Here is a 49,328-nt window from a genome sequence, read left to right on the forward strand (position 1 = left end):
GACGGCTCGGCGTCGCTGACCTGGGCCTGGGCGTTCTGGGTCTCGAGGTGCAGCTCCTCGATGCGCTTCTCCAGAGCGGTGATGCGGGCGAGAGCGCTGTCACGGTCGGAGACGAGCTTGGAGATACGTTCGTCCACCTGAGCGCGGTCGTATCCACGCCGCACAAGCTCGAAGCCGTAGGGGGAAGTGTCGCTCATGGGGTTCCTGTCGAATGAGACCGGTGAGGTGATAGGTGGAATCCTAGGCGCCAATGCGGTGTGTCATCGAGCGGATGCACGTTTGAACTGGAGAATGACACCCCTTTTGGGTGGCTAACCTGCGGACGGCTTGCCAAGTACTTGGTCAAAGGTCCCAAGGAGACACCTAATTCACCCCGAGCGCTAGCCGTCTGACGACTTGCCACCCGAACGAGGGGCACCCACCGTCGCACCGGCCTTGACCCCGCTGTCCTTGCCGGGCGGGGCCTCGAAGGACTCCAGCGCCTCCAGCACGTCCTGGACCCGGGAGATCTCGGCGTTGATGTCCTCGCGGCGCCGCACCAGGATCTCCAGCTCGCGCTTGCCCTCCTCGACCGTGCGCCGGGCCTCGCGGACCGCCTCGGCCTTGAGCTCCTCGGCCTCCTTGACCAGCGTGGCCTTCTTCTGCTCGGCCTCCTTCAGCAGTCCCTCGGCCTTCTTCACGGCGGCGATGCGCACCTTGCCGGCCTCGGAGTTGGCCTCCGACACCAGCTCCTTGGCCTTCGCCTCCGCCTTGGCCAGCTGCTCCTCGGCCGCCTTGATCAGCGCGTCGCAGCGGTCGCCGGCCGACTTCATCGTCTCGGCGGACTCACGGCGGGCCCGCTCGTGCAGCTCCTCGATCTCGGTGGTGATGCGGTCGCGCAGCTCCTCGGCGCGCTCCCGGATCGCGGTCGCGTCCCGACGGGCGCCGACCAGCAGCTCGTCCGCGTCCGTGCGGGCCTTCTCCACGCGCGTGTTGCCCTCGACCGTCGCCTCGGCGACGATCCGCTCGGCCTCCGCGCGGGCCGCGCCGACCATCGTGTCGGCCTGCGACTCGGCGTCCGCGGTGGTCTTCAGGGCCTGCTGCTGGGCCTCGGTGAGCAGCTTGTCGGCCTCGGCCGTGGTCTCCGTGATGAGGGTGTCGACCTGCTCGGCCGCCTCCGAGCGCCGCTTGTTGGCCTCCTTGCGGGCCTCGTCCAGCGTCCGCTCGGCCTCCTCGCGGGCGGCCGTCGTCACCCGCTCGGCCTCCGCCGCGGCCTCCGCCTTGACCCGCTCGGCCTCGTTGCGGATCCGCTCGGCGTGCTGCTGGGCCGAGCCGACCGTCTCGGCGGCCTCGGCACGCAGCCGCTCGGCGTCCCCGGTGGCGTCCGAGACCAGCTTCTCCGCCTTGGCGGCCGCCTCGGCACGGACGCGCTCGGCCTCCGCGGCCGCCTCCGTCCGCACCCGCTCGGCCTCGTCCGCCGCCTCGGTGCGCACGCGCTCCGCCTCGGCGGTCGTCTCCGTCCGGATCCGGTCGGTCTCGGCCGCCGTCTCCGTGGTGAGCCGCTCCGCCTCGGCGCGCGCCTCGGTGATCAGGGTGTCCGCCTGCGTCGCCGCGTCGGACCGGATGCGGTTGGCGTCCTCGCGGGCATCCGCCCGGGTGCGCGCCGCGCTCTGCTCGGCCTCGGCGATGGTGTCCGACGCCTGGGTGCGCACCCGCTGGGCGTGCTCGGCGACGTCCCCGCGGATCCGCTCGGCCTCCGCGATCGCCTCGGACACGGTCCGCTCGGCCAGCGCCTTGGCGGCCTCCGTCTCCTCCTGCGCCTCGCGCCGCAGCCGGCCCGCGTCCTCGCTCGCCCGCTCCCGCTCCGCGTAGGCGTCGGAGCGGACCCGGTCCGCCTCCTCCTCGGCCTCGCGCCGGGTACGGTCCGCCGCGTGCTCGGCGGCGCTGCGCAGCCCGGCGATCTCCTCCTGGGCCTGCTCGTGCAGCCCGGCCACGGACTCGCGTACCTGCGCGGCGTGCTGCTCGGCGGCCGAGACCATCTCGGTGGCGCGCCGGTCGGCCTCCTCGACCAGCCGGGTCGCCTCGGCCTGCGCCTCCTCCACGCGCTTGCGCGCCGAGGCCAGCAGCTCCTCGCTCTGCTCGCGGGCCCGCTCGCGCTCCTGGTCGGCCTCCTGCCGGGCGGCGCCGAGCAGCTCCTCGGCCTCGCGGCGGCGGCGGGCGGCCTCCTCCTGGGCGGCGGCCAGCGTCTCGGACGCCTCCGCCGCGATGCGCTCGGCGGCGGCCTGCGCCTCCGCCCGGACCCGGTCCGCGCTCTCCTGCGCCTCCGACTTCAGCCGCTCGGCCTCGCTCGCCGCCTCCGAGCGCAGGCGTACGGCGACGGCCTCGCCCTCCGCGCGGGAGGCGGAGGCGTCGGCGGCGGCCTCGTTGCGCAGCCGCTCGGCCTCGGTCTCGGCCTGCTGCCGGAGCGTGCGGATCCGCTCGGCGGCGTCGGTGCGCAGCCGCTCGCTCTCCTCGGCGGCCTCGCGGCGGATCCGCTCGGCCTCCTCACGGGCCTCGGCCAGCGCCTGCTCGGCGGCGCTGCGGCGCTCCTCGGCCTCCGCCTGGAGCCGGGTCAGCTCCTCGGCGGCCTCCGCGTGCCGGGCCGCGACGGCCCGCTCGGCCTCCTCGCGCAGCTCGCGGGCGGCGCGCTCGGCGTCCGCCTGGAGGGCCTCGGCCTGCTCGGCGGCCTCCGTGCGGTGCCGCTCGGCCTCGGCCCGGGTACGCTCCAGGGTCTCCTCGGCCTGGCGGCGCAGGGTCGTCGCCCGTTCGATGGCCTCGGTGCGGACCTTCTCGCTGTCCGCGGTGGCGGTCTGCCGCAGCTCGTCCGCGTCGGCCTTGGCCTTGGAGAGCAGCTCCTCGGCGGTCCTGGCCGCCTCCTCGATCTGCGCCACGGCCTCCTTGCGGGCCTCGGCGCGGATCTTCTCGCCCTCGGCGACGGCGTCGGCGCGCAGCTGCTCGGCCTCGCCGCGCAGCCGGCGGGCCTCCTCCTGCAGCTCGACCGTCTTGGCGCGGTACTCCTTGGTGTCGTCCTTCGCCGCGCCCTTGAGCTGCTCGGCGATGTCGTGCGCCTCGGCGCGCAGCCGGTCCGCCTCGGCCTCGGCCTCGGTGCGGATCCGCTCGGCCTCCTCGGCGGCGGCCTTCGTGGTCCGCTTGGCCTCCTCGGACGCCTTGTTCAGCACGTCCTCGGCGGTCTTGGCCGCCTTGGACAGCTGGGTGGCGGACTCCTCGGCGGTGATCGTGCGGGCCTTCTCGGCGGCCTCGGCGACGATCTTCTCGGCCTCGGCGCGGGCGTCCGCGACCAGCTGCTCGGCCTCCGCCCTGGTGGTCTCGGCGTCCTTCGTGGCCTCGCTGACCAGCCGGGCGACCTGCTCCTTGGCGGTGCGCGTGCGCTGCTCGTTGGCGGACTCGGCGCTCGCGAGGGCCTTGGCCGCGGACTCCTTGGCCTCGGCGACCAGCTTCTCGGCCTCGGACTGCGCCTTGCGCAGCGCCTCCTCGGCCTCGGTCATACGCTGCTCGGCGGCCCGGCTCAGCTCCTGGGCCTGGCGGCGGGCGGCCTCCGACTCGGTGGCGGTGGAGCTGCGCAGCTGCTCGGCGTGGTCGGTGGCCTCCTGCGCCTGCGTGGAGGCGGCGTTCAGCAGCCGCTCGGCGTCCGCGCGGGCCCGGCGCAGGATCTGCTCGGCCTCGCTGCGGGCGCTCTCGGCCTCGTTCCGCAGCCGCTGCCGGGCCTCGGAGGTCAGCCGCTCCGCCTCCGCGCGGGCCGCGGCCATGGCCTGCTCGGCCTCGGCCCGGGACTCGTCCAGGAGCCGGCGGGCCTGCTGCTCGGTGCGGGCGCGCAGCTGCTCGGCCCACGCCACGTTCTCGTTGACGTGCGACTCGACGGTCTGCCGGCGCTCGGCCAGCTCCTGGTCGAGCTGCTGGCGCCGGGTCACCGCCTCCTGGTGCAGCTCGGCCTGGAGCCGGGCCGCCTGCTCGGCGTGCTCCTGGAGGATGCGCTGGGTCTGCGCGCGGGCCTGGCTCAGCTCGCGCTCGGCGTCCGCGCGCAGCTGGTCGGCCTGCATCTGCGCGTTGCGCAGCAACTGCTCGGCCTGGTACCCGATGTCGCCGCCGTCGAAGGCGGGCCGGGACATGATGGTGCGCCGCGCCTCGTGCAGCTTGGCGCGCAGCACCTCGACCTGGTAGCCGAGGTCCTCGGCGTGCTGGATCGCCTTTTCCCGCTCGGTCTTCAGCCGCTTCATCTCGGCCTCGAACCGAGAGAGGTGGTCGACGTCAGCCGCCGGCTCTCGCTCCTGGCTCTCGTAGCCCCGCACTGCGCGGTCCCATCCGTCCCCTGGTCGCAAAACTCTCCGAACGAGCTCCGTCCATCAGCCGAACGGGGCCCCCGGGGAATGGTGTCAGATCAACGACGGAGCATGGGCTGCTGCCCCGGCGCTCGTCCCCCGAAACCCGGACCCCGGCGGTCCCGCCACCGGTGTGACGGCAGGACCGGGTCACCCTGGACTGAGCGGCGACCGCACCCAACCCTACCGGCCCTTATGTACGAGGGTCAGTGCTCAGGTGACTCAACGGGCGCCGAAGTGACCAGTTCTGTCAGTACGCCATGGCAGTCCTTGGGGTGCAGGAAGGTGATCCGCGACCCCATGGAACCGCGCCGGGGCTCGTCGTACAGAACGCGTACGCCCTTGTCGCGGATGTCCGCGGCGTCGGTGTCGACGTCCGCCGTGCCGAAGGCGATGTGGTGGACGCCCTCGCCGTTCTTCGCGAGCCACTTGCCCACCGCGGAGTCCTCGCGGGTCGGCTCCAGCAGCTGCAGGTACGAGGATCCGCCGTCCGACGTATCGTTGATCTTGAGCATGGCCTCGCGTACGCCCTGCTCCTCGTTGACCTCGGTGTGGAACACCTCGAAGCCGTACGTGGCACGGTAGAACTCGACGGTCGCGTCGAGGTCGCGGCAGGCGATTCCGATGTGGTCGATTCGCGTCAGCATGGAATCAGTGGAGCGCTCCGGAGGTGGTTACGCAACGTGCGCGCGATCACACCGACAGCCCGATGACGGGTGGGATACCGCTCAGTACATTCGAGTAAACCCTCGTTCACTCCTCGGCCTGTGCGGGCCGGAAAAGGGGATCGCAGCTCATGTCTTCTGCAACGAACGGCACGACCTCCGTCATCGTCGCGGGTGCCCGCACCCCGATGGGGCGGTTGCTCGGCTCGCTGAAGTCCTTCTCCGGAGCCGACCTGGGCGGCTTCGCGATCAAGGCCGCCCTGGACCGTGCGGGTATCGGCGGTGACCAGGTGCAGTACGTGATCATGGGGCAGGTGCTCCAGGCGGGTGCCGGCCAGATCCCGGCGCGCCAGGCCGCCGTCAAGGCCGGCATCCCCATGAGCGTCCCGGCGCTGACCGTCAACAAGGTCTGCCTCTCCGGCCTCGACGCCATCGCGCTCGCCGACCAGCTCATTCGCGCGGGTGAATTCGACGTGGTCGTCGCCGGCGGCCAGGAGTCCATGACCAACGCCCCGCACCTGCTGCCGAAGTCCCGCGAGGGCTTCAAGTACGGCGCCGTCGAGATGCTCGACGCCATGGCGTACGACGGGCTGACCGACTCCTTCGAGGGCATCGCCATGGGCGAGTCCACCGAGAAGCACAACACGCGCCTCGGCATCGGCCGCGCGGAGCAGGACGAGATCGCCGCCCTGTCCCACCAGCGTGCCGCCGCCGCCCAGAAGAACGGCATCTTCGAGGCCGAGATCACGCCCGTCGAGATCCCGCAGCGCAAGGGCGACCCGGTGCTGTTCAGCAAGGACGAGGGCATCCGCGGCGACACCACCGCCGAGTCGCTCGGCAAGCTGCGCCCGGCGTTCGCCAAGGACGGCACGATCACCGCGGGCTCCTCCTCGCAGATCTCCGACGGGGCGGCGGCCGTGGTCGTCATGAGCAAGGCCAAGGCGCAGGAGCTGGGCCTGGACTGGATCGCGGAGATCGGCTCCCACGGCAATGTGGCGGGGCCGGACAACTCTTTGCAGTCGCAGCCGTCGAACGCGATCCTGCACGCCCTGAAGAAGGAGGGGCTGGAGGTGGCGGACCTCGATCTGATCGAGATCAACGAGGCGTTCGCGGCCGTCGCGGTGCAGTCAATGAAGGACCTCGGCGTTTCCACCGAAAAGGTGAACGTCAATGGCGGTGCCATCGCCCTGGGTCACCCGATCGGCATGTCCGGCGCCCGGCTCGTGCTGCACCTGGCGCTGGAGCTCAAGCGGCGCGGCGGCGGGGTCGGCGCGGCGGCCCTGTGCGGCGGCGGCGGCCAGGGTGACGCGCTGATCGTGCGGGTACCCAAGGCCTGAAACCGGGTTACGACTTCTCACTGAAACGGAGCTGTGATGCAGGACGTCTCCTCGCTGGTGGCCCAGGCCAGGGAAGGCCGGCCGCGGGCCGTGGCCCGGCTGATCTCCCTGGTCGAGGGGGCGTCCCCGCAGCTCAGGGAGGTCATGGCGGCGCTCGCGCCGCTGACCGGCGGGGCGTACGTGGTCGGGCTGACGGGGTCGCCGGGCGTGGGCAAGTCGACGTCCACGTCGGCGCTGGTGACGGCGTACCGCAAGCAGGGCAAGCGGGTCGGCGTCCTCGCCGTCGACCCCTCCTCCCCGTTCTCCGGCGGCGCCCTGCTCGGCGACCGGGTACGGATGTCGGAGCACGCCTCCGACCCGGGCGTCTACATCCGCTCGATGGCCACCCGTGGCCACCTCGGCGGCCTCGCCTGGGCCGCGCCGCAGGCCATCCGGGTGCTGGACGCGGCCGGCTGCGACGTGATCCTGGTCGAGACGGTGGGCGTCGGCCAGTCGGAGGTCGAGATCGCCTCGCAGGCGGACACCTCCGTGGTGCTGCTGGCCCCCGGCATGGGCGACGGGATCCAGGCCGCCAAGGCGGGAATCCTGGAGATCGGCGACGTCTACGTCGTCAACAAGGCCGACCGGGACGGCGCGGACGCCACCGCCCGGGAGCTGAACCACATGCTCGGCCTCGGCGAGTCCCGGGCCCCCGGCGACTGGCGCCCGCCGATCGTCAAGACGGTCGCCGCGCGCGGCGAAGGCGTCGACGAGGTCGTCGAGGCGCTGGAGAAGCACCGCGCGTGGATGGAGGAGCGGGGGGTCCTGGCGGAGCGGCGGCTGGCCCGCGCCGCGCACGAGGTCGAGAGCATCGCCGTCACGTCCCTGCGTGAGCGGATCGGCGACCTGCACGGAGACCGGCGCCTCGGAACGCTCGCGGAACGGATCGTGGCGGGCGACCTGGACCCGTACCGCGCCGCGGACGAGCTGGTGGCGGGGCTGACGCAGGGCTGAGCCCGGGCGGCCCGGCGGGACCCTTCGCATGGGGACGCGGGGCGCGCCGGATGCGCGCGATCCGACGCCCCGGCGCGCCGGACCCGCCGGCGACGCCTGGAGTGCGCCGGGGCGCCGGACGTGCCAGTGGTGGTTCCGGATGTGCGCCGGTGGCGCCAGCGGCGCTGGTGGTGGTTCCGGACGTGCGCCGGGGCGCCGGAGGTGCCAGGGGTTCTTCCGGACGTGCCGTGGCCCCGGGCACGGTGACGTGCCGGTCGGGTGAGGCCGGCGCCGCGCGGGTCGACGGGGTGGCGCTCCGACGCCCCGGCGTGCCGGGCCCGTCGGCGCCTGGCGTGCGCCGGGGCGTCGGAGGTGCCGGTGGTGGTTCCGGACGGGCCGTGGCGCCGGGCACGGTGACGTGCCGGTCGGGTGAGGCGGGGGCCGCACGGGGCGACGGGGCCGGACGGGTGCCCGGGGCGCCCGGCCGCGTTGGTCGGGCCGGTCGCGAAAAAGGCGTGCGGCTGCCGGGCGCCGCTGATACGTTCACCGGCATGTTCCTCCTCTTGGCATAGGGCCCGCCCCGCACGCGACCGCCGCATCCGGCCGTCGCGCGCATCGGCGTCCCCCCGTTGCCTTCCCTTGAGGAACCCTCCGCGTGTCCACGCCCCCTTCGCGGCCCTCGTACGCCGCCGTCCTCCGTGTCCCCCATGCCCACCGCACCTTCATGGCCGCCCTGGTCGGCCGGCTGTCGTACGGCACCGTCTCCCTCGCCCTGATGCTCTCCCTGACCCGGGTCACCGGGTCGTACGCCGTGGCCGGCACGGTCATGGCGCTGTTCGGCGCGACGGGCGTCTTCCTGTCGCCCTACCGCGCGGCCCTGGTCGACCGGCACGGTCCGCGCCGGGCCCTGCTCCCCATGGCCCTGCTGTACGCCGCCCTGCTCTGCGCGCTGGCGGTGGCCTGCCTGCGCCCGGGCGTGCCCGCGGCCGTCCTCGGCGTGACCGCCGCGCTCGCCGGCGCCTGCACACCGCCGCTCGGCCCCACGATGCGCGCGGTGTGGGCCGAACTGCTCCCGGACCGGGACCTGTTGCAGCGTGCCTACAGCCTGGACGGCGTCGCCGAGGAGCTGCTCTTCGTCTCCGGTCCGCTCCTGGTCGGCTTGGTGGTCGGCGTCGCCCCGCCGGCCGTCGGCATCGTGCTCAGCGCGTTGCTGGTGGCGGTGGGCACCCTCGCCTTCGTCACCTCACCGGCGGCGGGCGCGCTGCGTCCGGCGGGTCGGAAGAAGGACGGCGCGCCAACGGACGGGCGAGGCGGGACGGGGCAGGGGCGGGCCCTGCTGCAACCCGTCGTCGTCGCCGCGGGCGTCGGCGTCTCGGTGAGCGCCGTCGACCTCCTGGCCGTCGCCTTCGCGGGCGAGCGCGGCCTCGGGAACGGCACCGCCGCCTGGGTGCTGGCGGCGCTGTCGGCGGGCAGCGCGGTCGGCGGCCTGCTGAACGGCGCGGTCACCTGGAGCTCGTCGGCTCGCGCCCGGCTCCCGTTCCTCGCGGCCGGCCTCGGCGTCTGTCTCGCCGCCGCCGGTCTCGCCCCCGGCGCCGGCACGCTGGCCGCGGCCCTCGCCTGCGCGGGGCTGTTCGTGGCACCGGCGCTGACCACGGCGTACCTGATCGCCGACGAGAGCGCGGCGCCCGGCTTCCGGACCCGGGTGGGTGCCTGGTGCAACACGGCCGTGAACGCCGGCATGTCCGCCGGCGCCGCGGCGGTGGGGCTGCTGGTGGAGCGGCTGCCGCTGCCGGTGTGCTTCGCGCTGTCCGGGGCGGTGGCCGTGGCGGCGGCGCTGGTGCCGGGGTGGCGCGGTGGCCGCGGGGAGGTCCGCGCGACCGGGGACACCGGCGCCCCGCAGCGCGCGGACGCCGGGTCGTCGTCCGGCGGCTGAGGACCCGTCAGTCCTCGTCGGAACCGGAGCCGCCGGCGTCCGAGTCGCCGTCGGAGTCGTCGGAGTCGTCGGAGTCGTCGGAGTTGCCGGTGTCGTCGGAGCGGTCGGCCGTGACCTTGCCCGTCTTCGGGTCCACCCGCCAGTCCTGCTCGCCGTCGCCGGGTGTGTGCGTCTCCACCTCCCAGCCCTTGGACCGGCCGTCCTCGTCCAGCTCCACGGACGTCACCGTGCCCTTGCCCGCCACCGCCCGCGCGGCCTCGGCGGCGTCGACGGACGTGCCCTTCAGGGCGGCCCGGACCTCGGCGGTGTCGTCGTCGTCCTCCGTGTGGGAGCCGAGCACCTTGCCGGTGCCGGGGTCGATCCGGACGCTGTGCCAGGTGCCGTCGCCGGCGAGGACGTCGACCTCCCAGACCGCCCGGTCGCCGTCATCGTCATCGTCGTCCAGTTCGGCGGAGACCACCGTGCCCGGCGCGGTCCGCAGGGCCGAGGCGATGGCGTCGGCGGCGGTCACGTCGGCGGAGCGGGCCGGGGCCGCGGCGTCGTCCCCGTCGTCGTCGGCGGCGACCGTCCGTACGCCGCCGTCGTCCGGCACCCGGACGTCCGACTGCCGTGCCGTGCCCGCGTCATCGTCCCCCGTGGTCGCCAGCGCCGTCGCCGTGCCGCCTCCGATCAGCGCGGCGGCGGCGAGTGCGGCGATCACGATGTTGCGCTTCATGCGAGTTCCTCCCGGGTCGTTTCGGTTTCGACGCACTCACTGTCGCCGACCGACGCTGAGGCCGAGCTGAAGCCGCCTGAAGGGATCTTCAGGTTGCTTTTGCGATCCTTTACCCATGCGCCTGTTGATCGTGGAGGACGAAAAGCGGCTGGCCCTCTCGCTCGCGAAGGGCCTGACCGCCGAGGGGTACGCCGTGGACGTCGTCCACGACGGGCGGGAGGGACTGCACCGGGCCGGCGAGGGCACCTACGACCTCGTCATCCTGGACATCATGCTGCCCGGCCTCAACGGCTACCGCGTCTGCGCCGCCCTGCGCGCCGCCGGGCACGACGTGCCGATCCTCATGCTCACCGCCAAGGACGGCGAGTACGACGAGGCCGAGGGCCTCGACACGGGCGCGGACGACTACCTCACGAAGCCGTTCTCCTACGTCGTCCTCGTCGCCCGCGTCAAGGCGCTGCTGCGGCGCCGGGCCCAGGGAGCGGGCGCCTCGCCCGTGCACGTGCACGGGGACCTGAAGGTCGACACCGCCGCCCGCCGGGTCTTCCTCGGCGAGAGCGAAGTCACCCTCACGGCCAAGGAGTTCGCCGTGCTGGAGCAGCTGGTGGTGCGCGCCGGGCAGGTGGTCTCCAAGGCCGACATCCTGGAGCACGTCTGGGACTTCGCCTACGACGGCGACCCGAACATCGTCGAGGTGTACGTCAGCGCCCTGCGCCGCAAGCTGCGCGCCGGGCTCATCCGGACCGTGCGCGGCGCCGGTTACCGCCTGGAGGCCGGACGGTGAGCCGTCTGTTCGGCTCCGTCCGGGCCCGGGCGACGCTCGCCGCGACCCTCGTGGTCGCCGTGGCCCTCGTCGCCGCCGGGACCGCCGTCCTGCTGTCCCTGCGCTCGAACCTGCTGGGCGAGGCCGGCACCGCGGCGGAACGCTCCGCCCGGGAGATCGCCGCCGAACTCGCCGTCGGGACGCCGTACGACCAGCTCACGCTGGACGTCGACGACCGGCCGGTGCAGGTCGTCGACGAGGACGGCCGCCTGGTCGCGGCCAGCGAGGACCTGGAGCGGATCAGCGGCACCGGCGTCGACGCGGTGCGCCCGCAGCCGGCCGCCACCGGCGAGCGCGACGACGACGGGGACGACGATGACGACTCGGGTGAGTCGCTCGAACCCGGCGAGATCGGCGGGCTGGCCCGCGTCGGCGACGGCTCGGCGACGATCGACGGGGACACGGAGGACTACCGGTTCGCCGGCGTACCCGTCGAGACCCGGGACGAGGGCCGGCTCACCGTGTACGCCGGGGCTCCGCTGTCCGCCGAGCACGGGGCCGTGAACACCGCGCTGACCGTCATGCTGATCGGATTCCCGCTGCTGCTCGCGGTCGTCGCGGGCGTGACCTGGCTGGTCACCCGGCGCGCGCTGCGCCCGGTGGAGGGCATCCGCCGGGAGATGGCCGCGATCACGGCCTCCGAGGACCTCGCGCGCCGCGTGCCCGTGCCGGCCACCCGGGACGAGGTGGCCCGGCTGGCACTGACCACCAACGAGACGCTGGCCGCCCTGGAGACCTCCGTGGAGCGGCAGCGGCGGTTCGTCGCCGACGCCTCCCACGAGCTGCGCAGCCCGATCGCCTCGCTGCGCACCCAGTTGGAGGTGGCCGCGGCCCATCCGGAACTGCTGGACCTGGAGGGCGCCGTCGAGGACACCGTACGGCTGCAGCGGCTCGCCGCCGACCTGCTGCTGCTCGCCCGGCTGGACGCGGGGGAGCGGCCCGCCGACGCCCGGGTCGACCTCGCCGGCCTCGCGCGGCAGGAGGCCGCGGGCAGGTCCGGGGTGAGCGTGCGGGCCGGGGACGGCGTGGAGGTGGCCGGGTCGCGCGGGCAGCTGGGGCGGGTGCTGGCCAATCTGCTCGACAACGCCCAGCGGCATGCCCGCTCGGCGGTGGAGGTGTCCGTGCGGCGCGAGGGCGACCAGGCCGTGGTCGGGGTGGCCGACGACGGGGAGGGCGTGCCGGCGGCCGACCGGGAGCGGATCTTCGAGCGGTTCGTCCGGCTCGACGCCGCCCGCAGCCGCGACGACGGCGGGGCCGGGCTGGGGCTCGCCATCGCCCGTGACGTCGCCGCCCGGCACGGCGGCACGCTCACGGTCCGTGACGCGCCGGCAGGCGGGGCCCTGTTCGAGCTCCGCCTGCCGTGTGCCTAGACCCGGGGCCGGGCCGGGGGAGCGGGGGTCAGGGACGTCCGCGCTGGCCCCGCAGGTGCTCCGCGATGGGCTTGAGGGCCCTGTCGAGTTCCGCCATGGCCTCGGGGGACAGCAGGTCGATGAAGTGCCTGCGCACCGATGCCACGTGGTGCGGCGCGACCTTCCGCATCGTCTCCATGCCGTGCTCGGTGAGGACGGCGTAGAGCCCGCGGCGGTCGGACTCGCAGTTCTCCCGCCGGACCAGGTTCGCGTTCTCCATGCGCGTGATCTGGTGCGAGAGGCGGCTCTTGGACTGCAGGGTGGCGGAGGCGAGGTCGCTCATCCGCATTCTGACGTCCTCGGACTCGGAGAGGTTCACCAGGATCTCGTAGTCGTTCATTGTCAGGCCGAACGGCTGCAGGTCTTTTTCGAGCTGGTAGGTCAACAGCCTGTTGACCTCCAGGTGGGTGCGCCAAGCACACTGCTCCGCATCGGTCAGCCAGCGCGTGGCCGTCTCGGTCTCCATGAATGAAGTCTACCTAAGAAGTTGAAAGGCGAACTAGTGAGGGTGGTGTGACGGTGACGGTGCGCACGCGTTCGATGTCACACTCCGCAGGTTACCGCTCACAGCCCGAAGCGGCGCTGGAGGTCTCCGAGCTGTCCGGGAAGCCCCGGTACCCCGGACCGCCCGCCCGGCACGCCGTGCCCCCCGCCGCCGGGCACGCCCGCCTGCTGCGGAGGAGTCCCCGTGTCGTGCTCGGGCATCAGCGCCTCGCTCGACTGCAGCAGCACCGTTCCCGCCCCCACGAACTCGAACTGGTGCTCCTCGCCGGAAGCCCCGCCGAGGCCCGTCATCGCACGTAGACCGCCCAGTACACCGGTCATGTACCCGTGGTCGTAGTGATGGCACGGCGACGGGCAGTCGGCCCAGCCGACGAGTGCCTGCGGGTCCACCCGGACCGGGGGTTCCATGAACACCACCGGACCGTTTGACGCGGCCACGAACTTTCCGGTTCCGATCAGGGTCAGAAAACCCGGCACGATCGACTGCTTGAGGGCGAGACTTGGCTGAAAAGCGAGCAAGTTGCCCGAGCGAATGGTCAGATTGCCGTCGTCCAGGTCGTACGAGTTCACGTCGAAGGCCCGGTCGGCGAGGAGCATCTTGCCCGAGCCCTCCGCCACGACCCAGTCGCTCGCGTGCAGTGGCGAATGGAAGGCCGTGCGCACCAGCCGGTCCAGCCGGCCGTGCCCGATCCCGTTGAACTCGATCGTCCCGTAGTAGGCGATCATCTTCCCCTTCTGCAGGAACCACTGGCTCCCCTTGAGCTCCACGCAGAAGGTGTAGGGGTTGACGTTGTCGTCGGACGGCAGCGTCATCGGGTCGTGGGCGGTGCTCACAGCTTCTCCTCCGAGGCCTGGACGTACACCGTGCCGCTGCCGCTGAGCTCCAGCTGGAACGCCTCGCCGGAACCGCGGCCCACCATGTCCCGCCAGCCCAGCGCCGTGGACAGCTTGTTGCGCACGTCACCGTGGTGGGCGACGTAGGCCTGCGGGTCGACGTGCACCGGGCGCCCGGGCGTGATGGGGACCTCGAACACGCCGCCGTGGGCCATCACGGCCACCGCTCCCTGGCCGCTGAGGCTCGTCGTGAACAGGCCCTGACCGCTGACCTGGCCGCGCACCATGCCCATGACGCCGCCCTGCGAGCCCAGGAACACCGTCGACTGCTGCAGCGTGCCCTCGAAGGCGAGGAGCCGGTCCGCCTCCACGTAGAGGGTGTCGCCGGAGAGGTTGATCACCTGTACGTGGTGGCCCCCGTGCCCGAACAGGACCGTGCCGCTGCCCTCCACGGTCATCAGCGGCGTGTCCTCGTTCGCGACCCGGCGGCCGATCATCGACATGACCCCGCCCCGGCCGCCGGTCAGGTTGGGGGTGAAGGACACCTCGCCCCGGTAGGCGAGCATCGCGCCGCGCTGGCTGAACAGCCGCTGCCCGGGAGTCACGGTCGCCTCGACCATCTTGGGGTTGATCTCACGGAAGGCCATCTCAGACGTCCCCCGCGATGGTGTTCCGCTCGCTCGGCTGCACGTACACCAGCCCGTCCCCCTCGAACCGGATCTGGAACGCCTCCCCGCCGCCCTCGCCGTACAGCGTGCGGAACGTCACGCCCGACTGGAAGGACTGCCGCAGGTTCCCCTGGTGGGCGACGTACGCCCCCGGGTCGACGGTCAGCGGGTACTGGGCGCTGACCCGCAGCACCACCGCCGGCCCGTCCGACATGATCGCCGCCTGCCCGTGCCCTTCCAGGGTCGTGGTGAACAGCCCGTTGCCCTGGGCGGCACCGCGTGCCCCGGTGAACGTGGTTCCCGTCCGCAGCCCGGCGTCGGCCGCCAGGAAGTTGCTCGACTCGACGTACAGCTTGTCCCCCTGGAGAGCCACGAGGTTGATCTCCGAGGCGCGGTCCGCGAACCAGCAGGTCCCGTGCCCCTTCACCTCCATCACGGTCATCTGCTCACCGGTGAGCCGCCGGGTCACCATGCCCCGGATGCCCTCACCGCCGCCGCTCAGCTTCTTGAAGGCCATCTCCCCGTCGTACGCGACCATCGAGCCGTTCTTCGCCTTCACGGCATCCCCGGTCATGTCGACGGCGAGCACCTTGCTTCCCTGAAGTCGGAACATCGCCACAAATGCGAAGGTAGCCGCCAGGTGCCCCCGCCGACAGGGTCCGCGGGTGCGGACACCCCCTGGAGGCCCCCGGCCGGCCGCACGCCCCCCGACCCCCTCCGCCCGGCGCGTCGAGGGGTTTGCCACAATGGACGGGCGCTTGTGCGCGCGTTCACAAACCGTCGGATCATCAGATCGCCGGCGTCCCACCCGTCTCTCCCACCGAAGGTGACCCGTGGACCTCAAGACCGCCACCGCCCTCCGCCGCCTCCGCCTGGTCTCGGGCCCCGAGGCGATCTCGTTCCTCCTGCTGCTCGTCTGCTCCGTACTGAAGCGGACCACGGACTTCAACGCGGTGCCGGTCATGGGCATGGTCCACGGTGTCCTCTTCGTGCTGTACGTGATCTTCTGGGCCGACGCCTGGAACCGCGCCAAGTGGCCGCTGAAGACCGCCGCCCTCTACTTCGTCCTCTCGGTCCTGCCGACCGGCGGCTTCTTCGCCGACCGCAGGCTCAAGCGCGAGGCCGAGAACGCGGTCATCGCCTCCCGCGCCCGCCAGGAAGGGGTCGTGAACGCATGATCGTCGCCTTCTCCGTGACGCCCCTGGGCGTCGGCGAGGACGTCGGGGAGTACGTGGCCGACGCGGTCCGGGTGGTCCGCGAGTCCGGCCTGCCCAACCGCACCGACGCGATGTTCACGTCCGTCGAGGGCGAGTGGGACGAGGTCATGGACGTCGTCAGGCGGGCCGTCGCCGCGGTCGAGGCACGGGCGCCGCGCGTGTCCCTGGTCCTCAAGGCGGACATCCGCCCCGGCGTGACGGACGGCCTCACGTCCAAGGTCGAGACGGTGGAGCGGCACCTCGCCGGGTAGCCGTCGCGGCCCGTCCGCGGTCCCCGGGGGCCGAGCCCCGCGGGGGCCGCGGACCGAAGTGCGAGACGGGGCTGACTGCCATATGACCGGCCGGTAAGGTCTGATGACGTGCCGAAGCCGCTCAGTCTCTCCTTCGATCCCATCGCCCGCGCCGACGAACACTGGAAGCAGCGGTGGGGCGGCGTGCCGTCCATGGCCGCCATCACCTCGATCATGCGGGCCCACCAGATCCTGCTGGCCGAGGTCGACGCCGTGGTCAAGCCGTACGGGCTGACCTTCGCGCGCTACGAGGCGCTGGTGCTGCTCACCTTCTCCAAGTCGGGCGAGCTGCCGATGTCCAAGATCGGCGAACGGCTCATGGTGCACCCCACCTCCGTCACGAACACCGTGGACCGGCTGGTGAAGTCCGGCCTGGTGTCCCGGCGCCCCAACCCCAACGACGGGCGCGGCACGCTCGCCACCATCACCGACAAGGGCCGCGAGGTGGTCGAGGAGGCCACCCGCGACCTCATGGCGATGGACTTCGGCCTGGGCGTGTACGACGCCGAGGAGTGCGGCGAGATCTTCGCGATGCTGAGGCCGCTGCGGGTGGCCGCGGGGGACTTCACCGAGGAGTGACCGGGCGGCGCGCCGCGTCCGACCCGCACGAAGATCACGCGAATGGGGTCGTTACGCTCGTACGCATGAAAAAGAGCGTGCTGACCCGCTACCGGGTCATGGCGTACGTCACCGGCGTGCTGCTGATCCTGCTGTGCCTCGGCATGATCGGCAAGTATCTGCTCGACATGAACGGTGCCGACGACTTCACCCGCGTCGTGAGCATCGCGCACGGCTGGCTCTACGTCATCTACCTGGTCTTCGCCTTCGACCTGGGTGCCAAGGCGAAGTGGCCGGTCAAGAAGCAGCTCTGGGTGCTGATCGCCGGGACCATCCCGACCGCCGCGTTCTTCGTGGAGCGCAAGGTCAGCCAGGAGCTGGACCGCAAGGTCGCGCAGGCCGCGCCCGCGACCGCCAAGGCGTAGCCGGACCGCCGTACGACACCCGTACGGCGGTCTCCCATCGACATTTACTTGGACGTCCTAGTAAATTCGAGGGTATGGACGCTGACGCCATAGAGGAGGGCCGCCGTCGCTGGCAGGCCCGGTACGACGCCGCGCGCAAGCGCGACGCAGACTTCACCACGCTCTCCGGCGATCCCGTGGAGCCGGTGTACGGGCCCCGGCCCGGCGACGGGTACGAGGGTTTCGAGCGGATCGGCTGGCCGGGGGAGTACCCCTTCACCCGCGGGCTGTATCCGACCGGCTACCGAGGGCGTACGTGGACCATCCGGCAGTTCGCCGGGTTCGGGAACGCCGAGCAGACCAACGAGCGCTACAAGATGATCCTCCGCAACGGCGGGGGCGGGCTGTCGGTCGCCTTCGACATGCCGACGCTGATGGGCCGCGACTCCGACGACCCGCGCTCGCTCGGCGAGGTCGGGCACTGCGGGGTGGCCATCGACTCGGCGGCCGACATGGAGGTGCTGTTCAAGGACATCCCGCTCGGGGACGTCACCACCTCGATGACCATCAGCGGGCCGGCGGTCCCCGTGTTCTGCATGTACCTCGTCGCCGCCGAGCGGCAGGGTGTCGACCACTCCGTGCTCAACGGCACCCTCCAGACGGACATCTTCAAGGAGTACATCGCCCAGAAGGAGTGGCTCTTCCAGCCCGAGCCGCACCTGCGCCTGATCGGCGACCTGATGGAGTACTGCGCGGCCGGCATCCCCGCCTACAAGCCGCTGTCGGTCTCCGGCTACCACATCCGCGAGGCCGGGGCGACGGCCGCGCAGGAGCTGGCGTACACGCTGGCGGACGGCTTTGGGTACGTGGAGCTGGGGCTGTCGCGCGGGCTGGACGTCGACGTCTTCGCCCCCGGACTGTCCTTCTTCTTCGACGCGCACGTCGACTTCTTCGAGGAGATCGCCAAGTTCCGCGCGGCCCGGCGCATCTGGGCCCGCTGGATGCGGGACGTGTACGGGGCGAAGAGCGAGAAGGCGCAGTGGCTGCGCTTCCACACGCAGACCGCCGGCGTCTCGCTCACCGCCCAGCAGCCCTACAACAACGTCGTGCGTACGGCCGTGGAGGCGCTGGCCGCCGTGCTCGGCGGGACCAACTCCCTGCACACCAACGCCCTGGACGAGACCCTCGCCCTGCCCAGTGAGCAGGCGGCGGAGATCGCCCTGCGGACCCAGCAGGTGCTGATGGAGGAGACGGGCGTCGCCAACGTCGCCGATCCGCTGGGCGGCTCCTGGTTCGTCGAGCAGCTCACCGACCGGATCGAGGCGGACGCGGAGAAGATCTTCGACCGGATCAAGGAGCGGGGCCTGCGGGCCCACCCGGACGGGCAGCACCCCATCGGCCCGATGACCTCCGGGATCCTGCGCGGGATAGAGGACGGCTGGTTCACCGGCGAGATCGCCGAGTCCGCCTTCCGCTACCAGCAGGCGCTGGAGAAGGGCGACAAGAAGGTCGTCGGCGTCAACGTCCACACCGGCTCCGTCACCGGCGACCTGGAGATCCTGCGGGTCAGCCACGAGGTGGAGCGCGAGCAGGTGCGCGTGCTGGGTGAGCGCAGGGCCGCCCGCGACGACGCGGCCGTACGGGCCGCGCTGGACGGCATGCTGGCCGCGGCCCGCTCCGGCGGCAACATGATCGAGCCGATGCTGGAGGCCGTACGGGCCGAGGCGACCCTGGGCGAGATCTGCGGGGCGCTGCGCGACGAGTGGGGGGTGTACACCGAGCCCGCCGGTTTCTGACCGGCGCCGGTCATGCGGCGGACGCCAGCCCGTGCAGCAGCACCCTGGTGAAGCCGCGCACCCATTCCTCGTCGGCCGGTTCGGCGCTGACCAGGGTGCGGTGCACCACCGCACCCGCCACCACGTCGAAGATGAGGTCCGCGGTGCGCGCCGCCTCGGCGGGATCCGTCTCGGGCGGCAGCTCACCGCGGGCCTGGGCCCGGGCCCGGCCCTCCACCACGAGCCGTTTCTGGCGGTCGACGATCGAGGCGCGGATGCGTTCGCGCAGGGCGTCGTCGCGGGTGGACTCGGCGACCACCGCCATCAGGCCGCTCTTGGCCTCGGGGCGGGCCAGGATCGCCGCGAACTGCAGGACGACTCCCTCGATGTCGGCGGCGAGCGTGCCGCGGTCGGGGAGGCGGAGCTGGTCGAAGAGCTCGGCGACCGCGTCGACCACCAGCTCGTTCTTGCCCGACCAGCGGCGATAGAGGGTCGTCTTGGCAACCCCGGCGCGCATCGCGACGTCTCCCAGGGTGAGCTTCGACCAGCCCAGGTCCACCAGGGCCTCCCGCGTCGCGGCCAGGATCGCGGTGTCCGCCGCGGCGCTGCGGGGGCGCCCGGCACGGCCGGCGGGGGTGCTGCTCTGCATCCCTCGACCATATCGGGCGGTTCCTGTGAGGCCGTGAGGGAGATCACCAGGGTGCGGGGTCCCCGCGGCGGCCGATGGCATTACGCTACGAGTCGTAGCGAAAGCATGCTCGCGGGCGTGCCCGAGCGACGACCACCGGCGCGGGTGGGGACCCGGCGCCGAACACCGGCCGAACATCACACGGCAGGACGGGCTTTCACACCCATTTTCACGGACGCGCGCAGTACGGGGGAGGATAGACGCATGCAGCCACGGAACATGTCCATGAGCGGAGTCGTCGACCTCGCCGCGGTGAAGGCGGCCCAGGAGGCCAAGGCCAAGGCGGAGCAGGCGCGCGCCCAGGCCGCCCGGGAGGGCGGCGGCGGAGCCGTCTCGCCCGCCGATCTCGTCATCGACGTCGACGAGGCGGGCTTCGAGAGCGAGGTCCTTCAGCGGTCCACCGAGGTCCCGGTCGTCATCGACTTCTGGGCCGAGTGGTGCCAGCCCTGCAAGCAGTTGAGCCCGGTTCTGGAGCGGCTGGCCGTCGAGTACAACGGGCGTTTCCTCCTCGCCAAGATCGACGTCGACGCCAACCAGATGCTGATGCAGCAGTTCGGGGTCCAGGGGATCCCGGCCGTGTTCGCGGTGGTGGCCGGGCAGGCGCTGCCGCTGTTCCAGGGCGCGGCCGGAGAGGCGCAGATCCGGCAGACCCTGGACCAGTTGGTGCAGGTGGCCGAGCAGCGTTTCGGTCTGACCGGTCTGACCGTCGACCCCGACGCGGAGCCGGGCGCCGCCCGGGCCGCCGCGCCCGAGCGTCCGGCCGGGCCGCACGACGCGGCGCTGGAGGCCGCCGTCCAGGCGCTGGACGCGGGCGATCTGTCCGGTGCCGTCCAGGCCTACAAGAACGTGCTGAGCGAGGACCCGGGCAACACGGAGGCCAAACTGGGCCTGGCCCAGGCCGAGTTGCTGCAGCGCGTGCAGAACGCCGACCCGCAGCGGGTCCGCCAGGAGGCGGCCGACAAGCCGGGCGACGCGCAGGCCCAGATCGCCGCCGCCGACCTGGATCTGGTGGGCGGTCACGTGGACGACGCCTTCGGGCGCCTCATCGACACGGTGCGCCGTACGGCCGGCGACGACCGGGACGCCGTACGGGTGCGGCTGCTGGAGCTGTTCGAGGTCGTCGGGGCCGACGACCCGCGGGTGGTCGCGGCCCGCAGGGCGCTCGCGCGCGCCCTGTTCTGAGCGGTTCCGGGCCCGGCTCCGGCGCGGATCCGGGCCCGTGTCCCAGGGCGGCGGCCGGCCGCCCGGCCGGGTGATGCCCGTGTGAAGGAGTTGCCGAGGCGACGCCAGTGCGGCCGCGCTTTGCCAAATCTTGGCAATCGCGGCCGCTGTTACTGCCAGTAAGTCAGAGGCGTCGTTCTGTCGGAATCTGTCCGGCGAACAACAGTTTTGTTCCTCCCCCGTGAGACACCCAGCGTCGCCGTCCGGGACCGGTGTGTCGTTCCGCGGTTATCCGGCCGTTACTAGCCAGTAACGAACCCCCTTGTGCGGGCGGCGAGAATGCACCACGATCGGCGACGCTCGGTCCATTCCCGTACCCCGACAGCCAATCGGGCCGCGGGACTTCCTGGGTCCCCACCGAGCAGGGCCGGCGGCAGTGGCGCCGGCTCTTGGGCAGGGGGGTCTTCACCCACCCGGTGAAGCCTGTCCAGCAGGGTTGTGCGTGATGCGTGTCAGGCGCGACCAGTGGTTGTCGCTCGGGGGTGATCGCCGGTGATTCGGGCGCGTTGTGCGCGCCGCCGAGTGCGGGCGCTCTCCTTCCCGAGGACGTAGCACTTCTCCCATCCCTGCCCGGCCGAGCCGCCGATCCGGGGGCGGGCCGAGGCCAGGAGATGTACGTCCGAGAAGGAGGAAATATGGAGTCCCAGGTGCGTGGCGGGACCAGATGGAAGCGGTTCGCTGTGGTCATGGTGCCCAGCGTGGCCGCGACGGCCGCGATAGGCGTCGCGCTGGCGCAGGGCGCGCTCGCCGCGTCGTTCAGTGTCTCCGGCCAGTCGTTCAAGGTGACGACCGACCGGCTCGACGGCACGGGCTTCGTCCAGTACGGCGCGATCGACGAGGGCTACACGCTCGACGGCAAGAAGACGGCTCACCCCGTCGCCGTGTCGGCGTTCAAGTCCGCGACGATCAAGAACCTGTGCCAGTCCGTGGTCACCCCGGACATCCCGCTCATCGGCAGCGTCAGCCTCATGCTGAAGGCGGGCGGCGGCAGCACCCCGGTCCAGGCCGAGAACCTGTACATCGACGTCGAGGACCTCAGCGCCGACGCCACGTTCCGCGGCATCGACATCGGCGTCGCCGCGAAGGACGCGGCCAAGGGGCCCGGCATCAAGAAGGGCGACACGGCGAATCCGTACGGGTTCGCGCAGCAGGCCGACTCGGTCACCCTGACCGACGTGAAGCAGACGGCCTGGGCGACCACCGCCGGAACCTTCAAGCTCAGCGGCCTGAAGATGTCGCTGGCCAAGGGTGTCAAGGAGTGCTACTAAGCACTCGCTGACGGGCGGGGGAGCCGACGGCGCCCCCGCCCGTCCCCTCTCCGGCCGCGCCTTCACGCGCGGCCCACATCTCCACCACAGCAACGCCGTACCAGGGAGCTGTTTTCCATGAGCGCCGAGACTCCTGCCGCACCCGGCCAGTTCACCCGCCGGAGGCTGCAGTTCCGTGCCTGGCGAGGCGCGCGGCCGTTCTGGGCCGGCCTGTTCGTCATGCTCGGCGGACTCCCCATCGCCTACTTCCCGTACGCGAATCTCCAGATCGGCCACCTGACGCTGGCGATGGCCACCACCGCGGGCGCCGGGTCACTGATCATCGGCGTGCTGCTGGTCGTCCTGGGCGTCAGCCTGTGGTTCCAGAAGCACGTCCGGGTCTTCGCGGGCGTGGCGGCGATCCTGCTGGCGCTGGTGTCCATCCCCGTGTCCAACCTCGGCGGCTTCCTCATCGGTTTCCTGTTCGCGCTGATCGGCGGAGCGATGGCCGTGGCGTGGGCGCCCGGTGCGCCGCCGAAGGCCGGGCCGGAGGTGGAGGGCCCCCGGGGAGCGGGCGGCGCCCCCGAGGGCGTGGACCCCGGCACCCCGGTGCCCGACGTCCCGGTTCCCCAGCCGCGGGAGCGGACGGACGAGCCGAACGATCTGTCAGGAACGAGCCCGGCCAACGGGGCGAACGGGAGGCACAGTGCCGGCTGACGAGGTGACCCGCGGGCCTGACGTGGAGACGTCCCGTGTGAGAACCGGGCCGCGCCACGCGGCACCCAAGAAGCCGTTGTTCACCAGGTTCCACATGCCGGCCGGGAAGGCGATAGCCCTGGCGGCGATGCCGACGGCCGTCCTCATGGGGATGGGGTTCACGCCGACGCTGGCCATCGCCGACGGCAACGACGGGACGACGCCGTCGTCGAAGAGCCTGACGGCCGACGAGTACAAGGACTGCGTGGCGGCCCTGGAGGACGCCGAGAACGGTTCGTCCGAGTCCGGGTCCCCCGACCCCTCGCCCTCGGCGACACAGGGGCAGACCGGCGACCAGGCCGACGCGGACGAGCCGGACCCCTCCGCCTCCTCCGAGGGCACGGACAACGGCACGGACACGGGCACGGGTTCCTCCTCTTCGCCGGATTCAGGTTCCGACGACGAGACCGAGCCTGCCCCCGACCCCTCCGCGTCGGCCGGCAAGGAGGCGCAGAGCGGCACGGACGGGGCGTCCGGCGGCAGCACCGCGACGGCGTCCCCGTCGCCGTCCGAGAGCGGCGGCGGCCTGCTGGAGGAGATCGGCGACGCCGTCGAGGGCATCCTCACCGGCGGCAAGAGCGCCGAGGAGAGCCCGAGCCCCACGCCGACGCCGTCGGCATCGGCGTCCGAAAGCCCCTCCGCGGACCCGGCCGGGAAGGCCGCCGGCACGGTGGACGACACCGTTAAGGACGCCACCGACGCGGCGTCCGAGGCGGCCCGCGACACCGGCGAGACGGTGGAGAGGGCGGCGGAGGCGACCAAGGAGGCCACCGAGGAGGCGACGGAGGTGGCCGGGGAGGCCACCGAAGCGCCGGGCCCCGACGCGTCCGAGAGCGCCGGTGTGGACCCGGAGGACTGCCCGGTCGCCACGGACGCCGAGGGCGGCGTCGACAACGCCGTGCCGCTGCCGGACGATCCCTGGTACCTGGACGCCAGTTCGCTGCTGCTGAAGGGCGCCTCGTACAAGGGCATCGTCGAGGTGAAGACGGCCAGCGGCACCACCAAGAAGGTGCTGAAGTACGTCATTTCGGACGGCACCGACATCGGTGACCTGCACCAGACGGTGAAGGACCCGCAGTCCGGCAAGACCTACCACGTGCAGGCGGCCGAGGGCTCGACGTCCACGATCCGCGACGGCGACACGGTGATGTACACCGAGAGCATCTCGGGCAACCTGCTCGGGCTGATCCCCATCACCTTCGACCCGGAGCACCCGCCGCCGCTGGACATCCCGCTGATCTACTTCACGAAGGTGAAGGTCGTGCAGGCCGGCCAGTTCGGCGGCACCCTGCACGTGCCGGGGCTGCACCAGTACATCACCGACTGAGGCCCGCCACAGACCCGTTCGGGAGCCGCACAAGGACTGAGGGCGCCCCCTGTGTCGCAGGGGGCGCCCTCAGTGCCGTACGAGAGCCTTCCGGGCCTCAGCGGGCCTCGCCCAGGTGGTGCACCCGCACCATGTTGGTGGTGCCGGGCACGCCGGGCGGCGAGCCGGCCGTGATCACGACGGTGTCGCCGGCGTTGAAGCGGTTCAGCTTCACCAGCTCCTGGTCCACCAGGTCGACCATCTCGTCGGTCGAGTTCACGAACGGCACGACGTGCGGCTCCACGCCCCAGCTCAGCGTGAGCTGGTTGCGGGTGGACTCGTCCGTGGTGAAGGCCAGGATCGGCTGGATGGCGCGGTAGCGGGAGAGCCGGCGGGCGGTGTCGCCGGACTGGGTGAAGGCCACCAGGCCCTTGCCGCCGAGGAAGTCGGCGATCTCGGCGGCGGCACGGGCCACCGAACCGCCCTGCGTGCGCGGCTTCTTGCCCGGCACCAGCGGCTGCAGGCCCTTGGACAGCAGCTCCTGCTCGGCCGCGGTGACGATCTTCGACATCGTCTTGACGGTCTCGATCGGGTACGCGCCCACGCTCGACTCGGCGGACAGCATGACCGCGTCGGCGCCGTCCAGGATCGCGTTGGCCACGTCGGAGGCCTCGGCTCGGGTCGGACGGGAGTTGGTGATCATCGACTCCATCATCTGGGTCGCCACGATCACCGGCTTGGCGTTGCGACGGCACAGCTCGATCAGGCGCTTCTGCACCATGGGGACCTTTTCGAGCGGGTACTCGACGGCCAGGTCGCCGCGGGCGACCATCACGCCGTCGAACGCCATCACGACGTCCTCCATGTTCTCGACCGCCTGCGGCTTCTCCACCTTGGCGATCACGGGGACGCGGCGGCCCTCCTCGTCCATGACGCGGTGCACGTCCTGGATGTCCTTGGCGTCACGGACGAAGGACAGGGCGACGAGGTCGCAGCCCATGCGCAGCGCGAACCGCAGGTCCTCGACGTCCTTCTCGGACAGCGCGGGCACGTTCACCGCGGCGCCGGGCAGGTTGATGCCCTTGTGGTCGGAGATGACGCCGCCCTCGATGACGATCGTCCTCACCCGGGGGCCCTCGACCTCGGTGACCTTCAGCTCGACGTTGCCGTCGTTGATGAGCACCTGGTCGCCCTTGGCGACGTCGCCGGGCAGGCCCTTGTACGTCGTGCCGCAGATCGTCTTGTCGCCCGGCACGTCCTCGGTGGTGATGGTGAACTCGTCACCGCGCACCAGCTCGACCGGGCCTTCGGCGAAGGTCTCCAGGCGGATCTTCGGGCCCTGCAGGTCGGCGAGGACACCGACGGCCCGGCCGGCCTCCTTGGCGGCGGCCCGGACGCGGTCGTACCGCCCCTGGTGCTCGGCGTGGGTGCCGTGGCTGAAGTTGAAGCGGGCCACGTTCATACCGGCTTCGATCAGCGCGACAAGCTGCTCGTGGGAGTCGACCGCGGGGCCGAGAGTACAGACGATTTTCGAACGGCGCATGGGGCGATCCTATCGGTTTGTTTCGCTGCGGAATATTCCGTCTGGCGGAAGATACAAATGGGCGCCTCGGTGCTCACACGTGAATTTCTCAGTCGCCCTCGCTGCCCATTCCGTCCTTTCCGACCAGAGCGTACGTCTGTGTGGCGATCTCCATTTCCTCGTCCGTCGGCACCACGGCCACCGCCACCCGCGCGCCGGCCGGCGAGATCAGCCGCGCCTCGTCGCCGCGTACGGCGTTCAGCTCGCCGTCGACCGCCAGTCCGAGCCCCTCCAGGCCCGCCACGGCAGCTTCCCGCACCGGCGCCGAGTTCTCGCCGACCCCGGCCGTGAAGGCGACCGCGTCCACCCTTCCGAGCACCGCGCAATAGGCGCCGATGTACTTCTTCAACCGGTGAATGTAGATGTCGAAGGCCAGCCGGGCCCGCTCGTCACCCTCGTCGATACGGCGGCGGATCTCCCGCATGTCGTTGTCCCCGCACAGCCCGATCAGACCACTCCTGTTGTTGAGAAGAGTGTCGATCTCGTCGGCGGACATTCCGCCAACACGCATCAAATGGAAGATGACGGCCGGGTCCATGTCTCCCGAGCGCGTACCCATCACCAGCCCCTCCAAAGGCGTCAGCCCCATGGAGGTGTCCACGCAGCGACCACCGCGTACGGCCGAGGCGGACGCCCCGTTGCCGAGGTGCAGCACGATGACGTTGACGTCCTCGGGGGCCTTGCCCAGCAGCTTCGCCGTCGCCCGGGAGACGTAGGCGTGCGAGGTGCCGTGGAAGCCGTAGCGCCGGATGCGGTGGGCGTCGGCGGTCTCCACGTCGATCGCGTAGCGGGCGGCGGACTCCGGCATCGTCGTGTGGAAGGCGGTGTCGAAGACGGCGACCTGCGGCAGGTCCGGGCGCAGCGCCTGCGCGGTGCGGATGCCGGTGAGGTTGGCCGGGTTGTGCAGCGGGGCGACCGGGATCAGCCGCTCGATCTCGGCGAGCACGGCGTCGTCGATGACCGTCGGCTCGGTGAAGTGCTTGCCGCCGTGCACCACCCGGTGCCCGATCGCGGCCAGGTCGGGCGAGTCCAGGCCGCGGCCGTCCTTGGCCAGCTCCGCCGCCACGGCCTTCAGGGCGGCTTCGTGGTCGGGGACCGCCCCGCTCCACTCGCGGGCCTCGCCGCCCTGCGGGGTGTGCTTGAGCCGCGAGGTCTCCTCACCGATCCGCTCGACGAGGCCCACCGCCAGCCGGCTGCCGTCGCTCATGTCGAGGAGCTGGTACTTCACCGACGAGGAGCCGGAGTTGAGGACGAGGACACGGGTGGGGCTCACTGGGCGGACGCCTTCTCGCTGGGGGACTGCTGGGCCTGGATCGCCGTGATGGCGACGGTGTTGACGATGTCCTGGACGAGCGCGCCCCGGGACAGGTCGTTGACCGGCTTGCGCAGGCCCTGGAGCACCGGGCCGACGGCGATGGCGCCGGCCGAGCGCTGGACGGCCTTGTAGGTGTTGTTGCCGGTGTTGAGGTCGGGGAAGATCAGCACGGTCGCCTGGCCGGCCACCTCCGAGCCGGGCAGCTTGGTCGCGGCGACCGACGGCTCGACGGCGGCGTCGTACTGGATCGGGCCCTCGGTCTTCAGGTCGGGCCGGCGCGAGCGGACCAGCTCGGTCGCCTCGCGCACCTTCTCGACGTCCGCGCCCGAGCCGGACGTGCCGGTCGAGTACGACAGCATCGCGATCCGCGGCTCCACGCCGAACTGCGCGGCCGTGGCCGCCGACTGGACCGCGATGTCGGCGAGCTGCTCGGCGTCCGGGTCGGGGTTGACCGCGCAGTCGCCGTAGACCAGGACCTTGTCGGCCAGGCACATGAAGAAGACGGAGGAGACGATGGACGCCTCCGGCTTCGTCTTGATGATCTCGAAGGCGGGCCGGATGGTCGCCGCCGTCGAGTGCACGGACCCCGACACCATCCCGTCGGCGAGACCTTCCTGCACCATCAGGGTGCCGAAGTAGTTCACGTCCGAGACGACGTCGTACGCCAGCTCCACGGTGACGCCCTTGTGGGCGCGCAGGGCGGCGTACTTCTCGGCGAAGGAGTCGCGCAGCTCGGAGACGGCCGGGTCGATGAGCTGCGAGCCGCCGAGGTCGATGCCGAGGTCGGCGGCCTTCTTGCGGATCTGCTCGACGGGACCCAGCAGCGTCAGCTCGCACACGCCCCGGCGCAGCAGCACCTCCGCCGCGTGCAGCACGCGCTCCTCGGTGCCCTCCGGCAGGACGACCCGGCGCAGGTCGGAGCGGGCCTGTTCGAGGAGCTTGTGCTCGAACATCATCGGCGTCACGCGGTCGCTGCTCGGCGCGGAGACGCGGCTCGCCAGGTCGGCGGTGTCGACGTACCGCTCGAAGACGCCGAGGGCGGTCTCCGCCTTGCGCGGGGTGGCCGCGTTCAGCTTGCCCTCCAGGGAGAACAGCTGCTCGGCGGTGGGGAAGCTGTTGCCGGGCACCGACAGCACGGGGGTGCCGGGGGCGAGCCGGGCGGCCAGCGTGAGGATGTCCTCGCCCGGCACCTCGTTCAGGGTGAGCAGCACGCCGGCTATCGGCGGGGTGCCGGCGCTGTGCGCGGCGAGGGTGCCGATGACCAGGTCGGCGCGGTCGCCGGGCGTGATCACCAGGCAGCCCGGGGTCAGCGCGCTCAGCAGGTTCGGCAGCATGGCCCCGCCGAAGACGAAGTCCAGCGCGTCCCGGGCGAGCCCGGAGTCGTCGCCGAGGATCACCTTGGCGCCCAGGGTGTGCGCGATCTGGGAGACGGTCGGCGCCGACAGCGCCGGCTCGTCGGGCACCACCCAGCACGGCACGGGCAGCCGGCCCGCGAGCCGCTCGGCGATCTCGTCCCGGTCCTTGCGGGCGACCCGGTTGGCGACCATGGCGAGGACGTCGCAGCCCAGACCGTCGTAGGCGCGGAAGGCGTTGCGGGTCTCGGCCAGCACGGACTCGGCGGCCTGCTTGCGCCCGCCGACCACGGGGATCACGGACGCGCCGAACTCGTTGGCGAGCCGTGCGTTCAGCGACAGCTCGTCGGGGAGCTGCGTGTCGGCGAAGTCGGTGCCGAGGACCAGGACGACGTCGTAGTCGCGGGCGACCAGGTGGAACCGGTCGACCAGGGCGGACACCAGCTCGTCCGTGCCCTGCTCGGCCTGGAGCGCGGACGCCTCCTGATAGTCCATGCCGTACACGGTCGCCGGGTCCTGGGTGAGCCGGTAGCGGGCGCGCAGCAGCTCGAAGAGGCGGTCGGGCCCGTCGTGGACCAGGGGACGGAAGACGCCGACCCGGTCGACCTGCCGGGTCAGGAGCTCCATGACCCCCAGCTCGACGACCTGGCGGCCGTCGCCGCGGTCGATACCGGTCACGTACACGCTGCGCGTCACGCGTGCTCTCCGTTTCGTCGCCGTCACAAAAATCGCCCACCGAGGTGAGCCGAACCCTCTTGACAATACCTCCGGCTGTAGATAAGGCGCCCGTCAATGTAGCGTCGGTATCGTGCCGTGGGACGTGGAAGAATCGACAGTGGCTCACCGGCGTCAACAGCGAGCAGGAGACACAGCACGATGCGTATCGGAGTTCTCACCGCAGGCGGCGACTGCCCCGGCCTGAACGCAGTGATCCGGTCGGTCGTGCACCGAGCGGTCGACAACTACGGCGACGAGGTCATCGGCTTCGAGGACGGGTACGCGGGCCTGCTGGACGGCCGTTACCGCAACCTCGACCTGAACGCGGTCAGCGGCATCCTGGCCCGGGGCGGCACCATCCTCGGATCCTCCCGCCTGGAGCGCGACCGGCTGCGCGAGGCCTGCGAGAACGCCGCCGACATCGCCCGCGACTTCGGCATCGACGCGCTGATCCCGATCGGCGGCGAGGGCACGCTGACGGCCGCCCGGATGCTGTCGGACGCGGGCCTGCCGGTGGTCGGCGTGCCGAAGACCATCGACAACGACATCTCCTCCACGGACCGCACCTTCGGCTTCGACACGGCGGTCGGCGTGGCGACCGAGGCGATGGACCGCCTGAAGACCACGGCCGAGTCCCACCAGCGCGTGATGGTCGTCGAGGTCATGGGCCGGCACGCCGGCTGGATCGCGCTGGAGTCGGGCATGGCGGCCGGCGCCCACGGCATCTGCCTGCCCGAGCGTCCGTTCGACCCCGCCGACCTGGTCAAGATGGTCGAGGAGCGGTTCGCCCGGGGCAAGAAGTTCGCCGTGGTCTGCGTCGCCGAGGGCGCCCACCCCGCCGAGGGCACGATGGACTACGGCAAGGGCGAGATCGACCAGTACGGCCACGAGCGCTTCCAGGGCATCGGCACCGCGCTGGCCTACGAGCTGGAGCGGCGGCTCGGCAAGGAGGCCAAGCCGGTCATCCTCGGCCACGTCCAGCGCGGCGGCACGCCGACCGCGTACGACAGGGTGCTCGCCACCCGCTTCGGCTGGCACGCGGTGGAGGCGGCGCACCGGGGCGAGTTCGGCCGGATGACCGCCCTGCGCGGCACGGACGTCGTCATGGTGCCGCTGGCGGAGGCGGTGACCGAGCTGAAGACGGTCCCGAAGGACCGGATGGACGAGGCCGAGTCGGTCTTCTGAGCCCGTCGGCCTACGGGCGCTTGTCGACCGCCGCCCAGAAGTGCTCCACGATCCGGTCGAGGAAGTCGCGGCCGGCCGCACTGGAGTCGCCGCTGCCGCCGCCCCAGCTGAGGGTGGCGGCCATGTGCCCCTGGTAGTCCTGGTGCAGCTCCTGCAGCACCTGCTCCAGGAGGCGCCGGTCCAGGGGGACGACCTTGGCGACCGGGCGGACGTAGCCCTGCCAGCGGGTGGTCACGGCACTCGACAGCAGGTCGGCGAGCTTCTCCTCGCGGCCGGTGACCGCGAGGAAGTCGGGCAGCGCGAGGCCGAGCACGTCGGCGAGCGCGGCCGACTGGCGGTCGGTGCCGCGCCAGCCGTCGGTCTCCTCCATCCGCAGATAGGCGCGGGGTTCGAGCCCCACCGCGCGGGCCACGTCCTCGGGCGCGAGCCCGCGGGCGACGCGGTGCTCGCGCAGGGTCCGCGGCCTGCCGATGAGCTCCCCGGGCGAGCACCACAGCACGCCCGCGAGGGCGGTGAGTTCGGGATTGGCGGGTGAGGCGACACCCCGTTCCCAGGCGACGACGAGATCCGGGGTGACGTACGCGAGCCCGTACGACACCCGCATGCCGTGGGCGACGTGCTCGGGCCCCATGCCGAGGGCGGCGCGGAGCCGGCGGGCGGCGAGGGCGTTGAACGGGGGGCCGGTGTGGTCGGGGCGGGGTGAGGGTCGGTGCACGGCCACAACGTAGGGGCGGCGGGCCGCGCTGACTACGGTCTGTTCAGCCAGGACCACGGATTGTACGAACGTACGGAATCGGTCACCACGCCGTCACCGACCGCCGTCATCCCTTCACCGCCCCGCCGAGCGCGAAGCCGCCGCCCAGCCGCCGGGAGATCAGCACGTAGAGCAGGATGACCGGGGTCGAGTACACGATCGAGAACGCGGCGAGCTGCCCGTAGGCCACCATCCCCCGGTTGCCGAAGAACTCGTTGATGCTCACCGCCGCCGGCATTTGGTCCGGCGTGAGCAGCAGCATGAAGGGGACGAAGAAGTTCCCCCACATCATCACGAACGAGAACACCGTCACCACCGCCACCCCCGGCCCCATCAGCGGCAGCACGATCCGCAGCAGGGACTGGAGCGAGGACGCCCCGTCGGTCCACGCCGCCTCCTCCAGCTCCTTGGGCACGCCGTCCATGAAGTTCTTCATGAGCCAGATGGCGAAGGGGAGCTGGGAGGCGGCGAAGAAGAAGATCGTGCCCTGGAGGGTGTCGATCAGGTTCACCCGCACGAACAGGGCGTACACCGGCACCATGATCGCCGTGATCGGCAGGCTGGTCGCGAACAGGACGGTGAGCAGGAACGGCCGGTTCAGGCGGGAGCGGAAACGGGACAGCGGATACGCCGCGAGGGCCGCGCACACCACCGTCAGCAGGGTCGCCCCGCCGCACAGGACCAGGCTGTTCAGCAGCGGTGTGAAGGTGACGTCCTCGTTGAGGATCGCGTCGAAGTGCTCCAGCGTCAGGCCGTCGGGGGCCTTCACCCGGAGATCCGCCCTCGGGTCCAGCGCGGACAGCACCACCCAGGCCAGGGGCAGCACGAAGGCGGCGGCGGCCACCAGCAGCCCCGCGTCGGCGGCCAGGCGACGCCGGGTGCGGCGGGAGGAGGGAGTGCGGGCCATGTCCGTCAGACCTCCGTCCGCAGCAGGCGCAGGTACACGACCGAGAACAGCGAGCCGATCAGCAACAGCAGCAGCGCCACCGCCGTGCCGTAGCCGATCAGGCTGTTCTGGAAGGCCTGCTCGTACATGAACAGCGGCAGCGTCTGGCTCCTGCCACTCGGGCCGCCGCGCGTCATCACCCAGATCAGGCCGAAGACGGACAGCGTCTGGAGGGTGTTGAGCATCAGGTTGGTGGCGATGGAGCGGCGGATCATCGGCAGGGTGATGTGCCACATGCGGCGCCAGCCGCCGGCGCCGTCGACCTCCGCCGCCTCGGTGATCTCCTTCGGGATCTCGTTCAGCGCGGCCGAGTACACCAGCATCGAGAACGCCGTGCCCCGCCAGACGTTGGCGAAGGACACCGCCAGGATCGGGAGGGTGAACAGCCAGTTCTGCGAGGGCAGGTGCAGCCAGTCCAGGATGGCGTTCAGGGTGCCCTCGCGGCGGAAGAAGGCGTACAGCAGGAAGCCCGCCACCACCTCGGGCAGCACCCACGCCGTGACGACGATGCCGCCGGTCAGCGTGCGCACCGGCTTCGACGCGCGCTGCATCAGCGACGCCAGCGCCAGCCCCAGGGTGTTCTGCCCGACCAGCGACGACAGCACCGTGAACACCAGCGTCAGCCATACGGCGTTGAGGAACGCGTCGTCCTGGAAGGCCCGGCGGAAGTTGTCCAGGCCGACGAACGACTCCTCGGCCTGCCCCGTGAGCTGGAGGTCGGTGAAGGCGATGACGACGCAGTAGGCGATCGGCCCGGCGAGGAAGAGCAGCAGCAGGGCGACGGCGGGGGAGAGGGGGAGCGCGCGCAGCAGGGAGCGGCGTGCTGCGGCCGGTCCGTTCACTTGTCGACGACCTGGTTGTCGGTGGCCTCCCTGAGCGCGTCGTCGTAGCCGCGCGCCGCCTCCTGGACCGTCATGTCACCGGTCGTCACGCCCTCCATGGCCTCCTGGATGGCGACGGAGACCTTCGGGTACGCCGGGTAGGCGGGCCGGTAGTGGGTGCTGGCGACGAGGTCGGTGAAGAACTTGATGCCGGGCTGCGCCCGCACGTACGCGGGGTCGTTCGCGACGTCCTCGCGCACCGCGATGCCGGAGTTGGCGATGTACCACTTCTGGGCGTTCGCCTTGGTCTGCATCGTCTTGATGAACTCGAAGGCCAGGTCCGGGTTGGCCGCCTTGGCCGGGATCGCCCAGGTCCAGCCGCCGGACATGCTGACCTTGCCGGGCGCCTGCCCGTTCTGCGTGGGCATGTACGCGAGGCCCAGCTCCTTGGACCACTCGGGCCACTCGTGGCCGCTGCCCTCCAGCCAGTCCTGAGGCAGCCAGGAGCCGTCGAGGGCGATGCCGAGCTTGCCCTGCGGGAGCAGTTCACCGCGGACGGTGGTGCCGAAGTTGGGGTCGAGCGCGTCGGAGACCTCGGGGCCGAGTTTCTCCCTGTAGACCGTCTCGACGAAGGCGAGGGAGTCCTCGAAGCCCTGGCCGGCGGTGATCCACTTCTTGCTGTTCTTGTCGTAGAGCGGGTCCGTGGTCCCGTCGCCGGTGCCGTACAGCAGCATCTGGAAGCCCTGCATGGTGGCGGCCTCGCCGGCGGGCTTGCCGGTGTACACGTTCAGCGGCGTGACGCCCGGGACCTTCTCCTTGATGGTGCGGGCCGCGGAGAGCACGTCGTCCCAGGTCTTCGGCTGCCAGTCGGCGGGCAGGCCGGCCTTGGCGAAGACGTCCTTGCTGAACCACAGGCCGCGGGTGTCGGTGCCGTCCGGGACGCCGTACGTCTTGCCGTCCTCGCCCTTGGCCGCGGCCTTCGCCGTGTCGATGAACTGGTCCCAGTCCTTCCACTTGGCGAGGTAGGGATCGAGGGGCTTCAGATACCCGCTGGTGATGTCGGAGTTGATCAGGAAGGTGTCCTCGTAGACCAGGTCCGGCGCCGTCTTGGGGGAGCGGAGCATCTGCTGGACCTTGGTGTAGTACTCCGAGTCCGGGGCCTTGATGGGGACGAGCTCGACTTTCTTCCCCGGGTTGGCCTTCTCGAACTGCTTCTTGATGTCGGCGAGGTAGGTGTCCATCACCTTGATGGAGTTGTCCGTCGACTGCTTGAAGGAGACCTTCACCGTGTCCGGGTCGCTGCCGGAGCCGCTTCCGCAGGCGGCGAGGGTGGTGGAGGCGAGAGCGGTGAGAGTGACGAGAGCGCTGAGCCGGACGGTGGGGCGCACGGGCACGACCTCCTACGGACGCACTTCCTTGTGGCCGGGATGGCTGCCCGGTGAACGTAAGAGGAGTGGTCTAGTCAGGTCAATGCGTCTGCGCGGGATTGGGCGGTGGCGGTGGCGGTGGCGACGGCGGCCTCGGCTACAGGTGGTGGTCTCCTTGAGGGTCAGCCGGGTTGTTCGGCGGCGCGGTGCTGATCTTGGCTGCTTCGGTGGGGGCGTTGGCGCGGGCGAAGGCGTCGGTTGCCTGGAGGAAGGCGGCGCGGGCCTCGGCGGGGCGGTGGGCGTCCTTGTGAGCGAGGGCCAGGTTGCTGAGGGTCTGCCCCATGCCGTACCAGTCCTCGAACCCCCGGCAGAGCTCCAGGGACTTGCCGTACGCCTCGATCGCCTCCTCCACCCGGCCCGCCGCCCGCAGGGCAACACCGAGGTTGTGCCAGGCCCCGCCCTCGCCGCGGCGGTCTCCGGCGGCTTGGAACAGGTCACGGGCACGAGTGAGAGTGTCGATCATCTCCCGCGCCCGGCCCGCCTCCCGCAGGGCGAGGCCGAGGTTGTTCCACGCGCCGGCCTCGCGGTGGCGGTCTCCGGCGGTCTGGAACAGGTCGCGGGCCCGGGTGTGGGCGTCGATCGCCTCCCGCGCCCGGCCCCTCTCCCGCAGGGCGAGGCCGAGGTTGTCCCACGCTCTGGCCTCGCGGTGGCGGTCTCCGGCGGTCTGGAACAGGTCGCGGGCCCGGGTGTGGGCGTCGATCGCCTCCCGCGCCCGGCCCGCCTCCCGCAGGGCGCTGCCGAGGTTGTTCCACGCGATGGCCTCGCCCAGCCGATCCCCGGCAAACTGTGCGGCCTCCCGCGCAGCCCCCGCCACAGCGATCCAGTCGTCGAAATACCGCCGCCAGGCCAGGTACTCCCCCAGACACTCGGCCAGCCCCACCGCCGCGTCCGCGAACTGCTCCTCCCGCCCCCATGTCACCGCCGCGACCAGCCCCGCCCGCTCCGCGTCCAGCCACGCCAACGCCTGTCCCCGGTCCTCGAACCGTTCCGGCTCCTTCATCCCCGGCAGCCACCGCAACCGGTCATCGGCCGCATCCGCCCACCGCACATAGAAGTCCAGCACCCGCTTCCGTGCCGCCTCCGCCTCCTCCCGCAACCCTGCATCCGCCGCCACCACACCCGCTCCGAACCCCCGCACCAAGTCATGCAACCGCCACCGCATGGCGGAGACCGTCCTGGTGCCGCCCCCCACTTGCGTGACGAGATATCTAGCGGCCAGGTCCTCCAGCAGTGACAGCACGGACTCGGTGTCGAGGCCGGCAAGCGCGGCAACCGCCGCCGTGCCGGTCTCCGCTCCTGGAGTAAGACAGAGCAGGCGCAGCAGCCGGGCCTGGTCGGGTGGCAACCGGCGATAGGAGGTCTCCAGAACAGGCCGCAGGACGAGTGAGCGCCCATACAGGTCGGTTCCGGGACTGCCGTGGTCGAGGACGGTCGTCGCGTCCCCGGTCTCCCGGATCTCGGCCACCAGAGAGGCGATGTCCCGATGGCGACGCCGACGCAGCATCCCCGCCGCGATCTGGAGCGCCAGAGGCAAATGACCGCATAGATCGGCGAGTTCGCGCAGCGCACCGGGTTCACGCGCCGGCCGGTCGTCCCGTTCGTCGGTGTCGCGCAGGGCCCGGGTCACGAGGGCGACGGAGTCGTCCGGGGCGAGCGTTTCCAGGTCGATCAGGCGTACCGGAAGGGCGTCGGGACGGTCCCGGGAGGTGATGAGCACCCGGTGGTGGTCCGTGCCGGGCAGAAGCGGCAGGTACTGGGACGGGTCCGAGGCGTTGTCCAGGATCAGCAGCATGCGGTCCCGTCGTCCGGCGAGAAGCGCGCGGTACGCGTCGTACTGGCGGTCCGCCGTCGGCGGCAGATCCCCGTCCCGTACGCCGAGCGCGTCGAGCAGCGCCAGCACCGCCTGATCAGCCGTGACCGGGTCGTCGTCGTACCCGCGCAGATCCACGAAGAGTGTCCCGCCGGAGAACCAGCCCCGCGCACGGGCCCGGTGCGCCGCCTCCACCGCCAGCGCGGTCTTGCCGACGCCGCCCATACCCGTGACGGCGAAGATGAGCAGCGGGAGCGCGGCCGTGTCGTCCTGGTCCGGAGAGAGGTGGGGGAGCAGGCGGTCCAGCTCCGCCGACCGGCCGGTGAAGCCCAGGGGGCGGGGCGGGAGGGTGGCGGTCGCTCGCGGCACCGGGCCGTGGGCGGTGCCCCTGCCGCCCCTACCGTCGCCCGTCGCTCTTGCCGGTGACGGGGCCGTGGAAGGTGCTGCCCCGGAAGTCGATGTGGTCTCCGTCGTACGTCGCTTCGCCGTCCTCCCGTGGATGGGGGCCCTCCTCGGAGTCGGAGGAGCCGGAGGAACCCTTGCGGGGCCGGTGCTTGTGCAGCACCGCCACCGTCACCGCCGCGGCCTGCCTGGTGGCGCGCTCCTGCGAACCCGAGGCGTCGGCCTTGTGCTTCCTGGCGTCGGCGCGGTCGCTGATGCCCCGGATCACCAGGGCGTCGACCTGGCCGTTCAGGTGGGCCGCCTGGAGCGCGCCGGAGCCCTCCATCTCGATCGCGCCCGCGTCGTTGTAGCTCCTGCGGATGAACCGGGCGATCTCGGACTTGGCGTCCGCCAGGACCACGTCCCCCGTGGCGATCGGCATGAAGTGCGCACGGACGTCGGGCATGTCCCGCACGGCGGAACGGGCCGCCTGCTCCAGCGCGTGCGAGCCCGGCAGGGCCTTCGGCCGGACCAGGAAACCCTCCGGCGTCTGCTTGCCGCCGTGGATCTCGTACACCTGCGTGCCCACGACGACGTCGCCGATCCCGACGTCCTCCTTCAGGCTGCCGGCGACACCGACGAAGAACACGGCCTCGGGATGCAGCCAGTTGATGAGCTGTGCGGTGAGAGCGGCGGCCCGCTCGGCACCCATGCCCAGCTCGGCGATGGCGACCTGCCATGAGGCGCCCGGCAGTTGGCCCATTTCCACTCGGGTTCCGTCCTGGTGCACCAGCTCCCGCCGCTCCTCGACGTGCGCGCGGACGGCGGCGTATTCGAGGGGGAGTGCGGTCAGGACCAGAACAGCGGGCTGGGTCTCCGGCATAGTCATAAGTTATAGCTGGGAGAAGGGAAACGAGTGCCGGAACAGGACGTCACCGTCGGGCAGTTGCTGCTCGCCGAGTACCAGAGCGTGAAGGACGAGCAGAAGGCGAGGATCGGCTTCCGCGACAACCTCCTGTACGTCACCCTCGCGGTCGTCGCCGCCGTCATCGCCGCCGCGGCCCAGGCGAAGCAGCCGTCGATGCTCCTGGCGCTGCCGCCGGTGTGCCTCGTCCTCGGATGGACCTACCTCGTCAACGACGAGAAGATCTCGGCCATCGGGTTGTACGTGCGGGACGATCTCGGCCCCCGGCTGGCCGCACTCGCGCCGGACGCGGGCGGTTTCACGACCTTCGGGTGGGAGGCGTACCACCGGAGCGACACCCGGCGCCGGTCACGCAAGACGATCCAGACCGTGATCGACCTGACGGCGTTCTGCGCGGTACCGCTGGCGGCGCTGACCGTCTTCTGGTCCAACGGGGACACCGGCGGGCTGCTAGTCGCGCTCTCGGTGCTGGAGGCCCTCGCCGTGGCGGGGCTCGCCTCGCAGATCGTGTGGTACGCGAAGGCGGCGTGAACACGGGCAGGGCGCATATCGCAGTATGCTCGTGTCATGGCCGACACGACCCGTATCACGGTGACACTGCCTACCGAGCAGGTCGCCGAACTGAGGAAGCTCACGGACAACGTCTCGGGTTATGTCGCCGAGGCGGTGGCGCGTCAGCTGCGGCACCAGCTGCTCGGTGCGGATCTGCTGCGCCACCAGGAGGAACGCGGGGCCTTCACCGAGGAGGAGCTGGCGGAGGCCCGCTCCAGGATCTTCGGGACGACGGACGCCGACGGGTCGGCGAGCGCGGCGTGAACGAGCACGTCGAGACCGTCGTACTGGACTCGGAAGGGCTCTCCGCCTGGATCGCACAGGACCGCAAGATCCTTGCGATGTTCCAGGTGTTTCATGCGATGGGGGCCGATTTCGTCATCGGCGCCAACACCATCGTGGAGGTCAGCCACGCGCGGGTGGACATGCCTCGGCTGCGGTGGGTGCTGTCCCGCGTCAAGGTCGAGCCGATGACGGAGCAGGCGGCCAAGGCGTCCGCTGAGCTGCTCAAGGCCGCGGGTCTGCACGGCCACAAGTACGCGATCGACGCGACCGTCGCCGAGGCGGCACTGCGTCAGCCGGGTCCGGTGGCCATACTGACGTCCGACGTCGATGACATGGCCCGGCTGTGCGGTGACCGCGTCCGGCTCATCGGCATCTGAGCGGGCCACCACAGCGGTGCGTGCCCGGCGTCACCCACAGGTTCATCGGCCCCGCTCCGTCCCCCGGACCCAGCGGTAGACCAGCTCCGGCCGGCCCACCGTCCCGTACTGCGGCTCGCGCGCCGCCCGTCCCGCCTCCACCAGATGCTCCAGGTACCGCCGGGCCGTGATCCGCGAGATGCCCACGGCCTCGGCCACTCCGGCGGCGGTCAGTCCTCCCTCCGCGCTCCGCAGCGTGCCCGTCACCCGCTCCAGCGTCGGTCCGCTCAGGCCCTTCGGCAGGGCGGCCGGACCGGGGGCGCGCAGGGTGGCCAGCGCGCGGTCGACCTCGTCCTGGCCGCTGGCCTCCCCGGCCGTCCCGCGGAACTCGGCGTAGCGCACCAGCCGGTCGCGCAGGGTCGCGAACGTGAACGGCTTCAGCACGTACTGCACGACCCCGAGCGACACCCCTTCCCGTACGACCGCCAGGTCCCGGGCCGACGTCACCGCTATCACGTCGGCGTGGTGGCCGGCCGCCCGCAGCGAGCGGGCCAGTTGCAGGCCGTGCACGTCCGGCAGGTGCAGGTCGAGCAGGAGCAGGTCCACCGGCGTGCGGTCGAGCACGCGGCGGGCCTCGGCGCCCGAGTGCGCCTTGCCGACGGCGGTGAAGCCCGGCACCCGGCCGACGTACATCACGTGCGCGTCGGCGGCGACGGGATCGTCCTCCACGACGAGGACGCGGATGGGCTGCTCGGTCGTCATACGTCCTCGCCCCCGGACACTCCCGGCGCGGCCTGCGCGGAGGCGCCCCGGCTCCCGGAGCCGCCCAGCGGCAGCCGGACCTCGAAGCGGGCCCCGCCCTCCTCGGCCTGCGCGACCGTCAGCGTCCCGCCGTGCCGCAGCACCGCCTGCCGCACCAGCGCCAGCCCCAGGCCCCGGCCCCGGCCGCCGGGACCGGCCGGCTTGGTGGAGAACCCGCGCTGGAAGACCAGGTCGGCGTGGGCCGGATCCACGCCCGCGCCGGTGTCGGAGACCCGCAGGCGCAGCTCCGGGCCGGTGTCCGGCTCGTCGGTGTACGCGGCCACCGTCACCCGCGAGGGCGTACCGCCCTGGGCCGCGTCCACCGCGTTGTCGATCAGGTTGCCCAGGATCGTCACCAGGTCCCGCGCGGGCAGGGACGGCGGCAGCAGCCCGTCGTCCAGCCGGCTGTCCGGCGACACCACCAGCTCCACCCCGCGCTCGTTCGCCTGCGCCGTCTTGCCCAGCAGCAGCGCGGCCAGCACCGGCTCGCTCACCGCCGCCACCACCTGGTCGGTGAGCGCCTGCGCCAGCTCCAGTTCGGCCGTCGCGAACTCCACCGCCTCCTCCGCGCGCCCCAGCTCGATCAGCGACACGACCGTGTGCAGCCGGTTGGCGGCCTCGTGCGCCTGCGAGCGCAGGGCCTGCGTGAAGCCGCGCTCGGTGTCCAGCTCGCCCATCAGCGACTGGAGCTCGGTCACATCGCGCAACGTCACCACCGTGCCCCGGCGCTCACCGCCGGAGACCGGCGAGGTGTTGACCACCAGCACCCGCCGCGCCGTCAGATGGACCTCGTCCACCCGCGGCTCCGACGCCAGCAGCGCGCCCGTGAGCTGCGCCGGCAGCCCCAGGTCGGGGACCGAGCTGCCCACCACGTCCCCGGTCACGTCGAGCAGCTCCCGTCCGCCATCGTTGATCAGCGCGATCCGGTACTGCCCGTCGAGCATCAGCAGTCCTTCCCGTACCGCGTGCAGGGCCGCCTGATGGTAGTCGTGCATCCGGCTCAGCTCGTCGGCGTTCATGCCGTGGGTGTGCCGGCGCAGCCGTGCGTTGATGACGTACGTGCCGACCGCGCCGAGCAGCAGGGCGCCGGCGGCGACCCCGAGCAGCGCCGTCAGCTGCTCCCGCACGCGCTTGCTGATCTCCTCGACCTTGATGCCGGCGCTGACCAGGCCGACGACCTGCCCGCCGTCCTTCACGGGGGCGACCGCCCGGACCGACGGGCCGAGGGTGCCGGTGTAGGTCTCGGTGAAGGTCCGGCCCCGCTGCGCGGGCTCGATGTGACCGCGGAAGGGGCGGCCGATCTGCTCGGGGTCGGGGTGGGTCCAGCGGATGCCCCGTGGATCCATGATCGTGACGAAGTCGACGTCGGTGTCCCGCATGACCCGCACCGCGTACGGCTGGAGCCGGGTGGTCGGCTCGGGGGTGCGGATGGCCTCCAGCACGGACGGGGAGTCGGCGATCGACAGGGCCACCGACCGTGCCTGCCGGCCGGCCGCGTCCTCGGCCTGCCCCCGGTCGCTGAGGTAGCTGAACAGCGCGTATCCGGCGACGACGACCGCGATCAGCACGGCCTGCATGGCGAAGAGCTGGCCGGCCAGGCTGCGGGGGCGGAGACGGATGCGCATGCCGCCAGTCTCTCTCCCGGCCGATTGTGAACTAAATGAACGCAAGGGTGACCGCGCTCACAGGCCGGGAGATAGTCACCGCATCCCCCACTCCCGGACGTGAGCCGCACGCCGGTGACACCGACGTCGCCAAGGAGGGCCGCCGTGACCAGCGCAGCCGATACGGCACCTGCCGCACCCAAAGCCAAACGGGACCGCACGCACTATCTCTACATAGCGGTGATCGTCGCGGTCGCCCTCGGTATCGCCGTCGGTCTGATCGCGCCGGACTTCGCGGTCGAGCTGAAGCCGATCGGGACCGGCTTCGTGAACCTGATCAAGATGATGATCTCGCCGATCATCTTCTGCACGATCGTGCTGGGCATCGGATCGGTGCGCAAGGCCGCCAAGGTCGGCGCGGTCGGCGGTATCGCCCTGGTCTACTTCCTGGTGATGTCGCTGGTGGCCCTCGCCATCGGCCTGCTCGTCGGCAACCTCCTGGACCCCGGGACGGGTCTGGCGGTCACCGACGCCGTCAAGGAGACCGGCCACGCGCAGGTCGACGCCGAGGCCAAGGACACCACCGAGTTCCTGCTCGGCATCATCCCGACCACGATCGTCTCCGCCTTCACCGAGGGCGAGGTCCTGCAGACCCTGCTGATCGCCCTGCTCTGCGGCTTCGCCCTGCAGGCCATGGGCAAGGCCGGGCAGCCGGTGCTGCGCGGTGTCGAGCACATCCAGCGGCTGGTCTTCCGCGTCCTGGCGATGATCATGTGGGCGGCTCCGGTCGGTGCCTTCGGCGCCATGGCCGCCGTCACCGGCTCGGCCGGCATCGACGCGCTCAAGAGCCTGGCCGTGCTGATGCTCGGCTTCTACGTCACCTGCATCCTCTTCGTCTTCGTGGTGCTGGGCGTCCTGCTGCGGATCGTCTCCGGCGTCAACGCCTTCTCGCTCTTCAAGTACCTGGGCCGTGAGTTCCTGCTGATCCTGTCCACCTCCTCCTCGGAGTCGGCGCTGCCGCGCCTGATCGCGAAGATGGAGCACCTGGGCGTCAGCAAGCCGGTGGTCGGCATCACCGTCCCGACCGGCTACTCCTTCAACCTCGACGGCACCATGATCTACATGACCATGGCCTCGCTGTTCATCGCCGACGCCATGGGCACGCCGATGTCGATCGGCGAGCAGATCCCGCTGCTGCTCTTCCTGCTCGTCGCCTCCAAGGGCGCCGCCGGTGTCACCGGCGCGGGCCTGGCGACCCTGGCCGGTGGCCTGCAGTCGCACAAGCCGGCCCTGGTGGACGGCATCGGCCTGATCGTCGGCATCGACCGCTTCATGAGCGAGGCCCGCGCCCTGACCAACTTCGCGGGCAACGCCGTGGCCACCGTGCTGGTCGGCACCTGGACCAAGGAGATCGACAAGGAGCGCGTGGGCGAGGTGCTCGCCGGCCGGGTCCCGTTCGACGAGACGACGCTCCTCGACGACGGTCACGGCGGGCGCGGTGACGAGGACGGCTCGGCCGGCCTGCCCGAGCAGGGCGAGGAGAAGGAACTGGCCAGGGCCTGACCTCCGCACCTCGCCGGACGAGAACCCCGGGCGGCTGAGTCGCTCCCCCCGTCGCTCAGCCGCCCGGTCCTCCCGGTACGCCGCTTCCGGTGCGCCGCGAGGCTTCCGGGCCCTCCGGGCCACATAAAGAAATCCCCCGGGCAATTGCGCCCGGGGGATTTCCTTGCGTATATTCGGTGATTCGCGACTTCGAATAGAAGAGGTCGCGGAGAAGTTCACTGAGCACAGTATATCCGGGCGGGAGCGGAATTGTCAAACACCGAATTTCCGGACGATGAATTGCGGCACGAGCAGGAATTCATCGACGGGCTGTACGCGCGCGTGGACGCGCTGCGCGGCGACGCCGAGACCTCCGTCACGGACGCGCTCGCGCAGGGCAACACCCCCATGCAGGCCCGGCTGGAGCGCGACATCCTGGTCGCCGAGCGCTCCGGGCTGCTCGCCGCGCTGAACGCGGTGGACGGCTCGCTCTGCTTCGGCCGGATCGACCTCGCCTCCGGCGAGGAGCACCACATCGGCCGTATCGGACTGCGGGCCGACGACGCCGAGCGCACGCCGGTACTGATCGACTGGCGGGCCGACGTAGCCCGCCCCTTCTACCTGGCCACCGGCCACACCCCGATGGGCCTGCGCCGCCGCCGGCACATCACCAGCGAGGGCCGCCGGGTCACCGCACTGCACGACGAGATCCTCGACCTCGGCGACCGGACCCGCACGGGGCACGAGGACCCGACCGGCGACGCCGTCCTGCTCGCCGCCCTGAACTCCGCGCGCACCGGACGCATGGGCGACATCGTGCAGACCATCCAGGCCGACCAGGACCGCATCATCCGGGCCCCGCACCGCGGCGTGCTGGTGGTCGAGGGCGGCCCCGGCACCGGCAAGACGGCCGTCGCCCTGCACCGCGCGGCCTACCTCCTCTACGAGCACCGCGAACTGCTCGCCAAGCGCGCCGTCCTCATCGTCGGCCCCAACCCCGCCTTCCTCGGCTACATCGGCGAGGTGCTGCCCTCCCTCGGCGAGACCGGCGTCCTCCTCGCCACCGTCGGCGAGCTGTTCCCCGGCGTGAAGGCCACGGCGGCCGACACCCCCGAGGCGGCGGCGGTCAAGGGCCGCGCCGGCATGGCCGACGTCCTCGCCGAGGTGGTCCGCAGCCGGCAGGCGCTGCCCGACCCGGTGATCGCGATCGAGCACGACCGCGAGATCCTCATGCTGGACGACGACCTGGTGAACGTCGCCCGCGAGCGCACCCGCGCGGCCAAGCTGCCGCACAACGTGGCGCGCGAGCACTTCGAGGGGCACATCCTCAACACGCTCACCGACATGGTCGCCGAACGCATCGGCACCGACCCCTACGACGGCTCCAACCTCCTGGACGCCAGCGACATCACCCAGATCCGCGACGAACTCGCCGAGAACCCCGAGGTCTGGTCGGCCATCGACCAGCTCTGGCCCCGGCTGACCCCGCAGCGCCTGGTCGCCGACTTCCTCGCCGCACCCGAGGACTTCCTGACCGCCGAGGACGCCGACGCCGTCCGCCGCCCGGTCACCCGGCGCTGGACCGTCGCCGACGTGCCCCTGCTGGACGAGGCGGCCGAGCTGCTCGGCGAGGACGACCGCCTCGCCCGCTCCCGCGCCGAGCGCGAGCGGGAGGCGCAGATCGCCTACGCGCAGGGCGTGCTGGACGTGTCGTACGCCTCCCGGACCTACGAGTTCGAGGACAAGGACGAGGAGGACTCCGAGGTCCTGTCGGCGCACGACATCATCGACGCCGAGCGGTTCGCCGAGCGCCAGGAGGAGGAGGACCACCGCAGCGCCGCCGAGCGTGCCGCGGCCGACCGCACCTGGGCGTTCGGGCACATCATCGTCGACGAGGCGCAGGAACTGTCGCCGATGGCCTGGCGGCTGCTGATGCGCCGCTGCCCGACCCGCTCGATGACCCTGGTCGGCGACCCCGCCCAGACCGCGGAGGCGGCGGGCGTCGGCTCGTGGTCGAAGATCCTCGCCCCGTACGTGGAGGACCGCTGGGAGCACACCCGCCTCGGCGTCAACTACCGCACCCCCGCCGAGATCATGGACCTGGCGGCGGCCGTGGTCCGCGCCGAGGACCCCGCCTTCGAGCCGCCCAGCTCGGTGCGCTCCACGGGCGTACGGCCCTGGGTCCGCGCCACCGGTGACCTCCCGGCCGCGGTGGCCGAGGCGGTCGGCGAGCTGACCCCCGAGGAGGGCCGCCTCGCCGTGATCGCCCCGCGCGAGCTGCACCGCGCACTGGCGGCCCGGCTGGACGGGGTGACGGCGGGCGCCGAGCCCGACCTGACGCGGAACGTCGTCCTCCTCGACCCGCGCCAGTCCAAGGGCCTGGAATTCGACTCCGTCCTGGTCGTCGAGCCCGGCCGCTACGGCACGAGCGACCTGTACGTGGCCCTGACCCGCGCCACCCAGCGACTCGGCGTCCTGCACACCGAGCCGCTGCCCAAGGGCCTCGTGGACGCGTAGCCCCTAGGCGGGGCGCAGCCAGACCGTCGACAGGGGCGGCAGGGTCAGCCGGATGCTCGCCGGGCGGCCGTGCCACCCCTGCGGCTCCGGCTTGACAGGGTCGGGGTTGCTCACGCCGCTCCCGCCGTACCGTATGGCGTCGGTGTTGAGCACCTCGTGCCAGGCGGGCACGTCGTCGGGGACGCCGAGGCGGTAGTCGGGGCGGACGACCGGGGAGAAGTTGGACACCGCGAGCACGGGGGCGCCGTCCGCGGCGTAGCGCAGGAACGCGAAGACGTTGTCGTCGGCGGCGTCCCCGACCACCCACTCGAAACCGGACGGGTCGGTGTCGCGCTGCCACAGGGCCGGGGTGGCCCGGTATACGGCGTTCAGGTCACGGACCAGGTCCCGCACACCCCGGTGGTCCGCCGCGGCCCCGTACTGCGGGTCGAGCAGCCACCAGTCGGGGCCGTGCGCCTCGGACCACTCGGCTCCCTGGGCGAACTCCTGGCCCATGAACAGCAGTTGCTTGCCCGGGTGCGCCCACATGAAGCCCAGGTAGGCGCGGTGGTCGGCGCGCTGCTGCCACCAGTCGCCCGGCATCTTCGACACCAGCGACCGCTTGCCGTGCACGACCTCGTCGTGCGATATCGGCAGGACGTAGTTCTCGCTGTAGGCGTACACCATCGAGAAGGTCATCTCGTGGTGGTGGTACTTGCGGTGCACCGGCTCGTGGCTCATGTACTGCAGCGAGTCGTGCATCCAGCCCATGTTCCACTTCAGCCCGAAGCCCAGGCCACCGAATCCGCTCGGCCCCTCGTGGTGCGTGGCGCGCGTGACGCCGTCCCAGGCCGTCGACTCCTCCGCGATCGTCACGACCCCCGGGACCCGCCGGTACACGGTCGCGTTCATCTCCTGCAGGAACGCCACCGCGTCCAGGTTCTCCCGCCCGCCGTGCTCGTTCGGCGTCCACTGACCCGGCTCACGCGAGTAGTCGAGGTAGAGCATGGAGGCGACGGCGTCGACGCGCAGCCCGTCGATGTGGAACTCCTCGCACCAGTACACGGCGTTGGCCACCAGGAAGTTGCGCACCTCCCGGCGTCCGAAGTCGAACTCCAGCGTCCCCCAGTCGGGGTGGGCGGCCCTGAGCGGGTCCGCGTGCTCGTACAGCGGGCGTCCGTCGAACTCGGCCAGCGCCCAGTCGTCGCGCGGGAAGTGCGCCGGCACCCAGTCCATCAGCACGCCGATGCCGGCCCGGTGGAGGCTGTCCACCAGGTACTTGAAGTCGTCGGGGGTGCCGAGGCGGGCCGTGGGCGCGTAGAAGCCGGTGACCTGGTAGCCCCAGGAGCCGCCGAAGGGGTGCTCGGCGACCGGCATCAGCTCCACGTGGGTGAAGCCGAGGTCCCTGACGTACGCCGGAAGCTCCTCGGCGAGCTGCCGGTACGTCAGCCCGGGCCGCCAGGAGGGCAGGTGGACCTCGTACACCGACAGGGGCGCCTCGTGCGCGGGCGTGTCCGCGCGGCGGGCCAGCCACTCCTCGTCGCCCCACGCGTAGTGCGAGGTGTGCACGATCGAGGACGTGCGCGGCGGCTCCTCGGTGCGGCGGGCGAGCGGGTCGGCGCGCAGCGTCCGGGAGCCGTCGGGCCGGGTGATCTCGAACTTGTACAGCTCGCCCGCCCCGATGCCGGGGAGGAACAGCTCCCACACGCCGGTGGCGCCGAGCGACCGCATCGGGTGGCCGGTGCCGTCCCAGAAGTTGAAGCCGCCGGCCACCCGTACTCCGCGCGCGTTCGGCGCCCACACCGTGAAGCGGGTGCCGGTCACGCCCTGGTGTGTCATCGGTTCCGCGCCGAGCGCCCGCCACAGCTGCTCGTGCCGGCCCTCGCCGATCAGGTGCAGGTCCAGGTCGCCGAGCGTGGGCAGGAAGCGGTAGGGGTCCTCGGTCTCCTGCACCGTCTGCTCGTACGCCACGAGGAGCCGGTAGGCCGGGACCTCGTCCAGCGGCAGCAGCCCGGAGAAGAAGCCGTCCCCGTCGTCGTGCAGCTCGGCCCGCAGCTCCCCGGCGACGACGGCCACCGCCCGTGCGTACGGCCGGAAGGCCCGGACGGCGACCCCGCCGGGCACCGGATGCGCGCCGAGCACGGAGTGCGGGTCGTGGTGCGTGCCGTTCAGCAGCCGCTCCCGGTCACCGGCGCCGAGGGCGGGCGATGCGGCGGCCCCGACCGGGGCGGTCCTCTCGGGGGACGTGACGGCGGGCGGCTTCCCGGCGAGCGTCTTCTTCGCCGGGGCTTTCTCGGCTGCGGCCTTCCCGGGCGTCGCGGCTTTCCCGGGCGTCGTGGCTTTCCTGGTGGCGGCCTTCTTCGCGGCCGCCTGCTTCGGGACGGCCTTCTTCGCCGCCGCCTTCTTCGCGGCCGCCTGCTTAGGCACCGCCTTCTTCGCGGTCGTCTTCTTGGCCACCGCCTTCTTCTGAGGTGCCGCCGCCTTCTTCGGGGCGCTCTTCTCCTCGGCCGTCTTCTTCGGATCCGGACCGCTGGACGGGGGGCGGGGGGTCACGGGCGGAGCCTCCTCGGCGAAGGGGATGAAGGGGGGCGTCAGGCCGGCTCGCCGGCCGCCGCCAGGCGGCGCACCGCGGCCAGCGGCACCGGGAGCCAGTCGGGGCGGTGCCGGGCCTCGTACACGACCTCGTAGACGGCCTTGTCCGTCTCGTAGGCGCGCAGCAGCACGGGATCGGTGCGCGGGTCGTGGCCGCCGGCCTCGGCGTACCCGGTGCAGTACGCCGCCCGGCAGGCCGCGGCCCAGCCCGGGACCGGGGAGCCGGCCGAGTGGGCGGCGTAGTCGAAGGAGCGCAGCATCCCCGCGACGTCCCGCACCACCGGCTGCGGCAGCCGCCGCTCGGCCGGCGGCCTGGCCGGCTCGCCCTCGAAGTCGATCAGCGACCAGTGACCCGACGGCGAGCGCAGGCACTGTCCGAGGTGCAGGTCGCCGTGGACGCGCTGTGCGGTCCGGGTGCCGCCCTCGGCGGCCAGGTCGTCCAGCGCGGTGAAGGCCGAGCGCAGCCCCGGCGCGTACGGCCGCAGCGCCGGCACCGCCCGGACGGCCTCCGCCAGCCGGCCGGTCATGCCCTCCACCAGCTGCCGCATCTGGGCGTGGCCCAGGGTGACGGTCGGCAGCGCGCGGGCCAGCGCGCCGTGCACCTCGGCGGTGGCCCGCCCGAGCGCACGGGCCTCGGCGGCGAAGTCCTGGCCCTTGGCCAGCTCGCGCAGGGCCAGCTCCCAGCCGTCGGTCGCGCCCTGCACATACGGCTGGAGGACACCGAGCACCCAGGTCCGGCCGGCCAGGTCCGCCACCATCCAGGCCGTGGGCGCGGGCACCCGGGGGCAGCCCTCGCGGGCCAGCGCCAGCGGCAGCTCCAGGTCGGGATTGATCCCGGGCACGATCCGGCGCAACAGCTTGAGAATGAACGTATCTCCATACACGACCGAGGAGTTCGACTGCTCCGCGGTCATCAGGCGCGGCACCAGCCCGGAGCGGATCTCCTGGTCCGGGTTCCGCTCGAAGCGGAGCCCGCCGATGCGGGCCCGGGTGCGCATCGCCTCCAGGAGCACGTCGGCGGGCCGGGTGTCGTACAGGGCGTCGTAGACCGTCCGTCCGGTCAGCGGGCCGCGGGTCACATGGCCGATCAGCGCGGGCGCGAGCCGGGGCGGCAGCGCCTCGCGCACGCCTATCAGGAGCTGGTAGCAGTCGCCCGGCTGCTCGGGGGAGCCCGGGGCCGGCACGAGCGGCTGACGGGCGCGCAGCAGCACGTGGTACAGCCCGAGGCGGGCGTCGGCCGGCAGCAGTTCGGTGACGGCGACGGGCGAGAGCTCGGTGACCGGACGCCCCTTGCCCGCGAACCAGCGTTGCCGCGGGAGCCACTCCCGCAGCAGTGGTTCCAGTGACGCAAGGAGGCCGGGCGGACCGGTGACGGTGCGGGTGACGGCTTCCGACATGACGTCGCGTCCTTTCCCCGGGTCGTCGGGGTGTTACTGATGCGTGCCCCGGGCGGGACGGGAGAAACCGCCCCGCCCGGGTTCTAGGCGGCGTCCTTGCGGAGCCGGAACCAGTAGAAGCCGTGGCCCCCGAGGGTCAGCAGGTACGGCAGTTCCCCCACGGCCGGGAAGCGGACCCCGCCGAACAGCTCGACCGGATGGCGCCCCACGAAGGCGCTCAGGTCCAGCTCGGTGGGCTGTGCGAACCGGGAGAAGTTGTGGACGCACAGCACCAGGTCGTCCTCGTACTCGCGCAGGAAGGCCAGCACCGCGGGGTTGGAGGAGGGCAGTTCGGTGTACGAGCCGAGACCGAAGGCGGGGTTCTGCTTGCGGATCTCGATCATCCGGCGGGTCCAGTGCAGCAGCGAGGACGGCGAGGCCATGGACGCCTCGACGTTGGTGACCTGGTAGCCGTAGACCGGGTCCATGATCGTCGGCAGGTAGAGCCGCCCCGGATCGCAGGTCGAGAAGCCGGCGTTGCGGTCGGGGGTCCACTGCATCGGCGTGCGCACCGCGTCGCGGTCGCCGAGCCAGATGTTGTCGCCCATGCCGATCTCGTCGCCGTAGTACAGGATCGGCGAGCCGGGGAGGGACAGCAGCAGGGCGGTGAACAGCTCGATCTGGTTGCGGTCGTTGTCCAGCAGCGGGGCCAGGCGGCGGCGGATGCCGATGTTGGCGCGCATGCGCGGGTCCTTGGCGTACTCGGCCCACATGTAGTCGCGCTCCTCGTCGGTGACCATCTCCAGGGTCAGCTCGTCGTGGTTGCGCAGGA

At 71.8% G+C, this 49,328-nt stretch carries 43 protein-coding genes (1 of these 43 running past the window's edge); 20 read left to right on the plus strand and 23 right to left on the minus strand.

The annotated features are described in order from the left end of the window. The 3 genes from H0H10_RS34710 to mce all read right to left on the minus strand — a co-directional run. Nucleotides 1-197, minus strand: the start of a protein-coding gene (locus H0H10_RS34710) for a coiled-coil domain-containing protein (protein WP_188185168.1). The gene continues 739 nt to the left of window position 1, outside the view; 197 of the gene's 936 nt are visible here — the first part of the coding sequence; the start codon lies at nt 195-197; its stop codon lies off the left edge, out of view. A 183-nt stretch (nt 198-380) separates the two neighbouring features. Next, nucleotides 381-4,325: a polarized growth protein Scy gene (gene scy, locus H0H10_RS34715; protein WP_188185169.1), complete on the minus strand. Its 3,945-nt coding sequence runs from the start codon at nt 4,323-4,325 to the stop codon at nt 381-383. A gap of 236 nt (nt 4,326-4,561) precedes the next feature. Then, nucleotides 4,562-5,002, minus strand: a complete 441-nt coding sequence (mce, locus tag H0H10_RS34720) for a methylmalonyl-CoA epimerase (RefSeq protein ID WP_188185170.1) — start codon at nt 5,000-5,002, stop codon at nt 4,562-4,564. 149 nt (nt 5,003-5,151) lie between these two features. Here mce and H0H10_RS34725 point away from each other — a divergent pair, with 149 nt between their 5' ends. From H0H10_RS34725 to H0H10_RS34735, 3 genes are all read left to right on the plus strand, one after another. Next, the gene (locus H0H10_RS34725; protein ID WP_188185171.1) at nt 5,152-6,357 is read left to right on the plus strand and encodes an acetyl-CoA C-acetyltransferase; all 1,206 of its coding nucleotides are present in this window, start codon (nt 5,152-5,154) and stop codon (nt 6,355-6,357) included. Between the two features lie 36 nt (nt 6,358-6,393). Further along, a complete protein-coding gene (gene meaB, locus H0H10_RS34730; protein ID WP_188185172.1) occupies nt 6,394-7,350 on the plus strand; it encodes a methylmalonyl Co-A mutase-associated GTPase MeaB in 957 nt (318 codons plus the stop codon). A gap of 634 nt (nt 7,351-7,984) precedes the next feature. Further along, nucleotides 7,985-9,262, plus strand: a complete 1,278-nt coding sequence (locus tag H0H10_RS34735; RefSeq protein ID WP_188185173.1) for an MFS transporter — start codon at nt 7,985-7,987, stop codon at nt 9,260-9,262. Nucleotides 9,263-9,269: 7 nt separating this feature from the next. Here H0H10_RS34735 and H0H10_RS34740 read toward each other — a convergent pair whose 3' ends face one another. Then, nucleotides 9,270-9,977, minus strand: a complete 708-nt coding sequence (locus H0H10_RS34740) for a PepSY domain-containing protein (protein ID WP_188185174.1) — start codon at nt 9,975-9,977, stop codon at nt 9,270-9,272. 115 nt (nt 9,978-10,092) lie between these two features. Between H0H10_RS34740 and H0H10_RS34745 the strand changes: the two genes are divergently transcribed. Together H0H10_RS34745 and H0H10_RS34750 are read left to right on the plus strand one after the other, a co-directional pair. After that, complete coding sequence (locus H0H10_RS34745) at nt 10,093-10,761, plus strand: response regulator transcription factor (protein ID WP_188185175.1); 669 nt, start codon at nt 10,093-10,095, stop codon at nt 10,759-10,761. After that, entirely contained in the window at nt 10,758-12,170 is a 1,413-nt protein-coding gene (locus H0H10_RS34750) for a sensor histidine kinase (RefSeq protein WP_188185176.1), read from the plus strand. Before H0H10_RS34745 ends, H0H10_RS34750 begins: the two co-directional genes overlap by 4 nt. 28 nt (nt 12,171-12,198) lie before the next feature. Here the strand turns inward: H0H10_RS34750 and H0H10_RS34755 are convergent, their stop codons facing one another. From H0H10_RS34755 to H0H10_RS34770, 4 genes are all read right to left on the minus strand, one after another. Next, the gene (locus H0H10_RS34755) at nt 12,199-12,675 is read right to left on the minus strand and encodes a MarR family winged helix-turn-helix transcriptional regulator (protein ID WP_188185177.1); all 477 of its coding nucleotides are present in this window, start codon (nt 12,673-12,675) and stop codon (nt 12,199-12,201) included. 98 nt (nt 12,676-12,773) lie between these two features. Beyond that, nucleotides 12,774-13,526: an AIM24 family protein gene (locus H0H10_RS34760; protein WP_188185208.1), complete on the minus strand. Its 753-nt coding sequence runs from the start codon at nt 13,524-13,526 to the stop codon at nt 12,774-12,776. Nucleotides 13,527-13,543: 17 nt separating this feature from the next. Beyond that, on the minus strand, nt 13,544-14,194 hold the full coding sequence (locus H0H10_RS34765; protein WP_188185178.1) for an AIM24 family protein: 651 nt from the start codon (nt 14,192-14,194) through the stop codon (nt 13,544-13,546). Between the two features lies 1 nt (nt 14,195). Beyond that, nucleotides 14,196-14,828, minus strand: a complete 633-nt coding sequence (locus H0H10_RS34770) for an AIM24 family protein (protein WP_188185179.1) — start codon at nt 14,826-14,828, stop codon at nt 14,196-14,198. A 220-nt stretch (nt 14,829-15,048) separates the two neighbouring features. Here H0H10_RS34770 and H0H10_RS34775 point away from each other — a divergent pair, with 220 nt between their 5' ends. The 5 genes from H0H10_RS34775 to icmA all read left to right on the plus strand — a co-directional run bounded on the left by H0H10_RS34775 (nt 15,049) and on the right by icmA (nt 18,480). Further along, nucleotides 15,049-15,393, plus strand: coding sequence for a DUF3817 domain-containing protein (locus H0H10_RS34775; protein WP_188185180.1), 345 nt, complete (start codon nt 15,049-15,051; stop codon nt 15,391-15,393). Beyond that, complete coding sequence (locus H0H10_RS34780) at nt 15,390-15,683, plus strand: MTH1187 family thiamine-binding protein (RefSeq protein WP_030187368.1); 294 nt, start codon at nt 15,390-15,392, stop codon at nt 15,681-15,683. The genes H0H10_RS34775 and H0H10_RS34780 overlap by 4 nt, the downstream gene beginning before the upstream one ends. Before the next feature lie 108 nt (nt 15,684-15,791). Then, entirely contained in the window at nt 15,792-16,301 is a 510-nt protein-coding gene (locus H0H10_RS34785; RefSeq protein WP_188185181.1) for a MarR family winged helix-turn-helix transcriptional regulator, read from the plus strand. 65 nt (nt 16,302-16,366) lie between these two features. After that, on the plus strand, nt 16,367-16,705 hold the full coding sequence (locus H0H10_RS34790) for a DUF3817 domain-containing protein (RefSeq protein WP_188185182.1): 339 nt from the start codon (nt 16,367-16,369) through the stop codon (nt 16,703-16,705). Nucleotides 16,706-16,779: 74 nt separating this feature from the next. Then, nucleotides 16,780-18,480 carry a coenzyme B12-dependent isobutyryl-CoA mutase large subunit gene (gene icmA / locus H0H10_RS34795; RefSeq protein ID WP_188185183.1) on the plus strand — a complete coding sequence of 567 codons (1,701 nt, stop codon included), beginning with the start codon at nt 16,780-16,782 and terminating at the stop codon, nt 18,478-18,480. A 10-nt stretch (nt 18,481-18,490) separates the two neighbouring features. Here icmA and H0H10_RS34800 read toward each other — a convergent pair whose 3' ends face one another. Next, nucleotides 18,491-19,108 (minus strand): TetR/AcrR family transcriptional regulator, encoded by a 618-nt coding sequence (locus tag H0H10_RS34800; protein ID WP_188185184.1) that lies wholly within the window; start codon nt 19,106-19,108, stop codon nt 18,491-18,493. Nucleotides 19,109-19,351: 243 nt separating this feature from the next. On the opposite strand from H0H10_RS34800, the gene H0H10_RS34805 reads away from it, so the two are divergent. The 4 genes from H0H10_RS34805 (at nt 19,352) to H0H10_RS34820 (ending at nt 23,698) form a co-directional block, all read left to right on the plus strand. Continuing rightward, the gene (locus tag H0H10_RS34805) at nt 19,352-20,329 is read left to right on the plus strand and encodes a tetratricopeptide repeat protein (protein ID WP_188185185.1); all 978 of its coding nucleotides are present in this window, start codon (nt 19,352-19,354) and stop codon (nt 20,327-20,329) included. A gap of 674 nt (nt 20,330-21,003) precedes the next feature. Beyond that, nucleotides 21,004-21,636: a DUF6230 family protein gene (locus tag H0H10_RS34810; protein ID WP_188185186.1), complete on the plus strand. Its 633-nt coding sequence runs from the start codon at nt 21,004-21,006 to the stop codon at nt 21,634-21,636. 117 nt (nt 21,637-21,753) lie between these two features. Then, nucleotides 21,754-22,332, plus strand: coding sequence for a DUF6114 domain-containing protein (locus H0H10_RS34815; protein WP_188185187.1), 579 nt, complete (start codon nt 21,754-21,756; stop codon nt 22,330-22,332). Further along, nucleotides 22,322-23,698, plus strand: a complete 1,377-nt coding sequence (locus H0H10_RS34820) for a prolipoprotein diacylglyceryl transferase (RefSeq protein WP_188185188.1) — start codon at nt 22,322-22,324, stop codon at nt 23,696-23,698. Before H0H10_RS34815 ends, H0H10_RS34820 begins: the two co-directional genes overlap by 11 nt. Nucleotides 23,699-23,795: 97 nt before the next feature. Here H0H10_RS34820 and pyk read toward each other — a convergent pair whose 3' ends face one another. From pyk to pta, 3 genes are all read right to left on the minus strand, one after another. Beyond that, nucleotides 23,796-25,220, minus strand: a complete 1,425-nt coding sequence (gene pyk, locus H0H10_RS34825) for a pyruvate kinase (protein ID WP_188185189.1) — start codon at nt 25,218-25,220, stop codon at nt 23,796-23,798. A gap of 88 nt (nt 25,221-25,308) precedes the next feature. Beyond that, nucleotides 25,309-26,532, minus strand: a complete 1,224-nt coding sequence (locus H0H10_RS34830; protein WP_188185190.1) for an acetate kinase — start codon at nt 26,530-26,532, stop codon at nt 25,309-25,311. Further along, entirely contained in the window at nt 26,529-28,622 is a 2,094-nt protein-coding gene (gene pta / locus H0H10_RS34835; RefSeq protein WP_188185191.1) for a phosphate acetyltransferase, read from the minus strand. The genes H0H10_RS34830 and pta overlap by 4 nt, the downstream gene beginning before the upstream one ends. Nucleotides 28,623-28,802: 180 nt before the next feature. On the opposite strand from pta, the gene H0H10_RS34840 reads away from it, so the two are divergent. Further along, nucleotides 28,803-29,828 carry an ATP-dependent 6-phosphofructokinase gene (locus H0H10_RS34840; RefSeq protein WP_188185192.1) on the plus strand — a complete coding sequence of 342 codons (1,026 nt, stop codon included), beginning with the start codon at nt 28,803-28,805 and terminating at the stop codon, nt 29,826-29,828. 10 nt (nt 29,829-29,838) lie between these two features. Here H0H10_RS34840 and H0H10_RS34845 read toward each other — a convergent pair whose 3' ends face one another. The 6 genes from H0H10_RS34845 to H0H10_RS34870 all read right to left on the minus strand — a co-directional run bounded on the left by H0H10_RS34845 (nt 29,839) and on the right by H0H10_RS34870 (nt 36,856). Then, on the minus strand, nt 29,839-30,543 hold the full coding sequence (locus H0H10_RS34845; protein ID WP_188185193.1) for a helix-turn-helix domain-containing protein: 705 nt from the start codon (nt 30,541-30,543) through the stop codon (nt 29,839-29,841). Nucleotides 30,544-30,649: 106 nt separating this feature from the next. Further along, on the minus strand, nt 30,650-31,489 hold the full coding sequence (locus H0H10_RS34850) for a carbohydrate ABC transporter permease (RefSeq protein WP_188185194.1): 840 nt from the start codon (nt 31,487-31,489) through the stop codon (nt 30,650-30,652). Nucleotides 31,490-31,494: 5 nt separating this feature from the next. Next, the gene (locus H0H10_RS34855; RefSeq protein ID WP_188185195.1) at nt 31,495-32,370 is read right to left on the minus strand and encodes a carbohydrate ABC transporter permease; all 876 of its coding nucleotides are present in this window, start codon (nt 32,368-32,370) and stop codon (nt 31,495-31,497) included. Further along, entirely contained in the window at nt 32,367-33,737 is a 1,371-nt protein-coding gene (locus H0H10_RS34860) for an extracellular solute-binding protein (RefSeq protein ID WP_188185196.1), read from the minus strand. Before H0H10_RS34860 ends, H0H10_RS34855 begins: the two co-directional genes overlap by 4 nt. A 136-nt stretch (nt 33,738-33,873) precedes the next feature. Then, the gene (locus tag H0H10_RS34865) at nt 33,874-35,835 is read right to left on the minus strand and encodes an ATP-binding protein (RefSeq protein WP_188185209.1); all 1,962 of its coding nucleotides are present in this window, start codon (nt 35,833-35,835) and stop codon (nt 33,874-33,876) included. Between the two features lie 148 nt (nt 35,836-35,983). Next, a complete protein-coding gene (locus H0H10_RS34870; RefSeq protein WP_188185197.1) occupies nt 35,984-36,856 on the minus strand; it encodes a 5'-methylthioadenosine/S-adenosylhomocysteine nucleosidase family protein in 873 nt (290 codons plus the stop codon). Nucleotides 36,857-36,883: 27 nt separating this feature from the next. Here H0H10_RS34870 and H0H10_RS34875 point away from each other — a divergent pair, with 27 nt between their 5' ends. Genes H0H10_RS34875 through H0H10_RS34885 form a run of 3 tightly spaced genes read left to right on the plus strand, consistent with a single transcriptional unit; the run spans nt 36,884 to nt 38,106 of the window. After that, complete coding sequence (locus tag H0H10_RS34875) at nt 36,884-37,423, plus strand: hypothetical protein (protein ID WP_188185198.1); 540 nt, start codon at nt 36,884-36,886, stop codon at nt 37,421-37,423. A gap of 36 nt (nt 37,424-37,459) precedes the next feature. Continuing rightward, nucleotides 37,460-37,708, plus strand: coding sequence for a hypothetical protein (locus H0H10_RS34880; protein WP_188185199.1), 249 nt, complete (start codon nt 37,460-37,462; stop codon nt 37,706-37,708). Beyond that, complete coding sequence (locus H0H10_RS34885; protein ID WP_188185200.1) at nt 37,705-38,106, plus strand: DNA-binding protein; 402 nt, start codon at nt 37,705-37,707, stop codon at nt 38,104-38,106. Before H0H10_RS34880 ends, H0H10_RS34885 begins: the two co-directional genes overlap by 4 nt. Before the next feature lie 42 nt (nt 38,107-38,148). Here H0H10_RS34885 and H0H10_RS34890 read toward each other — a convergent pair whose 3' ends face one another. After that, nucleotides 38,149-38,847, minus strand: coding sequence for a response regulator (locus H0H10_RS34890; protein WP_188185201.1), 699 nt, complete (start codon nt 38,845-38,847; stop codon nt 38,149-38,151). After that, nucleotides 38,844-40,511: an ATP-binding protein gene (locus H0H10_RS34895; RefSeq protein WP_188185202.1), complete on the minus strand. Its 1,668-nt coding sequence runs from the start codon at nt 40,509-40,511 to the stop codon at nt 38,844-38,846. The genes H0H10_RS34890 and H0H10_RS34895 overlap by 4 nt, the downstream gene beginning before the upstream one ends. A gap of 144 nt (nt 40,512-40,655) precedes the next feature. Here H0H10_RS34895 and H0H10_RS34900 point away from each other — a divergent pair, with 144 nt between their 5' ends. Further along, complete coding sequence (locus H0H10_RS34900; RefSeq protein WP_188185203.1) at nt 40,656-42,053, plus strand: cation:dicarboxylate symporter family transporter; 1,398 nt, start codon at nt 40,656-40,658, stop codon at nt 42,051-42,053. Between the two features lie 279 nt (nt 42,054-42,332). Then, complete coding sequence (locus H0H10_RS34905) at nt 42,333-44,549, plus strand: HelD family protein (protein WP_223180914.1); 2,217 nt, start codon at nt 42,333-42,335, stop codon at nt 44,547-44,549. Between the two features lie 3 nt (nt 44,550-44,552). On the opposite strand, the gene glgB is transcribed toward H0H10_RS34905, so the two are convergent. The 3 genes from glgB to H0H10_RS34920 form a co-directional block, all read right to left on the minus strand. Next, complete coding sequence (gene glgB / locus H0H10_RS34910; RefSeq protein ID WP_188185204.1) at nt 44,553-47,081, minus strand: 1,4-alpha-glucan branching enzyme; 2,529 nt, start codon at nt 47,079-47,081, stop codon at nt 44,553-44,555. 38 nt (nt 47,082-47,119) lie between these two features. Then, nucleotides 47,120-48,517, minus strand: coding sequence for a maltokinase N-terminal cap-like domain-containing protein (locus tag H0H10_RS34915; protein WP_188185205.1), 1,398 nt, complete (start codon nt 48,515-48,517; stop codon nt 47,120-47,122). A gap of 83 nt (nt 48,518-48,600) precedes the next feature. Beyond that, a partial coding sequence (locus H0H10_RS34920; RefSeq protein WP_188185206.1) for an alpha-glucosidase C-terminal domain-containing protein occupies nt 48,601-49,328 on the minus strand: 728 nt, incomplete at its 5' end.

This window comes from Streptomyces griseicoloratus (assembly GCF_014534645.1).
Lineage (GTDB): Bacteria > Actinomycetota > Actinomycetes > Streptomycetales > Streptomycetaceae > Streptomyces > Streptomyces griseicoloratus.

Coding starts and splice junctions, on each gene's coding strand:
- H0H10_RS34815 (WP_188185187.1), top strand. CDS start 21,754: ATGAGCGCCGAGACTCCTGCCGCACCCGGCCAGTTCACCCGCCGGAGG.
- H0H10_RS34880 (WP_188185199.1), top strand. CDS start 37,460: ATGGCCGACACGACCCGTATCACGGTGACACTGCCTACCGAGCAGGTC.
- H0H10_RS34870 (WP_188185197.1), bottom strand. CDS start 36,856: ATGACTATGCCGGAGACCCAGCCCGCTGTTCTGGTCCTGACCGCACTC.
- H0H10_RS34890 (WP_188185201.1), bottom strand. CDS start 38,847: ATGACGACCGAGCAGCCCATCCGCGTCCTCGTCGTGGAGGACGATCCC.
- H0H10_RS34770 (WP_188185179.1), bottom strand. CDS start 14,828: ATGTTCCGACTTCAGGGAAGCAAGGTGCTCGCCGTCGACATGACCGGG.
- H0H10_RS34790 (WP_188185182.1), top strand. CDS start 16,367: ATGAAAAAGAGCGTGCTGACCCGCTACCGGGTCATGGCGTACGTCACC.
- H0H10_RS34740 (WP_188185174.1), bottom strand. CDS start 9,977: ATGAAGCGCAACATCGTGATCGCCGCACTCGCCGCCGCCGCGCTGATC.
- H0H10_RS34755 (WP_188185177.1), bottom strand. CDS start 12,675: ATGGAGACCGAGACGGCCACGCGCTGGCTGACCGATGCGGAGCAGTGT.
- H0H10_RS34725 (WP_188185171.1), top strand. CDS start 5,152: ATGTCTTCTGCAACGAACGGCACGACCTCCGTCATCGTCGCGGGTGCC.
- H0H10_RS34895 (WP_188185202.1), bottom strand. CDS start 40,511: ATGCGCATCCGTCTCCGCCCCCGCAGCCTGGCCGGCCAGCTCTTCGCC.
- H0H10_RS34780 (WP_030187368.1), top strand. CDS start 15,390: ATGATCGTCGCCTTCTCCGTGACGCCCCTGGGCGTCGGCGAGGACGTC.
- icmA (WP_188185183.1), top strand. CDS start 16,780: ATGGACGCTGACGCCATAGAGGAGGGCCGCCGTCGCTGGCAGGCCCGG.
- H0H10_RS34810 (WP_188185186.1), top strand. CDS start 21,004: ATGGAGTCCCAGGTGCGTGGCGGGACCAGATGGAAGCGGTTCGCTGTG.
- H0H10_RS34915 (WP_188185205.1), bottom strand. CDS start 48,517: ATGTCGGAAGCCGTCACCCGCACCGTCACCGGTCCGCCCGGCCTCCTT.
- H0H10_RS34805 (WP_188185185.1), top strand. CDS start 19,352: ATGCAGCCACGGAACATGTCCATGAGCGGAGTCGTCGACCTCGCCGCG.
- H0H10_RS34800 (WP_188185184.1), bottom strand. CDS start 19,108: ATGCAGAGCAGCACCCCCGCCGGCCGTGCCGGGCGCCCCCGCAGCGCC.
- meaB (WP_188185172.1), top strand. CDS start 6,394: ATGCAGGACGTCTCCTCGCTGGTGGCCCAGGCCAGGGAAGGCCGGCCG.
- H0H10_RS34765 (WP_188185178.1), bottom strand. CDS start 14,194: ATGGCCTTCCGTGAGATCAACCCCAAGATGGTCGAGGCGACCGTGACT.
- H0H10_RS34850 (WP_188185194.1), bottom strand. CDS start 31,489: ATGGCCCGCACTCCCTCCTCCCGCCGCACCCGGCGTCGCCTGGCCGCC.
- H0H10_RS34745 (WP_188185175.1), top strand. CDS start 10,093: ATGCGCCTGTTGATCGTGGAGGACGAAAAGCGGCTGGCCCTCTCGCTC.
- pyk (WP_188185189.1), bottom strand. CDS start 25,220: ATGCGCCGTTCGAAAATCGTCTGTACTCTCGGCCCCGCGGTCGACTCC.
- H0H10_RS34760 (WP_188185208.1), bottom strand. CDS start 13,526: ATGACGCTGCCGTCCGACGACAACGTCAACCCCTACACCTTCTGCGTG.
- mce (WP_188185170.1), bottom strand. CDS start 5,002: ATGCTGACGCGAATCGACCACATCGGAATCGCCTGCCGCGACCTCGAC.
- H0H10_RS34840 (WP_188185192.1), top strand. CDS start 28,803: ATGCGTATCGGAGTTCTCACCGCAGGCGGCGACTGCCCCGGCCTGAAC.